This window comes from Paenibacillus tepidiphilus (assembly GCF_008635795.1).
GTDB classification, from domain to species: Bacteria; Bacillota; Bacilli; order Paenibacillales; family Paenibacillaceae; genus Paenibacillus_AQ; species Paenibacillus_AQ tepidiphilus.
The window spans coordinates 115,343-173,013 of record NZ_VWRQ01000007.1 but is presented as its reverse complement, the minus strand read 5'-3'; the positions used below and the strand labels follow the sequence as shown (position 1 = coordinate 173,013).

44 protein-coding genes (2 of these 44 running past the window's edge) are annotated in these 57,671 nt (G+C 56.3%); 41 read left to right on the top strand and 3 right to left on the bottom strand.

Annotated elements, in window-relative coordinates; all coding sequences use genetic code 11:
* From F1379_RS11500 to F1379_RS11435, 14 genes are all read left to right on the top strand, one after another.
* Positions 1-480, top strand: partial view of an extracellular solute-binding protein gene (locus tag F1379_RS11500; RefSeq protein ID WP_162551128.1) — the final stretch only. Its footprint begins 2,517 nt before the window's first position; 480 of the gene's 2,997 nt are visible here — the last part of the coding sequence; its start codon lies off the left edge, out of view; it ends in the stop codon at positions 478-480.
* A complete protein-coding gene (locus tag F1379_RS11495) occupies positions 477-1,439 on the top strand; it encodes a carbohydrate ABC transporter permease (protein ID WP_150269597.1) in 963 nt (320 codons plus the stop codon). Before F1379_RS11500 ends, F1379_RS11495 begins: the two co-directional genes overlap by 4 nt.
* A gap of 1 nt (position 1,440) precedes the next feature.
* Positions 1,441-2,301, top strand: coding sequence for a carbohydrate ABC transporter permease (locus tag F1379_RS11490; protein WP_150269595.1), 861 nt, complete (start codon positions 1,441-1,443; stop codon positions 2,299-2,301).
* 11 nt (positions 2,302-2,312) lie between these two features.
* On the top strand, positions 2,313-3,800 hold the full coding sequence (locus tag F1379_RS11485) for a hypothetical protein (RefSeq protein ID WP_162551127.1): 1,488 nt from the start codon (positions 2,313-2,315) through the stop codon (positions 3,798-3,800).
* Positions 3,801-4,415: a YIP1 family protein gene (locus F1379_RS11480; protein ID WP_150269591.1), complete on the top strand. Its 615-nt coding sequence runs from the start codon at positions 3,801-3,803 to the stop codon at positions 4,413-4,415.
* Positions 4,416-4,432: 17 nt separating this feature from the next.
* On the top strand, positions 4,433-6,799 hold the full coding sequence (locus F1379_RS11475) for a DUF5696 domain-containing protein (RefSeq protein WP_150269589.1): 2,367 nt from the start codon (positions 4,433-4,435) through the stop codon (positions 6,797-6,799).
* Positions 6,800-6,803: 4 nt separating this feature from the next.
* Entirely contained in the window at positions 6,804-7,679 is an 876-nt protein-coding gene (locus tag F1379_RS11470) for a carbohydrate ABC transporter permease (protein WP_150269587.1), read from the top strand.
* 2 nt (positions 7,680-7,681) lie between these two features.
* Positions 7,682-8,677: a carbohydrate ABC transporter permease gene (locus F1379_RS11465; RefSeq protein ID WP_150269585.1), complete on the top strand. Its 996-nt coding sequence runs from the start codon at positions 7,682-7,684 to the stop codon at positions 8,675-8,677.
* An 869-nt stretch (positions 8,678-9,546) separates the two neighbouring features.
* Positions 9,547-11,931 (top strand): YcdB/YcdC domain-containing protein, encoded by a 2,385-nt coding sequence (locus tag F1379_RS11460; RefSeq protein ID WP_162551126.1) that lies wholly within the window; start codon positions 9,547-9,549, stop codon positions 11,929-11,931.
* A gap of 290 nt (positions 11,932-12,221) precedes the next feature.
* Positions 12,222-13,922: an extracellular solute-binding protein gene (locus F1379_RS11455; protein ID WP_150269581.1), complete on the top strand. Its 1,701-nt coding sequence runs from the start codon at positions 12,222-12,224 to the stop codon at positions 13,920-13,922.
* A 176-nt stretch (positions 13,923-14,098) separates the two neighbouring features.
* Entirely contained in the window at positions 14,099-15,004 is a 906-nt protein-coding gene (locus F1379_RS11450; RefSeq protein WP_150269579.1) for an ABC transporter permease, read from the top strand.
* Positions 15,005-15,021: 17 nt separating this feature from the next.
* Positions 15,022-15,909: a carbohydrate ABC transporter permease gene (locus tag F1379_RS11445; protein WP_150269576.1), complete on the top strand. Its 888-nt coding sequence runs from the start codon at positions 15,022-15,024 to the stop codon at positions 15,907-15,909.
* Positions 15,910-16,043: 134 nt separating this feature from the next.
* Complete coding sequence (locus tag F1379_RS11440; protein WP_150269574.1) at positions 16,044-17,810, top strand: sensor histidine kinase; 1,767 nt, start codon at positions 16,044-16,046, stop codon at positions 17,808-17,810.
* A complete protein-coding gene (locus tag F1379_RS11435; RefSeq protein WP_150269572.1) occupies positions 17,788-19,473 on the top strand; it encodes a response regulator in 1,686 nt (561 codons plus the stop codon). Before F1379_RS11440 ends, F1379_RS11435 begins: the two co-directional genes overlap by 23 nt.
* A gap of 52 nt (positions 19,474-19,525) precedes the next feature.
* Here F1379_RS11435 and F1379_RS11430 read toward each other — a convergent pair whose 3' ends face one another.
* The gene (locus F1379_RS11430; protein ID WP_150269570.1) at positions 19,526-20,353 is read right to left on the bottom strand and encodes a TerC family protein; all 828 of its coding nucleotides are present in this window, start codon (positions 20,351-20,353) and stop codon (positions 19,526-19,528) included.
* 932 nt (positions 20,354-21,285) lie between these two features.
* Between F1379_RS11430 and nifB the strand changes: the two genes are divergently transcribed.
* From nifB to F1379_RS11365, 13 genes are all read left to right on the top strand, one after another.
* Entirely contained in the window at positions 21,286-22,656 is a 1,371-nt protein-coding gene (nifB, locus tag F1379_RS11425; RefSeq protein ID WP_150269568.1) for a nitrogenase cofactor biosynthesis protein NifB, read from the top strand.
* A gap of 6 nt (positions 22,657-22,662) precedes the next feature.
* Positions 22,663-23,529 carry a nitrogenase iron protein gene (gene nifH / locus F1379_RS11420; protein ID WP_150269566.1) on the top strand — a complete coding sequence of 289 codons (867 nt, stop codon included), beginning with the start codon at positions 22,663-22,665 and terminating at the stop codon, positions 23,527-23,529.
* Between the two features lie 124 nt (positions 23,530-23,653).
* Positions 23,654-25,111: a nitrogenase molybdenum-iron protein alpha chain gene (gene nifD, locus F1379_RS11415; RefSeq protein WP_150269564.1), complete on the top strand. Its 1,458-nt coding sequence runs from the start codon at positions 23,654-23,656 to the stop codon at positions 25,109-25,111.
* On the top strand, positions 25,108-26,667 hold the full coding sequence (gene nifK / locus F1379_RS11410; RefSeq protein ID WP_150269562.1) for a nitrogenase molybdenum-iron protein subunit beta: 1,560 nt from the start codon (positions 25,108-25,110) through the stop codon (positions 26,665-26,667). Before nifD ends, nifK begins: the two co-directional genes overlap by 4 nt.
* A 281-nt stretch (positions 26,668-26,948) precedes the next feature.
* A complete protein-coding gene (gene nifE, locus F1379_RS11405; RefSeq protein ID WP_150269560.1) occupies positions 26,949-28,310 on the top strand; it encodes a nitrogenase iron-molybdenum cofactor biosynthesis protein NifE in 1,362 nt (453 codons plus the stop codon).
* Positions 28,300-29,628, top strand: coding sequence for a nitrogenase iron-molybdenum cofactor biosynthesis protein NifN (nifN, locus tag F1379_RS11400; protein ID WP_150269558.1), 1,329 nt, complete (start codon positions 28,300-28,302; stop codon positions 29,626-29,628). Before nifE ends, nifN begins: the two co-directional genes overlap by 11 nt.
* Positions 29,603-30,010 carry a nitrogen fixation protein NifX gene (nifX, locus tag F1379_RS11395; protein WP_150269555.1) on the top strand — a complete coding sequence of 136 codons (408 nt, stop codon included), beginning with the start codon at positions 29,603-29,605 and terminating at the stop codon, positions 30,008-30,010. Before nifN ends, nifX begins: the two co-directional genes overlap by 26 nt.
* Complete coding sequence (locus tag F1379_RS11390; RefSeq protein ID WP_150269553.1) at positions 29,994-30,563, top strand: DUF269 domain-containing protein; 570 nt, start codon at positions 29,994-29,996, stop codon at positions 30,561-30,563. Before nifX ends, F1379_RS11390 begins: the two co-directional genes overlap by 17 nt.
* Positions 30,564-30,597: 34 nt before the next feature.
* A complete protein-coding gene (locus tag F1379_RS11385) occupies positions 30,598-31,350 on the top strand; it encodes a HesA/MoeB/ThiF family protein (protein ID WP_150269550.1) in 753 nt (250 codons plus the stop codon).
* Positions 31,347-32,489: a homocitrate synthase/isopropylmalate synthase family protein gene (locus F1379_RS11380; RefSeq protein WP_150269548.1), complete on the top strand. Its 1,143-nt coding sequence runs from the start codon at positions 31,347-31,349 to the stop codon at positions 32,487-32,489. Before F1379_RS11385 ends, F1379_RS11380 begins: the two co-directional genes overlap by 4 nt.
* Before the next feature lie 749 nt (positions 32,490-33,238).
* Positions 33,239-34,930 (top strand): glycoside hydrolase family 13 protein, encoded by a 1,692-nt coding sequence (locus F1379_RS11375; RefSeq protein WP_150269546.1) that lies wholly within the window; start codon positions 33,239-33,241, stop codon positions 34,928-34,930.
* Positions 34,931-35,089: 159 nt separating this feature from the next.
* Positions 35,090-35,827 carry a class I SAM-dependent methyltransferase gene (locus F1379_RS11370; RefSeq protein ID WP_150269544.1) on the top strand — a complete coding sequence of 246 codons (738 nt, stop codon included), beginning with the start codon at positions 35,090-35,092 and terminating at the stop codon, positions 35,825-35,827.
* Between the two features lie 41 nt (positions 35,828-35,868).
* Positions 35,869-36,864 (top strand): MBL fold metallo-hydrolase, encoded by a 996-nt coding sequence (locus F1379_RS11365; RefSeq protein WP_150269542.1) that lies wholly within the window; start codon positions 35,869-35,871, stop codon positions 36,862-36,864.
* Between the two features lie 798 nt (positions 36,865-37,662).
* Here the strand turns inward: F1379_RS11365 and F1379_RS11360 are convergent.
* Together F1379_RS11360 and F1379_RS11355 are read right to left on the bottom strand one after the other, a co-directional pair.
* Complete coding sequence (locus F1379_RS11360; RefSeq protein ID WP_150269540.1) at positions 37,663-38,259, bottom strand: phosphatidylglycerophosphatase A family protein; 597 nt, start codon at positions 38,257-38,259, stop codon at positions 37,663-37,665.
* 194 nt (positions 38,260-38,453) lie between these two features.
* Positions 38,454-38,858, bottom strand: a complete 405-nt coding sequence (locus tag F1379_RS11355; protein ID WP_150269538.1) for a hypothetical protein — start codon at positions 38,856-38,858, stop codon at positions 38,454-38,456.
* 180 nt (positions 38,859-39,038) lie between these two features.
* On the opposite strand from F1379_RS11355, the gene F1379_RS11350 reads away from it, so the two are divergent.
* The 14 genes from F1379_RS11350 to F1379_RS11285 all read left to right on the top strand — a co-directional run.
* On the top strand, positions 39,039-40,190 hold the full coding sequence (locus F1379_RS11350) for a GerMN domain-containing protein (RefSeq protein WP_150269536.1): 1,152 nt from the start codon (positions 39,039-39,041) through the stop codon (positions 40,188-40,190).
* A 169-nt stretch (positions 40,191-40,359) separates the two neighbouring features.
* On the top strand, positions 40,360-41,118 hold the full coding sequence (gene rph / locus F1379_RS11345) for a ribonuclease PH (RefSeq protein ID WP_150269535.1): 759 nt from the start codon (positions 40,360-40,362) through the stop codon (positions 41,116-41,118).
* Position 41,119: 1 nt separating this feature from the next.
* Positions 41,120-41,749: an XTP/dITP diphosphatase gene (locus tag F1379_RS11340; protein WP_150269534.1), complete on the top strand. Its 630-nt coding sequence runs from the start codon at positions 41,120-41,122 to the stop codon at positions 41,747-41,749.
* Between the two features lie 385 nt (positions 41,750-42,134).
* Positions 42,135-43,451 carry an ABC transporter substrate-binding protein gene (locus tag F1379_RS11335; RefSeq protein ID WP_150269533.1) on the top strand — a complete coding sequence of 439 codons (1,317 nt, stop codon included), beginning with the start codon at positions 42,135-42,137 and terminating at the stop codon, positions 43,449-43,451.
* A 75-nt stretch (positions 43,452-43,526) separates the two neighbouring features.
* Entirely contained in the window at positions 43,527-44,408 is an 882-nt protein-coding gene (locus F1379_RS11330) for a carbohydrate ABC transporter permease (protein ID WP_150269532.1), read from the top strand.
* A 5-nt stretch (positions 44,409-44,413) separates the two neighbouring features.
* Entirely contained in the window at positions 44,414-45,253 is an 840-nt protein-coding gene (locus F1379_RS11325) for a carbohydrate ABC transporter permease (RefSeq protein WP_150269800.1), read from the top strand.
* Positions 45,254-45,265: 12 nt separating this feature from the next.
* Positions 45,266-46,987 (top strand): protein O-GlcNAcase, encoded by a 1,722-nt coding sequence (locus F1379_RS11320; RefSeq protein WP_239004636.1) that lies wholly within the window; start codon positions 45,266-45,268, stop codon positions 46,985-46,987.
* 48 nt (positions 46,988-47,035) lie between these two features.
* On the top strand, positions 47,036-48,583 hold the full coding sequence (locus F1379_RS11315; protein WP_150269530.1) for a DUF4127 family protein: 1,548 nt from the start codon (positions 47,036-47,038) through the stop codon (positions 48,581-48,583).
* A 36-nt stretch (positions 48,584-48,619) separates the two neighbouring features.
* A complete protein-coding gene (locus tag F1379_RS11310; protein WP_203457085.1) occupies positions 48,620-49,318 on the top strand; it encodes an N-acetylmannosamine-6-phosphate 2-epimerase in 699 nt (232 codons plus the stop codon).
* Positions 49,296-50,123 carry a MurR/RpiR family transcriptional regulator gene (locus F1379_RS11305; RefSeq protein ID WP_150269529.1) on the top strand — a complete coding sequence of 276 codons (828 nt, stop codon included), beginning with the start codon at positions 49,296-49,298 and terminating at the stop codon, positions 50,121-50,123. Before F1379_RS11310 ends, F1379_RS11305 begins: the two co-directional genes overlap by 23 nt.
* A gap of 74 nt (positions 50,124-50,197) precedes the next feature.
* On the top strand, positions 50,198-51,127 hold the full coding sequence (locus F1379_RS11300; protein ID WP_150269527.1) for an ROK family protein: 930 nt from the start codon (positions 50,198-50,200) through the stop codon (positions 51,125-51,127).
* Positions 51,124-52,713 carry an FAD-dependent oxidoreductase gene (locus F1379_RS11295; protein WP_150269525.1) on the top strand — a complete coding sequence of 530 codons (1,590 nt, stop codon included), beginning with the start codon at positions 51,124-51,126 and terminating at the stop codon, positions 52,711-52,713. The genes F1379_RS11300 and F1379_RS11295 overlap by 4 nt, the downstream gene beginning before the upstream one ends.
* 1,074 nt (positions 52,714-53,787) lie before the next feature.
* Entirely contained in the window at positions 53,788-55,722 is a 1,935-nt protein-coding gene (locus tag F1379_RS11290; protein ID WP_150269523.1) for a glycosyl hydrolase family 18 protein, read from the top strand.
* Positions 55,723-55,852: 130 nt separating this feature from the next.
* On the top strand, positions 55,853-57,671 hold the 5' portion of the coding sequence (locus F1379_RS11285; protein WP_150269520.1) for a glycosyl hydrolase family 18 protein. Its footprint extends 539 nt past the window's final position; 1,819 of the gene's 2,358 nt are visible here — the first part of the coding sequence; its start codon is at positions 55,853-55,855; its stop codon lies beyond the right edge, outside the window.

Genomic DNA, 57,671 nt, shown 5'->3' with positions numbered 1-57,671 from the left:
GGCATTGAGCAGGATGACGGCCGCATTAACCGTTCCACGGGCGGGCTGGCCCAGACGGCCATGATCTTCAAGGACTCCGACATGCAGCAGGAGTCATGGGAATTCCTGAAATGGTGGACCGGCGCCGATGCGCAGGAGAATTTCGGCTCGGAGCTGGAATCGCTGCTCGGCGTGGAAGCGCGCTGGAATACCGCCAACATTGAAGCGCTGCAGCGTCTGCCCTGGCAGCAGAACGATATCGACGCCATCCTGGAGCAGTGGGACTGGTTCAAGGAGCGCGAAGTCGTGCTTGGGGGTTATTATACTACCCGTTACATCGCCAACATCTGGAATGAGATCGTGCTGAACGGCAAATATCCGCGTGAAGCGATGGAGCAGGGTGTGCGCGAGATCAACAAGGAGCTTAACAAGAAGCGCGAGGAGTTCGGTCTGGACATCACCGGAACTTCCGGCGGTAGCGGGGAAGGAGGACAGGAATGAGCAGTGAAATCATCGTGCCTGCAGAGAGCGGGCATCCCGGACTGCCGGCTGCAGAGCCGGGCAAATGGGCCCGGCTGTGGAGCGAGATCAAGAAGAATAAGGTTTCCTATTATTTTCTGGCGCCTTTCCTGATCTTATTTACCATCTTTACGATTGTGCCGATTATTATGTCGGTTGTGCTGAGCTTCTCCTATTACAACATCATTGAGACCCCGCGGTTTATCGGGTTCTCCAACTACAAGCTGCTGTTTGTGGATGATGACATCTTTCTGCAGGCAGTCGGAATCACCTTGAAGTTCGCCTTCATCACCGGGCCGGTCGGCTATATTCTGGCCTTTCTGCTGGCCTGGCTGATCAGCCAGATTCCGCAGAGATTCCGTTTCTTCTACACATTGTGCTTCTACCTGCCGTCGATCACCAGTGCCGTGGCGATGTCGGTAGTCTGGCTGTATTTCTTCGCCGGCGACCGCAAGGGCCTGCTTAATCATTGGCTGATCCAGCTCGGCATTCTGAATGAGCCGTATCTGTTTCTGCAAAATGTGGATTCCATCGTGCCGGTGATCATCATCGTCTCGCTGTGGATGAATATGGGCGTAGGCTTCCTGGCCTTCTTGGCCGGGCTGCAGAATGTGCCCGGCGATCTGTACGAAGCGGGCTCCATCGACGGTATTAAGTACCGCTGGCAGCAGCTGTGGTACATTACGGTTCCTTCCGTAAAGCCGCAGCTCCTGTTCGGAGCGGTGATGCAGGTGGTCAGCTCGCTTACCGTATTCGATGTCAGCATGCGGCTGGTCGGGTTCCCGAGTCCGCTGTACGCGGGCCATACCATTATGGCGCATCTGTTCGATTATGCATTTACCCGCTTTGAAATGGGTTACGCCTCGGCCATCGCCGTGCTGCTGTTCTTCCTGATGTTCGGGCTGAACCGCCTCATCTTCAGAGTGCTGGGGAGGGATTAGCATGCACAAAATCAAATTACGGCGCATCGACTTCGGGGGCATCTTTCTCTATCTGTTCCTGACTGTGTTCGGCCTGCTGATGCTGCTGCCGCTCATTTACATGGCGGTCACGGCACTTAAGCCGACCAGCGAGCTGTTCCTGTTTCCGCCGCGCTTCTTCGTGGTCAATCCGACACTGATCAATTTCCGCGACCTGCTGCTGATTACCGGAACCTCGGCGGTGCCGTTCTCCCGGTTTATCTTCAACAGCATCATTGTCACCAGCGGCATTGTGCTGGGCGGGGTTGTGATTTCGGCGATGGCCGCCTACCCGCTGGCGAAGCATAATATGCCGTTCCGCAGCTTTATCTTTAACATGATCGTAGCTGCGCTGATGTTCTCGCCGCTGGTCCTGCAGATTCCGCAGTATTTGCTGATCAGCCGCAGCGGACTGATGAATACGTACTGGGCGATGATCCTTCCGTACCTGGCAGCGCCAATGGGCATGTTCCTGATGACGCAGTTTCTGCGCCAGCTGCCCGACGCGCTGCTGGAAGCGGCGAGGATCGACGGGGCTTCTGAATGGAGGGTGTTCTGGGTGATCGTTATGCCGATGCTGAAGCCGGCCATTGCCACCTTCGCGCTCTTCAGCTTTATTTCCGCCTGGAACGATCCGTATCCTTCGATGGTATACACCACGGTCCAGGAGATGAAGACGCTGCCGCTGGCGATCCAGACCATCAGCGGAGGTGTCGGCGTCGTGGCCCGGGTCGGGACGCTGGCGGCGGCCAGCTTCCTGATGATTATCCCGACCATACTTGTCTTTGTTATTACCCAGCGGATGGTGCTGCAGACAATGGCCCATTCCGGGCTGAAGGAATAGGGGGCGACATGATGACTAGAAGCAAGCGAACGCGCAGGACGCTGGCCGGCGTACTGATTATCGCCCTTGTCTTGCCGTTCTTCGCGCTCTCCGGAAGAGCGTCGGCCGATGCCCCATACAGAGGGTACGCCTGGAGCCAGTCCGGCAGCGAGGTCAGCTCGATTAACGGGTATCTATATGATTCATCCATTGATCCGAGCGGCACGGAGACCGGGGTGCTCAAGAACCCCGAATCGCTGTTCATCGGCGCCGACGACACGCTTTATGTCGTGGATACAGGCAACAGCCGGATAATTCATATGGACAGAGACGGCGCTGTCCTGGGCATCATCGGCGATTTAGAGGGCGCCGGAAAGCTGCAGGAGCCGAAAGGGATCTTTGTCAAGCCGGACGGCACAGTCTACGTGGCTGATACGAAGAACCAGCGGATTGCTGTTTTCGGTGCGGACGGCAAGTATGCCAAGGAATTTCCGAAGCCGGACAGCACTCTGCTCGGGGCCAATTTCTCGTATTCGCCCTCCAAGCTTGTCGTCGACAAGCGCGATTACATGTATGTGGTCAGCGACGGGAATACACAGGGGCTGATGCAGATTGACTCCGCCGGCAAGTTCAAGGGCTTCTACGGTGCGAATCATGTGGGCTTCTCCTGGACCCGGGTGCTGATCAAGCTGGTTGCGACCAAGGAGCAGCAGAGCCAGATGGCGACGGTCCGTCCGTCGGAATTCTCCAATGTGGACCTTGACGAGGAAGGGTTCATTTACAGCACCACGCTGGGCGAAGAGACGAATCAGATCAAGCGTCTGTCGCCGGTTGGCGTGGACACGCTGAACGTAGGCCAGCGCCGCTACGGCAATTATTACACGGATGGTCCGTTCAGCATGGCGTCCTTCATGGGCATCAGCGTCGACAAGAACGGCTTCATCACTGCGCTTGACCTGCAATCAGGCAAAATATTTCAGTACGACAAGCTGGGGAACTCACTCTTCAGCTTCGGGGGAATCGGGGAGCAGAACGGCCTCTTCGTGACGCCTTCGGCGGTGGATCAGACCTCCGACGGGATGATTTACGTGGTGGATAAGGGCCGCGGCCGGATCGACCGGTTCCGGGCCACGCCGTTCGCAGAGCTGGTTCATGAGGCCTCGCTTCTGTATGTGGATGGCCGATACGACGAAGCGGAAGTGCTGTGGCATGAGGTGCTGCGGCAGAACTCCAACTACGAAATGGCCTATCAGGCCATCGGCAAGGCGCTGTATAAAGCGGAGAAGTATAAGGAAGCCATGGGCTATTTCAAGCTGTCGGGCTCCAAATATGATTATTCTTCCGCTTTCCGCGAGTACCGCAAGCTGTTCATCCGCGAGCATTTCACCTGGTTTTTTGCCGGGGCGATCGTACTGTTCCTGCTGCTGTATTGGGGAGTGCCGAAAGCCTACCGCAAATTTATTGCATGGATGTACAGACACCGGCCGGTAAAACCGAAGACGGCAAAGGGGGAAATGTAAATGGACACGTTGCGGATGATCCATCAGGTGGTTGCCCACCCCTATCAGTTCTACCATGATATCCAGGGCAGGCAGCGGATCGCCTGGTTCCAGGGCGTGCTCATCGTCCTGTTGACCTTTGCGGCGAAAATGATCTCCATTCTGATTACCGGCTATGCCTTTCAGAACCGTGAACCGCATGAAATTTCCGCCTTCCATGAATTCATCTGGCTTGTCGTGCCCTGGCTGACCTGGTGCATATCGAACTGGGGCGTCAGCACGATTATGGACGGCGAAGGCAAATTCAAGGAAATCTTTGTCGGCAGTGCGTTTGCCCTGGCTCCGTATATGCTGTTTATGATTCCGGTTACTCTGCTGACGCTCGTGCTGTCGCTGGATGAAGCTTCAACCTTCAAGCTGCTGCAGCAGTTCATCATTCTGTGGGTCGCCTGGCTGATCCTGCTGAAGATTAAGATTCTGCATGACTTCGAGCTGCGGAAGGTAGTCTTCATCACGGTCATCAGCATTATCGGCGTCGGAATTATCTGGTTTGTCGGCATTCTGCTGTTCGGCATTTCCAATCAGTTCGTTTCATTTATTGTCGATATGCTCAAAGAGCTGCGGCTCCGCGCGTAAGGAGGGGAAGGAACATAATGAGATGGAATAAAAAATGGCGAGGCATCCTCTTGCTCGCACTGGTGATCCTGCTGGCAGCCGTGAATGTCCGGCCGGTCCGCGGCTCCGCTGATCCTTCGGCTGCCCCGTCCGCAGCGCAGCCCGCTGCGGCGGAGGGAAACACTGCGGAGACAACGGAAGCCCCGGCGGCTCCGGCAGTCTCCGAGGCAGCCCCGGCTGCAGCGCCGGAGAGCCCTGCGCCCGTGGCCCAGGAAGCGGCTGGAGGTGCGGGAGCTGCACCGAAGGAGCTGCGGCCCGTGGAACCGGGAACAAAGGCGCTGGAGAATGAGCAATATATCCTCTATGTAGACGAGAAGACCGGGAATCTGCGGATTGAAGATAAAGCAACGGGCGCTGAATGGCTGGGCTCTCCGCAGCTGGAGAAGACGGCCATGCCTAATACGCTGAAATATACGGCGGCTCCGATCTATGCCCGTTATACGCAAGGGGCGGATATTACCCAGATCTATCCGCTGAAAGACGAGGATTCCAGCGTAAAGGTGACCATCGAGCCGGAGGTTGTCCGCGCCGAATATGCTTTCGAGAGCCTGAAATTAGGGTTCGCGCTGGAATACCGGTTAACCGGCAACGGGTTCGAGGCCTCCATACCCCAGGAATATTTGCGGGAAGAAGGCAATGCGAAGTTCACGAGTCTGGAGGTACTGCCGTTCTTTCATGCGGCCAGAGAAGATCAGCAAGGGGCGATGATGCTCCCCGACGGCTCCGGGACGCTGCTGGAGTTCCGTCCGGATCATCCTGCTTATTTGAAGGGGTATTCCGAGTATATTTACGGCGGAGACGAAACCTTCGTCAAGCAGAATCATGAGATCGACGACAGCTACTGGCTGAAGGCGGAGCCGCTGAAGAAAGCGGTCGCCCTGCCGGTATTCGGGATGTACCATGAGGGCACCGGCTACCTGGGTATCGTCACAGAGGGCGATACCGATGCGAAGATCAACGGTGTGCCCTCCGGCATCCGCGCCATCTCGCTTTACCGGGCTTCGACCGAGTTCACACTGCGCAAGGATGATGTCATCTTTGTCGGCAATTCCGGACAGATTCCCTATTACCAGGGGGAGATGATCCAATCGGAGCGGAAGGTGCGCTATGTGCTGCTGCAAGGCGAAGCCGCCGGTTATGTCGGTATGGCGAAGGAATACCGCAACTATCTGCTGGAAGAGCAGAAGGTCCAGCAAGCCGAATCCGGCGAGACTCCGCTGTATCTGCAGGTGCTGGGCGGCGTTTCCCGCGATGAGGTGCTCGGCACGACCTTTATTGAAATGACTACCTTCGCACAAATCAGGGAGATGATCGACCAGTACCAGGCCGCAGGCGTCAACCGCCTGGAGATTACAGTATCCGGCTGGGCCAAGAACGGCCGGTACGGCAACCAGCCGGATCATTTCCCGGCCGACAAGCATCTGGGCGGCGGGAAGGCTCTGAAGGAGCTGGCCGAATACGCCGCCGGCAAAGGTGTCAATCTGTACCTGAAGGCGAATTATGTGAAGCCTTATCAGGACAGCAACGGCGTCAATGCGGGCAAGGAGGCGGTGCGCGGCATCAACCGCGAGGTCCTGAAGCAGTACATCTACTACTTATCCAGCGGGTGGAACACGGATAACTACTTCTACCTGTTGAAGCCGGCAGTTGTTGAGAAGCGCGGCACAGCGGAACTGGACAGCTACGCCAAGCTGGGCGTTGCTGGCGTGCAGTTCGAGCATTTCGGCAGCCTGCTGTATTCCGATGAAGACAACAATTCAGCTACAGACCGCAAGCAAACGGAGAATGCTTATCTGAGCGTGCTGGACCAATACCGCAAGGCGGAGTTGAACACAGCCGTTGACTACGGCTATGCCTATTCGCTCGGCTATGCGGACCGGATCGACGGCGTTCCGCTGGATTCCAGCGGGTTCGTGTATACCGACCGCGCCATTCCGTTTTATCAGCTTGCCCTGCATGGGCTGCTGCCGTATACCTCGGGGCCGGTTAATCTGTTCGACGATTCACGCGGCCAGATGCTGCGCGCGCTGGAGTACGGAGCGCTCCCGAGCTATGAGCTTACCTATGCGCCTACTAGCGATCTGCAGCGGACGCTGGAGACCCGGCTGTTCTCCTCCGGTCTTGAGGATTGGCTGACCCCTTCGGCCCAAAGCTATCTGGAGCTGAAGGATGTGTATGACAGCATCGCGGGCCAGCAAATGACCAACCATGAGGAATTGGCCCCCAAGGTCTTCCGCACCACCTACGCTAGCGGCGTAAGCATTATTGTGAACTATAATGCTGCTGCGGTGGAAGCTGACGGAGTGAACGTCGCAGCCTACGGCTACGCGGTGACAGGAGGATGACGAAGTGAAAAAAGTTAAATTGTCGATGCGGAGCCGCAGTGTCATGGAGGGGTATGGCTTTATCTCCCTGTGGCTGATCGGATTCCTGCTCTTTATGGCCATTCCGCTGGGCCGCTCGCTGTATTATTCCTTTCATGCGCTGCAGGTCAGCAAGGACGGCCTGATCGCTACCTTTGTCGGGACGGAGCATTTCCGGGCGGCGTTTACGACGGATGTCAATTTCCTGCCGCTGCTGAAGGATACCATGGTTTCTACATTGACACAGGTTCCGCTGATCCTGATTTTCTCGTTGTTCTGCGCCATTCTGCTGAACCGCAAGCTGGTGGGCAAGACGTTTTTCCGCGGCGTGTTCTTTCTGCCGGTTATTATCGCCTCCGGAGCTATCCTCAGCAAGCTGATGGATCAGGGGGCGGCCAATCTTCCGATCTTTTATAATCAAAATTTATACAACAAGCTCAACGCCTTCATCCCGGGCGATATCCTGGAGATTCTGCTGAAATATGCGGAATCCCTGACGCTGGTCATGTGGGATTCGGGCGTGCAGATTCTCATCTTCCTGGCGGGACTGCAGACAATATCCATATCGCTGTATGAAGCGGCCAAATGCGATGGGGCTACAGCCTGGGAAAGCTTCTGGAAGATCACCTTTCCGATGATCATGCCCATGATGCTGGTAAACACCTTGTTCAGCATCGTCAGCTCCTTCACCAAGGCGGACAATCAGATGATGAGCCATATCCTCAATGTCGTCTTCAAGACCAATGACTTCGGCTATGGATCGGCAATGGGCTGGATTTATTTTATCTTTATCTTCCTGATTCTGGGGTTAGTGTTCCTGCTGTTCCGCAAATCACTCAATAACACTGAAGGGAGGAAATAGACATGCTTAAGGAAGAAAGCCTGAGATCGGCGCAGTCAGCCGGGCTTCAGGCTCTGCCGGCCCGGCTGAAGGAAAGCGGCAAGCTGGACCACTGGTTGAAACGCACCCTTCAGGTTATACATGTAACCTTTTACTATCTGGTTATACTCAGTCTGTCTTTCGTCTTCCTGTACCCGCTCCTCTACATGTTATCCAAGTCGATGATGCAGGCGCAGGATGTGGCGGATGCCACGGTGCAGTGGATTCCCAAGGCGCTGAGCTTTCATAATTACAGCCTGGCCTGGCAATCGCTCAATTTCTGGGGCGGCTTCACCAACAGCGCGATTATTTCCTTCGGAAGCGCGGTGCTGCAGATTCTAAGCTGTTCGCTGATCGGCTACGGCTTTGCCAGATACCGTTTTCCAGGATATACCCTATGCTTTGTGCTGCTCCTGTTCACCTTTCTGGTTCCGCCGCAGACGATTGTGGTTCCGCTGTACCTGTTCTTCAGCGATCTGGGCTGGATTAACACGCATCTGCCGTTTGTCGTTCCATCCATGTTCGGCCACGGCCTCAAGGGCGCGCTCTTCGTGCTGATCTTCATCCAGTTCTACCGGAGAATGCCGAATGTGCTGGAAGAAGCGGCGCGCATCGACGGTGCCGGCCCGTTCAGAACCTACTGGAAGATCATGTTCCCGCTCGCCAAGCCGGCGATGCTGGTGGTCTTTCTCTTCTCGGTGGTGTGGCACTGGAACGACAGCTTTGAGCCGAATACGTTCCTGACGACGCCGAATTTCTATAATCTGTCGCAGCGGCTGGCGATGTTCTACGGAACGAACAACCAGGCGGCGGAGACGATGTCGCAGATGACCTCAGGCTCCATCGGCATGGCGCCGACCGGATTGAACCAGGTAATGGCCGGCTGTATTCTGACCATCCTGCCGATCCTGATCCTGTATCTGCTCGTGCAGCGCCACTTCGTGGAGAGCGTCGAGCGTTCCGGCATTGCCGGTGAATAAGCCGGTAGCGGCTAAGCCTTGAGGCTCCGTTATTTACAGAAGAGCTGTCCCATAAGCCATGAAAAAGGCTGCTTGGGACAGCTTTGTTTTTTTAGCCAAGGATTACGCTTAGGCGGACGCTCCGCTTAGAGGTGACAACCTGACACAAGACGAACACAACCGCTTTTCCGAGGGTCGTTCTGTCCGCTGCCGTTCCCTCATTTCCGGATGAATACCGCTGGCTGCTGTAGAATGCGCTGGCTGCTGTAGAATTCGCTAGCTGCCACCTCTATATAGTTATGATGAACGAAAGGCAGCGTCAGCTCGCAGACTGCAGTTGGAAAATCGCCACTTAATTCCGCCTGTATCGAGGTAATCACAGATCTAGTTGGATATCCGCCACCTAATATAGAAGAAAATTAGCAATTTATTCAACATCGAGCCAATTAAGTGGCGATAATCCATTTAGATTGCTGAAATCCGTGATCTAGGCCGAAATAGTGTGCGAAAATCCAACTAAGGCAGTGAGCGATTGGATTTAGCCTGAGGTTTGACCCAAGGCTTGACCCAAGGCTTGACCTAAGGTTTGACCCAAGGTTTGACCTAAGGTTTGGCCTGAGTATGACCTGAGGCTAGGCTAAAACGGACGCCGAAACTGCAACCCACTATAAACCAGGAAATCTGCCTGCGGCCGGGCAGCGGCCGGAAGTCCAAATGTTCTCTTGGGTCATGGCTTGCAGCCTTATTAATTTCCCTGCACTAATTTAAAAATGGAAAATAAATGCAAACCTGAATACAATAAAGTAGTTACTGGAAAATTTCAATGAAACCGATTCCAGATTCTGGCGTATGAGACCAAAACACTTCAATAAATTGTAGGAGATGATATGTTGAGTAATTATAACGGCAACGTTGTCCTTCGCCGTCCGTTGAAAGCCGCACTGGTTGCGGCTGTGTCTTTGCCGCTGCTGCTGCCCGCAGGTCCTGCGGCCGCTGCCGACTCGGTCGTCAGTGGCAGTGCTTCTGCCTCTGCAGTGGTTACAGCTGGGGCGTCTAGTGCTCCCCAGGCGACCAGCAATGCATCCGCCGCATTGTCTGCAGATGCCGCCAGCAAGATCAAGATTACCGAGGAGCAGGCGGTGGCCAAGGTCCGCAAGCTCTTCCCCCTGCTGGAGGAAGCGGATGTAAGCGGGGTTCAGCTGGGGAATACGCACAGTTATCCGGTAAATGAGAACGAGCTGGTGTGGACGATCAATTGGTCCGTGCAACGGGGCAATGGCAGCCACGGGTTCTCCAGTCAGGTGAACGCTGTGAACGGGGATATCGTAAGCGCGTACATATCCTCTGAGATCCTGGAGCCGGCCAGTAGCTACTACCCTCCTAAGATCAGCCGGGAGGAAGGCGAGAAAATTGCCAGAGCCTTTATCCTGGAGGCAGCACCTTCAGTGAAGAGCGGAGATATCAAGATCACCGATGAGCAGATTGTGAGTGCAGACAGTGCCCTGTTTGGCCCGATTCAGTATTATTACATATTTACGCTGCTGAAGAACGGATTGCCATCCAATAGAGATCAGATTTCCGTCAGCGTTAGCGGCAACGGTGAGATTCTTTCATTCACCAAGCCTTATAATGATCTTGTCTACCCTTCAGCTACGCCTTCCATCTCCAAAGAGGCGGCAGTGCAGATTTTAACCAAGGGGTTTGATCTGGAGCTGTCCTATACTCCCATTTACCGTCATAACAAGCTGGAACAATGGATTCTGGCATGGAAACCGGCGGAAGGCTCCATGAATGACATCAGCGCCGTGAACGGTAAGCGCCTCAGCAACGAAGGCAAGGAGCTTGAATCGGCAATTCCTGCTTATGAAGCGGTGCCTAAGAGCAAAGCTCCGTTTCAAAAGGCGGGCGGGAGCAAGGAGCTGACCGCAGAACAGGCGGCTGCGGCTGTGAAGAAGGTGGCGGCCATTCCGGCAGACCGTAAGCTTACGAGCCAAATGCTGAACAACGATTCGCAGAGTCCCGGAGACAAGTCCTGGTATCTGGTCTGGGAGAACCCCACGAACCGTGCAGGCGGATATTTCCCGTCCCGTTCTACCGCCCGGGTTAATGCCACCACCGGAGAGGTTACACAGTATAATCAGGAAGAATTCTCCGCCGAGAAGTCTGAAGTACAGCCTGCTGCCGCAGGCGCCAAGAAGCTGAGTCCGGCAGCGGCCAAGCAGCGTGCCCTTACCTTAATCGACGCTCTCTATGACAATGCGAGCGGTAATCTGAAGCTGGTCTGGAACGGTGAAGAGAACAGCGTGGTTCCGGAGGGACGCGGCTACAGCTACCAATTCATCCCCTACCATCAGGGCGTGCCTGTTAACGGCATCAATATTTCGCTGAATCTGGATATCTACGGTAACCTGTCCACGTATTACGCCACGGGCAACGGCGCTATGGAGAAGATACCTGATAATTTGAAGCCTACCATCGCCAAGGCTGCGGCTGCGAAGAGCTATCTGGACCAATATACGGTTGAATTAAAATATGGTACTTACGGCGGTTACTACACTTCCAGTACGTATATCAAGCCGGAGACCAAGCTGGTTTACGCAGCCAAGACGAAGGATGAAGCGCCCGTTCACCTTACACTGGATGCAGTCACCGGTAAGTGGATCCAAACGTATGAAATGAATCCGGGCACGGTGAAGGCAGCAGATGTAGCTGACCTTAAAGGCCATCCGGCCCAGGAGCAGCTGACAGAACTGGTCAAGTTCGGAGTGCTCGTTCCGGATGAAAGCGGCAAAATTTATCCGGATCAAGAGATCACCGTCGTCGAGTGGCTCGCCATGGCCGTTAAATCGGCAGTGCCTTATTATGCTTCATACTCTTCTTCCAATGAGAAGGCAATCGCCGGCGTCAATCCGGAGGATGAAGATTATAACACAGTTAGATATGCGGCAGAGCTGGGCTGGATTGATTCGGACGCGACTCTTCAGCTGAAGCAGAAGTTGTCCCGGGATGAGCTGGCGGCATATCTGGCCGCAACGCTCAAATACGACAAGCTGGCGGGCTTCCTGCAGAACGATCCCGCAGTGGCGGCGTTCAGCGACAATGCCTCGATCAAGAATAAAGGGGCGGTGGCTCTTTCGCTCAAGTTGGGCTTGCTGCAGGGTGAAGCCGGCGCTTTCCAGCCGCAGAAAACTGTTACCCGGGCGGATGCAGCCGTAGTCTTGATGAAGCTTGTTCAGCTGCAGGGGCAATTGGATCAGAATCTTGCTTACCAGTAAGCGAGTGCGGGGGACCTAGCCCCGCTTCACCTTAAACGCGAACATCCCTGCTTCATATCCAACAGATTATCCCTGAACCGCGGCTGCGGAGAAGGGGTAATCTTTTTTTTGTACCTTTTCAAGGTACACCTGAGCAGGTACTGGTCAGCTTAATTGATCTTACATTACAATTATCCTAAAACAAATTGAAGAAAGGTAAAGGAAAGATACTGAATGTAAACGTATTCCACTCGCGTCTGTCAGCGCTTTCTTTATACAATAGGGATGTAGAAAACAAGGGAGGTTCATCTATGTGGAATAAGAGAAAAAGTTTACCCCTGTGGGCTGCAGTCCTATCCATGACATTGGTGTTCACCGGCTGCGCAGGCGGCAATAATGCAGGCAACAACGCCGGAAACGGCGGTAACGGAAATGACAGCGCGGCAAATACGGCGGCAGCCGACACGGCTGAGGCAGCCGCTCCGGCAGACGGGCCGGCCGATCCGCTGGGCAAATACGATCCGCCGATCAAGCTGCGCTCGACCATGAATGAGACCGGCAAGGAGACGCTGGCGGAAGGCGACACGCATGCCAACAATGTCTGGACCAGAGGGTATAAGGATGAGCTTGGCATTGAAGTCACCTATGACTGGATCGTGGCCGATGCCAATTACAGAGACAAGATGAATGTAACCATGGCCAGCGGCGATCTGCCGGATCTGCTTAAGGTCGATATGGTGCAGTTTGAACAACTGCATGAAGCGGGAATGCTGGAGGATTTGACCGAAGCCTTCGATAAATACGCCTCCGATCTGGTGAAAAGCTTCTACGCCGAGGAAGACGGCGCCGGGCTGAAGCCGGTAACCAAGGGCGGCAAGCTTTATGCGATTGCAAGCTTCCCGGGCTCGCTCGACTCCTCGGATATGATCTGGATCCGCAAGGACTGGCTGGATAAGCTGGGCCTCGCAGAGCCGAAGTCGATGCAGGATATCATCAAGATTGCCGAAGACTTCACCTTCAAGGACCCGGACGGCAACGGCAAGCAGGATACCTATGGCATTATGATGAATAAGGATTTGCCGATCAACGCATTCCTGCTTGGTTATCATGCTTATCTGGAAACCTGGATCAAAAACGATGCCGGAGAGATTGTGAACGGCACGATTCAGCCAGAGGTTAAGGAAGGGCTCGCCGAACTGCAGCGCCTGTACAAAGAAGGCGTGCTTGATCCGGAATTCGGGGTCAAGGATTTCGCCAAAGGCGTGGAGGCAGTCAACGCAGGCAAAGCGGGCATTATGTTCCTGCCGCAATGGGCGCCGTTCCAGGTCATGGGGATGGTCAAGCAGGATCAGAGTGTGAACTGGGTACCTTATCCGGTGCAATCCATCGACGATCAGCCGGCGAAGACACAGAACCATCTTGGCCTTGGTGGCATCTACGCGGTCCGCAAGGGCTATGAGCATCCGGAGGCGCTGGTCAAGCTGCTCAACTTCCAGGCGGAGAAAATGTTCGGCGAATCGGCTGAAGCGGAGCGCGCCAAATACAATACCGGTCTGACCGGCCTCGGCTTCCAGAATGCCGTGGTGTCGAACCTTCCGGCCAACAAGAACGTGAAAGCCCAGGAAGAAGTCGAAGCTGCCATCAATTCCGGCGACACATCCACGATGGGCCTCGAAGCCAAGCTGTTCTATGACGATATTATGGATTACCGCGCCGGTAATCTCGATAAATGGAATATGGAACGTATTTTTGGACCGCTCAGCTCGCAGGGTATCATCAAATACTATCGTGACAACGATCTGATTGTGATGAATGAGTTCATTTATGCACCGACGAAGACGATGAACAGCAAGTCGGCTACACTGGACAAACTGCGGCAGGAGACCTTTATCAAGATTATCTACGGCAGCCTGCCGGTCGACGCCTTCGACAAGTTCGTGGAGGACTGGAAGAAGCTTGGCGGGGATCAGATCACACAGGAAGTTAACGAAGTGATCAAGGCAAACCAGTAGCGCAAGGAACGGGGACTGCCCGGCCGGCAATCGGCTGTGCAGTCCCTTTTTATGGGATATTATCGAAGTCCCCGCAAAGCACCCCAAGTCAACAGAAGATACCCAATGTCAACAGGCTCCACTATAAAGGCCAAAAAGCACTGTTTTATAATCAGGATACAAGGAGGAGACAGCCGATGCATTTTAAACCGAAGCAATTTTTGCGCAACATTCCGCTGCATTTGATGATTCTGCCGGCGCTTGTGCTGGTCATTATTTTCAGCTATATCCCGATGGCGGGCCTCATTATTGCCTTTCAGGATTTCTCCCCGATCGCCGGGTTCAAGCAGATGAACTGGTCGGGCCTGGAGAACTTTCATTATTTATTCGATATTCCCGGCTTCAAGCAGGTCGTATGGAACACCGTATTTATCTCAGTCATGAAAATCATTGCCGGACTGACCGTACCGGTCATTGCCGCACTGCTCCTGAACGAGGTGCGGGTGGGCGGATTTAAACGGACGATTCAGACGGTTATCTATATGCCGCATTTTTTCTCCTGGGTCATCCTGGCCGGGATTATTGTTGACGTCTTGTCGCCAAGCAGCGGCCTCGTCAATATGGTGCTCAAAGCGTTCGGCATGCAGCCGATCCAGTTCCTCGCCGAGAACAGCTGGTTCCCGTATGTGCTGGTCATTACCGATCAATGGAAGGAGTTCGGCTTCGGCACCATCATATATCTGGCTGCCCTGACCAGCATCGACACATCGCTCTATGAAGCCGCTGTCATCGACGGCGCGGGCCGCTGGAAGCAGACCTGGCATATTACCTTGCCCGGCATCCGGCCAATCATGATTCTGATGCTGACGCTCAGTCTCGGCAATGTGCTGAACGGCGGATTTGACCAGGTATTCAACCTGTACAACCCGCTGGTCTATGAATCCGGTGACATTCTGGATACGATGATCTACCGCATCGGGATGCAGGACGCCCAGTATTCGGTATCCACCGCGCTCGGGCTCATTAAATCCGTGGTATCGTTCGTATTCATCGGCCTTGGCTATTATCTGGCGTACCGTTTCGCTAAATACCGGATTTTCTAGAGAAAGGACTGGACTGTATGCATCATATGACGACGGCTTACCGCTGGTTTCAGCGTCTCAATTATGTCTTCCTGACTGTGCTTGCCCTGCTTTGCCTGTTTCCGATTGTCAATATTCTGGCCATTTCCTTCAGCTCCAGCGAGGCGGTGGAAGCCGGCAGAGTCACACTCTGGCCGGTGGAATTCACCCTTTCCTCCTACCGTTACATGCTGGACAATAACCTGTTCCTCGGTTCCTTCGCCACCAGCGGCCTGCGCGTCGTGCTCGGGGTCACGGTCAACCTGATCTTTACGGTGCTGGTGGCCTATCCGCTGTCGAAGGAAGCGGTGACCTTCCGTTCACGGACGGTGTACGCCTGGATCTTTGTGTTCACCATGCTGTTCAGCGGCGGCCTCATTCCCGGCTATCTGGTGGTCAAGGAAGCCGGTCTGCTCGACAGCATCTGGGCGCTGGTGCTGCCGGGTGCGGTGCCCATCTTTAACGTACTGCTGATGCTCAATTTCTTCCGGGGCCTGCCGAAGGAGCTGGAGGAAGCCGCCTGGATGGACGGAGCCGGACACTTACGTACACTTTGGAGCGTCTACCTGCCGGTCTCGCTGCCCAGCATCGCCACGGTTACACTGTTCTCGTTAGTCGGGCACTGGAATGCCTGGTTCGACGGCATGATCTATATGCGCAGCCCCGAGCATTATCCGCTGGCAACTTATTTGCAGTCGATGCTGCAGCGGGCCAATGTCTCCAATGATATGGTTACACTTGAACAGGCGCAGCTGCTCAGCCAAATTTCCGACCGGACGACACAGGCGTCGCAAATCTTTTTGTCGATCGTGCCGATTCTGGCGATCTATCCTTTTTTGCAGCGTTATTTCGTGCATGGGCTGGTCGTCGGCAGCGTCAAGGGTTAAACTGGTATGGAATGTCCGCTGGCTGCGGGCCTGCCGGTGTCGGCGTATAGCTTGGCCTGTTACCGGCTGCCGCTCCCCGCGAGGGGGGCGGCATATGCTGTTGTCCCCATCCTATCAGCAGAGGTTGTTACCCGATGAAATCATTATGGCCCCGGTGGAATCCGAATTCGATTGTGTTCAAGCTGATCGGCGCTTTCTTGCTGGTTATGCTGCCGCTATGCGCCCTGAGCATCTCCACTACCTATTACAGTTCCAACCAGATGCAGGCGGAGGTGGAGCGGGCCAACGAGTCCAAGCTGCATTTCTACCATAGTCATCTGGAATTTGAGCTTCGCCGGATGACCTCGCTGGTGACGGAGTATTCCCTGGACGAAGCCTTCTCCACGTTCAGCACGCGCATACCGATTATGTCGCAGTATGAGCTGGACTCCAATCTCAACAATATCTACGGCAAACTGAAGCAGATCAAGGAGACCAGCCCCTATATCGGGGATGTGGTCTATTATGTTCCGCAAATCGGCAAAAAAGTCAGCGCCGCCGGCGGCATTACCGGCGATTCCGTCCAGGAATGGCGCAGTCTTCTGGCCACGATGGGCAATCTGAACGGCGCGCTCTCCAAATATGGCAGCGAGCTGTATTTGCTGCGCAGCAATCCCTTTAATCTCGACAGCAATGTTCCGCCCAATTTCCTGCTCGGGGTGAAGCTGTCGACAGATGAGCTTGAGAAACGGCTGAAGGAGTTTGCGGCCTCGGGCGGAAGCGCCATTACGCTGGGCTTCGGCGCCGGCAATGAGTATGTGCTGTCTTCCTCCGAAGAGCTGCCGGAGCTGCTTCCGGCCGGGAAACCGCGACCTGGGGAAGAGACTGTCAGTATTGAACGCTTCAAGGCCGCCGACTCGGCCTTTTATTCGCTGTACGACCATGATAACAATTTCCGGCTCACAACCAATATTTCCAACACGGTGCTGATGAAGCCGATTCAGGTGTACAAAAGGCTGCTGTGGCTGCTGAGCGCGGCGTCGGTTGTGACCGTCATTTTGTTCTCCTTCTGGACGTACCGGACGATCCACCGGCCGATGTCGATCCTGATCCGCGGCTTCAAGAAGGCTGAGCAGGGACAGACCGGGCTGTACATCACCCATTCCCGGCGCGATGAATTCGGCTATCTTTACTCCCGGTTCAATGAAATGCTGAAGCATTTACACACGCTGATCGAAGAGAATTACGTGCAGCGTATCCGAACAGGCGAGGCAGAGCTGAAGCATTTGCAGTCGCAAATTACGCCCCATTTTCTGTACAACAGCCTGTTCAGCATCAAGCAGATGGCCGAAGTCGAGAATACGGAGCTGATCAAGGAATTCTCCGATTATCTCGGACAGTATTTCCGGTATATGACCCGGGATTCGGCTCAAGAGGTGACGCTGCAGCAGGAGCTGGAGCATGCCCTGGTCTATCTGGCCATTCAGCGCATCCGTTTCGGGCCGCGGATTGAAGCCGAGGTGGACGCGCTGGAACCGGCCTGGCGCGGGATTCGTGTGCCGCGTGTGCTGCTGCAGCCAATCATCGAGAATGTGTTCGAGCATGGTCTGCACGACAAGAGCGCCGGCGGGCTGATCCGGATCAGCTATGTGCAGGCCGGTGAGATGCTGGAGCTGCGGATTGAGGACAACGGCGAATCGCTGACGGAGGAGACGCTGGAGCGCTTGCGGCATCAGCTGGCCATCCAGGGCTCCTATCAGGGGGAGACTACCGGGATTATTAATGTCAGCCAGCGGCTGCGTATCAAATTCGGCCCGCCCTTCGGGCTGCAGGTGGGACGCGGTGAGCTTGGCGGACTTTGTGTAAGGGTTATCATACCGGCAACGGGAGGTGTGCTTCATGCAGCGAATGATGATTGTTGATGATGAGCCGATTATACTGGACGGACTTTATGAATATTTTGTCAAAGCGGATCTTCCGGATCTAGAGATTATCAAGGTGCACTCTGCGGCTTATGCCATTGAGTGGCTGAATACGGTCAAAATCGACATTGTACTGAGTGATATTTGTATGCCCGGCATGGACGGGATGCAGCTGATCCAGGAGATTGTCGACCGCTGGCCGCGCTGCAAGGTAATTCTGCTGACGGGTCATGATGAGTTCAACTATGCCCACCAGGCGATCCGCAACCCTTGTGTAGTGGACTATCTGCTCAAAACCGAAGGGATGGAGAGCATTCGCGCTGCCGTCCAGCGCACGCTGGAGCAGATTTCGGCCGAGGAGGATGAATTCTACCGGACGCAGTGGCTGCGCCACAAGCTGCCCCGCGCGCTGCCCCAGCTTCAGCAGCAGTCGCTGCTGGAGCTGCTGCGGGGACCGGGGCGCAGGGACTGGAGGCAGCTCCAGGAGGAGTTCGACGCGATCCGCCTGTCCTTCCGCGCCGATGAGCCTGTGCTGCCGGTGCTGCTGCGCATGGAGACGTGGCGGGGAGCGGAGACGGTCTCGGACCGCGGCCTGATCCGCTATGCCGCGGCCAATATTGCCGAGGAGCTGCTCGGCGACAAAGCTGTTGTAAAGGCCATTGATCTGGACCCGGGCACCATCGTATGCCTGGTCCAGCTGCAGATGGACGCTGCAGCCTTCAGCACGGTGTCCCGGGAAGAATGGTGGATGCGGACGCTGCGGTTTGTACACGGGACGCTGGAATCTATCCAGCAGGCCTGCAGCAAATTCCTGCAGCTGTCCGTGTCGGTCTTCGCCAGCGAGCATACGCTGGCCTGGCAGGAGCTGGGCCAGGGGATCAACCGGCTGCGCCTGGCCGTACATGAAAGCCCGGGCCTCGGGATGGAGAAGCTGCTGAAGCTGGATCTGCGGGCCGGCGCAGCCCCTCCGGCGCAGCTGCAGCACAGCTATGCCGCCACGGAGCTGCTGCTGGATCAGCTGGCGCAGTGCCTGCAGGCGGGCGACGGGGACTGGGCCGGCGCGTTCCGCAAGTGGGTAGAGGCCGCCGGCGAAGACGGCCCGGCCGACCCGTTCCAGCGCCTGCGGCTGCTGTCGGCCATCGCCGCCAGCCTGGTCCGGACGCTCCAGGAGCTGGGACTGCTGGAGGCGGCCCGCGCCGAGACGGAGCTGCCGCGGATGCTCTATTTTACCGTCCAGACTCCCTGGCCGGAGATTGTATCAACCTACCATTCCGTGTACGCCTGGATCGTCTCCAGACGCAGCGCCGCCTCCCGGCATGACGAATCGCGTATTCTGCTGGTGATACATCAATATATCAAGGCCCATCTGGCCGATGATCTGTCGCTGACCCGGATTGCCCAGGAGGTGTCGCTGAATCCCTCGTATTTATCGCGCTGGTACAAACGGATGACCGGCAAGGGGATTTCCGATTATATTCTGGAGAAGAAGGTGGAGCTGAGCAAGGAGCTGCTGCTCGGGACGCCGCTGAAAATGCACGAAATCTCCGCACAGCTCGGCTTCAGCGACCAGCACTATTTCTTTCGCTTCTTCAAGAAGACCGCCGGCTGCACCCCGCAGGAATTCCGCGAACAGCGGAAGGGCCAGGGTCAGGTGAATGCCTGAACAAGCAAAAAGACCTCAAACGCCGCAGCGCTGCGGCATTGAGGTCTTATTTTTATTTGCCAAGCTGCTGATCCACTTCACGAACCGGATTCTCTTTCTTGTGCGCTTCAATGGATTTGCCGCTCATGAACCAGCCGATCAGTGCAATCAGCACCAGTACGATATAGAACGAGGTTTTCCAGATGGTGCTGTGGGCGAAGTCTTCAGGAATGACGCCCAGCGCCGGATGGGCCAGAGTGATAACGGTCAGCTTGACGCCGACCCAGCCGACGATGAAGAATGCGGCGATCTCCAGACCCGGACGGGAATGCAGCAGCTTGACGAAGAACGAGGCGGCAAACCGCATAATGATCAGACCGATAAATCCGCCGGCAAATATAACCAGGAACTGTCCGCCGTCCAGTCCGCCGATATGTCCCATGCCGCTTGGCGGCAAGGCTACGGCCAAAGCAACGGCAGCCAGGATCGAATCCACTGCGAAGGCGATGTCGGCTACTTCAACCTTTAGTACGGTGAGCCAGAAGCCGCCCTTCTTGGTATTGACCGCAGCTTCCGTGCCGCTTTCATTCGCTTCATCCGTAACGGGCTTCTTGAACAGCAGCTTACGGAAGATGTGATTACCCGCTATAAACAGCAGGTAAAGCGCGCCGATGGCTTGGACCTGCCAGATATCGACCAGGTAAGAGATGATAAACAGTGAGCCGAAGCGGAATACGAAAGCCCCCGCCAGTCCGTAAAAGAGCGCCTTCTTGCGCTCCGCCTCCGGCAAGTGCTTGACCATAATGGCCAGCACCAGCGCATTGTCCGCAGCGAGCAGTCCTTCCAGAGCCACCAGGACGAGCAATACCCATCCGTACTCCAATAATAATCCCCAATCCATTACTAGCTTCCCCTCTTTCGGATGCAAATATGATTTCGCGTCCCCTTAGTATGACCCAAAATATATAAAAAAGACCTTTACCAAACAGACCAGTCTCTTACAGAGGCTAACCTGATTGGTAAAGGTCTCGCTAACAATGGAACATTGCCAATAAAGCCGGAGAGCATCTTCATACTCTCGTACTGACGACTTTATTACATATAAGTAAGCAGGCAGAAGATTATGGCCGGGCCTCCACTTATATTGCATGCAGAAATGCAATCGCCCCTCTCTTGCGAGAAGGAGCAGGTCTGCATGAGCAGCTACTCCCCTTTACGGGATATATGAAATTGAGAAGGTTAGAGTTTCACGTCCGATTAAACCTAAAAAGTATCATATATGAGCCGAATGCCAATGTCAATGCCTGTGAGAACAAATATCAATGGATGAATGACCGATTTTGGAAACGGAAACATGGTAAGTGTAAGTTAGGTAAGTTCACATCTCTTGTGGCGAAACTGCAAACATAAGGAAATTGAGGGCTTTTTAAGCGGTTGTGTAATTGACGATGCCGATATTTAAAAATATGATGAAATTAATTCAAGCGGTCAAGCGAGATTTATGTTAGGTAAAATAACATCAATAATTCGAGACTGCTGCTACTCGTCGTCAAAGGTCTTTAAAGCTTCCGAAGCGAGTTTTGCTCGAAGCAGAGCCAAGGAAGTAATGCTAAGCAAAACAAAGCAGATGCTTCCGAAGCGAGTTTTGCTCGAAGCAGAGTCAAGGAAGTAACGCTAAGCAAAACAAAGCAGATGCTTCCGAAGCGAGTTTTGCTCGAAGCAGAGTCAAGGAAGTAATGCTAAGCAAAACAAAGCGTATGCTTCCGAAGTGAGTTTTGCTCGAAGCAGAAGCCAATGAAGTAACGCTAAGCAAAACTTTTAGGAGGTGGGAACATGCAGCCGACGTGTCTATCAAACGAAGCGGAGGAAGAACTCAGCCGCCATCCTTGCTACAGCGAGGAAGCTCACCGGTTTTACGCCAGGATGCACATCCCGGTTGCTCCCGCCTGCAACATCCAGTGCAACTACTGCAACCGCAAGTTCGACTGCGTGAATGAGAGCAGGCCGGGTGTAGTCAGTGAGGTGCTGTCGCCGCAGCAGGCAGAACGGAAGGTCAAGGGGGTTGCGGCACAGCTCATGCAGCTCTCGGTGGTCGGCATCGCCGGCCCGGGCGATCCGCTCGCCAATCCGGAGGAGACCTTCGATACCTTCGCCAGGGTCAAGCAGCATGTCCCGGATGTGGCGCTGTGCCTCAGTACGAACGGCCTCACGCTTTACCGGCATGTAGATGAAATCGTAGAGCTGGGTATCCGCCATGTGACGATTACCATCAATGCGATTGATCCGGATGTGGGTGCCGGGATTTATCCCTGGGTATTCGACGAAGGTGTGCGGTATGAAGGCAGAGAGGCAGCGGAGCTGTTAATCAGCCGTCAACTGAAAGGACTGGAAATGCTGGCGCAGCTGGGGATTCTGGTCAAGGTTAATTCGATTATGATTCCGGGGGTCAACGATCATCATCTGCCGGCCGTGTCCAAAAGAGTAAAAGAGCTCGGGGCCACGCTGCACAATGTAACGCCGCTGATTATCGCACCGGGGAGCCAGTACGAAATGGATGGGCGCAAGGCTCCGCGTCCGAAAGAGCTTCACAATCTGCAGGAATTGCTCGGGCGTGACGGCATGAAGGTGATGCGTCACTGCCGCCAGTGCCGGGCCGACGCTATCGGGCTGCTGGGTCAGGACCGCAACCGGGATTTCCCGCTGGAAGCCATGGATGAAGATCCCGTGGTTAATCTGGAAGCAAGGGCGCTGTTCCAGAGCGACATTGATGTCAAGCTGCGCGAGCGCGTAAGCGCGAAGCAGGCCCGTCTGAACGGGCTGCAGGCGAGCATGCCTAAGAGCCGGCTGGCCGTCGCCACCAGAGGCGGCGACAAGGTCAACCAGCATTTCGGCCATGCGACGGAATTTCTGATTTATGACACGGACGGTTCCGAGGTGGAACTTGTCGGTGTCCGCAAGATTCAAGCCTATTGCCACGGCACTGCCGATTGCAACGGCGATAAAACCGCTACTCTGCAGGAAATTATCTCTATTCTTAGCGATTGCCGCATTCTTCTCTGCTCGGGCATCGGGGAAGCTCCCCGGGCCAGTCTGAACAAAGCCGGAGTATTGCCGCTTGTCCGCAAAGGCGATATCCGCGAAGCGATTCTCGAAAGTGTGAAGTACAGCTCTTATTTTGGAAATATAAACATTTCGAAGGGATGATGAATCATGAGACAAATAGCTTTTTACGGTAAAGGCGGTATCGGTAAATCCACCACTTCGCAAAACACCCTGGCTCAGCTGGCCACCAAGTTCGGCCAACGCATTATGATCGTCGGTTGCGACCCGAAGGCAGACTCTACGCGGCTCATCCTGAACACCAAAGCCCAGCAGACTGTGCTTCACCTGGCAGCTGAACTCGGCTCTGTTGAAGACCTGGAACTTGATGATGTACTGCAGACCGGGTTCGGCGACATTATCAACGTGGAATGCGGCGGTCCTGAACCGGGCGTAGGCTGCGCCGGACGCGGGATTATCACCGCCATTAACTTCCTGGAGCAGGAAGGGGCCTACACCGATCTGGACTTCGTATCCTATGACGTGCTCGGCGACGTCGTCTGCGGCGGGTTCGCCATGCCGATCCGCGAGAACAAGGCGCAGGAGATCTACATTGTCTGTTCCGGTGAAATGATGGCCATGTACGCTGCCAACAACATCGCCCGCGGGATCCTGAAATATGCCAACAGCGGCGGTGTCCGCCTCGGCGGCCTGATCTGCAACAGCCGTAACACCGACCGTGAGGATGAGCTGATCACCGAGCTGGCCCGGCGCCTGAATACGCAAATGATTCATTTTGTACCCCGTAACAATGTTGTGCAGCATGCCGAGCTGCGCCGGATGACGGTTGCCCAGTACAACCCGGATCATCAGCAGGCCAAAGAATACGAGATTCTGGCCGAGAAGATCCTCAACAATAAGATGCTGACCATCCCGACCCCGATTTCCATGGAAGAGCTGGAAGAGCTGCTGATGGAATTCGGCGTCATCGAAGACGAAGAAGCGGCAATTGCGAAGCTGCAGGCTTCCGGACAATAAGCGGCATAGGGCGGTCCGGTGAAACGCGAGTGGAGAGACGGCCGTTTCACCGGATTGGCTGGTCACCTGATAACGATACGCAGGGCGGCATCAAGCAGCCTGCATCTTGAAGAGGAGGGTCAACATGGGACTGGATATCGAGTCGAGTAAAAAGATAGTAGAAGAAGTGCTGGAAGCCTACCCCCAAAAGGCGCGCAAAGACCGTCAAAAGCATTTTCAGATCAATACCGAGGAATCCCAAAGCTGCGGGACCTGTGCGCTGAAATCCAATATTAAATCCCGCCCCGGCGTCATGACGCCGCGCGGCTGCTCCTATGCCGGTTCCAAAGGGGTGGTCTGGGGACCGATCAAGGACATGGTCCATATCAGCCACGGCCCGATCGGCTGCGGACAGTACAGCTGGGGCACACGCCGGAATTACGCCACCGGCACGCTGGGCATCGACAACTTTACGGCTATGCAGGTAACGAGTGATTTTCAGGAGACGGATATTGTCTTCGGCGGTGATAAGAAGCTGGAAATCATTATGCGTGAGATCACGGAAATGTTTCCGCTCGCCAAAGGAATTTCCGTCCAATCCGAATGTCCGGTCGGTCTGATCGGCGACGATATTGAAGCAGTATCGAAGAAGATGTCCAAGGAGCTCGATATGCCGATTGTGCCTGTGCGCTGCGAGGGCTTCCGCGGGGTCAGCCAGTCGCTGGGCCATCATATTGCCAACGATGCCATCCGCGATTTCGTGCTGGGACGCGCCGAGCTTGCGGAAACCGGACCTTATGATGTCAATATTATCGGTGACTACAATATCGGCGGCGATGCCTGGGCTTCACGTATTCTGCTGGAAGAAATGGGGCTGCGCGTCATTGCCCAGTGGTCCGGCGACGGCACGCTCAACGAGCTGGAAATCGCCCACAAGGCCAAGCTGAACCTGATACACTGCCACCGTTCCATGAACTACATGGTTGAGCATATGGAGAAGGCCTACGGCATTCCGTGGATGGAATACAATTTCTTCGGACCGACGAAGACATATGAGAGCCTGCGGGCCATCGCCGCGCTTTTCGATGAAACGATCCAGGAGAACTGCGAGAAGCTGATTGCCAGATATAAGCCGCAGATGGATGCGATTATTGCCAAATACAGACCGCGTCTGGAGAGTAAAAAGGTGCTGCTGATGATCGGCGGCCTGCGCTCTCGCCATACGGTGGGCGCCTATGAGGATCTGGGGATGGATATCGTGGCCTCCGGCTATGAATTCGCCCATAAGGACGATTATGAAAAAACATTCCCGATGATGCAGGAAGGCTCGATTATTATGGACGATCCGACCGCTTATGAGCTGGAGGAGCTGGCGCAGAAGCTGAATGTCGACCTCGTAGGTTCGGGCGTCAAGGAGAAATATGTATACCACAAGATGGGCGTTCCTTTCCGCCAGATGCATTCCTGGGATTACAGCGGACCGTATCACGGTTTCGACGGATTTAAGATTTTTGCCAAGGATATGGATATGACAGTGAACAGCCCGGTGTGGAATCTCATTCCGAAGAAGGCTAAAGTGCAGAAAGAGGAGGCGAGCATATGAGCAAGGACAGACTGGAGCTTCCGGACTATAATACCCTGTTCTCGGAAGAACGATTTGTGCAGCAGCGGGAGAACAAGAAGCAATTCGAGGCACCCTGCTGCGAACAGGAGACTGCCGAAGCGCTCGCTTACTCCCAAACTGCCGAATATATGGCAAAGAATTTCGACCGCAAGGCCGTGGTCATTAATCCGCATAAAGCCTGCCAGCCGCTGGGGTCCATTATGGCCGCCCTCGGCTTTGAGAAGACGCTGCCGTTCGTGCACGGCTCGCAGGGCTGCAACTCTTACTTCCGCAGCCATTTAAGCCGCCATTTCAAGGAGCCGACGCCGGCGGTCTCGTCCTCGATGACCGAGGATGCGGCAGTATTCGGCGGTATGAGCAATCTGATCGACGGTCTGGAGAATGCCGTGGCGCTGTACAAACCGGAGATGGTGGCCGTATGTACGACCTGTATGGCCGAGGTTATCGGCGACGATCTCTCGGCATTCATCGGCAATGCACGGCAAAAGGGTGTCGTGTCCGAGGACTTCCCGATTGCCTATTGCAACACGCCGAGCTTCGTCGGCTCTCATACGACCGGCTATGATGCCATGATGAAAGGCATCCTCAGCTACCTGTATGACCGTTCGGGGATCCAGGCTGCGCCGGGCAGCGGAGAAGAAACGGGCGAGAAGCTGAATGTCCTGCTGGGCTTTGAGCCTTACACCGGCAATTTTGCTGAAATCCGCAAGATTCTGGACGCTTTCGATACCAAGTATACCTTCCTTGGCGATCACAGCGGCAACTACGATTCTCCGGCTACCGGAGAATATGAATATTACTACGGCGGCACCAAGCTGGCGGATGTGCCGCTGGCCGCGAATGCCTTGGCTACACTGTCCCTGCAAAAGTACACGCTGAAGAAGACGCAGGAATATATCGGTACGGCCTGGAAACAGCCGGTCACCGCGCTGTCTACACCGCTGGGCGTTACCGGTACCGACCGGCTGCTGGAAGCTATCAGCGAGCTGACGGGCCTGCCGGTTCCGGCGTCCCTGACGGAAGAACGCGGACGGGTAGTGGATGCCCTTACCGACAGTCATCCTTACATTCACGGTAAACGGGTTGCGCTTGTAGGCGATCCTGATCTGCTGATCGGTCTGATCGGATTCTGTCTCGAGGTGGGCATAGAGCCGGTGCATATTGTCTGCTCGAACGGCGATGTGGAGTTTAATGAAGTGAAATTCAAGGATGAAGCCGAAGCGCTGCTGGCCACAAGCCCCTACGGCTCGGAAGCGAAGCTCTATATCGGCAATGACCTGTGGCATATGCGTTCCCTGTTGCTGAATGATCCGGTGGATTTGGCCATCGGCAGCTCGCATCTGAAATTTGCCGCCAAGGATGCGAATGTGCCGCTGGTGCGGATCGGCTTCCCGATCTTTGACCGTCATCATATGCACCGCTATCCGATTCTCGGCTACCAGGGTGCCCTGAATCTGCTGACCCTGATCGTCAACACGGTGCTGGATGAGCTGGACCGCAACAACTCCGGCTTCAACTATGATCTGGTGCGCTAAAATAATTCTTTATACACGCCCAAAGAAAATGTGATCTCCATAAGTGATGAAATTTACTGTAACTTTCTGTAACTTTATTTTAAACTAAATAACATCTATTCAAATAAATGGTATACAATGCACCCGGCGTACCTGGCTCTCTGATCGTGCCGATAACATGCGGCATGATCAGAAGCCAAGGCAGGCCGGGATTGTTGCAATACCCCTGCAATTATCGTTCCATTCATGCTTACAGGTATGTCAGTAGAGCATCCACCTTAAGCGAAGGAGATGAGAAGCCGATGGACCCAGTGCGCAAAGAAGAATTTGATTCCGAGGCTTGCGGAAGCCAAGCCCCCAAAGTCAAGGCTTGCCCGCGCCCCAAACCGGGCGAAGCAGCCGGAGGCTGCTCCTTCGACGGAGCCCAGATCACCTTGTTGCCGATTATGGACGCCGCCCATCTGGTCCATGGTCCGATTGCCTGTGCCGGAAACAGCTGGGAAAGCAGAGGTACGCTCACCAGCGGCCCTTCACTCTCGCAATATGGCTTTGCTACGGATCTGAACGATTCCGACATTATTTTCGGCGGGGAGAAAAAGCTGAGAGAGAGCATCGACTATATTGCCGGGCGCTTTGCGCCTCCGGCAATATTTGTATATGCGACCTGTGTGACGGCTCTGATCGGCGAAGACATGGATGCCGTATGCAAGGAAGCGGCGGACCGGATCGGCGTGCCGGTTATTCCTGTGAACAGTCCGGGCTTTGTAGGCAGCAAGAATCTGGGCAACCGGCTGGCCGGCGATGCCTTGCTGCAGTACGTAATCGGGACCGGAGAGCCGGAGCCGGATACGCCGCTCGGTGTGAATCTGATCGGCGAGTACAACATCGCCGGCGAGATGTGGGATATTGAGAAGCTGATGACCAGCGCTGGGATTGCCGTGACCTCCCGCATTACAGGCGATGCCCGCTACAAGGAGCTCACCTGGGCACACCGCGCCAAGGTGAATATGGTAGTCTGCAGCCGGGCGCTGCTCGGTCTGGCCAAGCAGATGGAATCCAGGTACGGGATTCCCTATTTCGAGGGGTCCTTCTACGGCGCCAAGGAGACGACCTATTCACTGCGGCAGATGGCCTACCTCATGAATGACCGGGAGATGGAACGCAGGGTGGACCGCTTGACCGAACGTGAGGAAAGCCGGCTTATCCAGGATTTGCGGCCCTACCGCAAATTATTGAAGGGGAAGAAGGCCGTACTGTATACCGGCGGCGTCAAGAGCTGGTCGGTTATCTCTGCACTGAAGGAGCTGGGAGTGCAGGTTGTCGGGGTAGGGACCAACAAAAGCACGGAGGATGATGTGCGCCGGATCGCCGACCGGGTCGGCGATGATACCGAATATATTCCCGAAGGCGGCGCCAGCCGCATCCTTAAGACGGTGCGTGAACGCAAGGCTGATATTATGATCGCCGGCGGGCGCAATATGTACCTGGCGATGAAAGAGCAGATTCCCTTCATTGATATCAATCAGGAGCGGCATAAGGCCTATGCCGGCTATGAAGGTCTCCTGCGGCTGGCCAAGGAGCTTACTTATTCCCTGACCAACCCGATCTGGAAGCTGGCAGCCTCGCCTGCCCCGTGGGATAAGGAGGGCGCTTATGACCGTTAACCGCAGACCCAAGCCGGCTGCCATCAATCCGATAAAGATCGGCCAATCGCTCGGCGCAGTGCTGGCACTGCAGGGGTGTTACCGGGCGATGCCGCTCATTCACGGCGCCCAGGGCTGCTCCGCTTTTCCCAAAGCGCTGCTTACGCGGCATTTCCGTGAACCGATTGCCGTACAGACCTCGGCGCTGCAGGAGATGGATGTCATCTTCGACGCCAACCGTAATCTGGAGGAAGCGCTGAATGTCGTGCTGAGCAAGCATCGCCCCGATATCATCGGCATTATCGGAACCGAGCTGACCGATGTCGCCGGGGTGGATTACCAGACGATGCTGAAGACGTATAAGCGGGAACGCAATATGCGCGGCGGATTAGCCTTTTCGGTGGTGCTGCCCGATTTCCGGGGCTCTCTGGAGTCGGGCTACAGCAGCACGGTGGAGGCCATGCTCGATGAGATGATTCAGCAGGTGGGGCACCGGGGCGCAAGAACAGTGAATACGCGGCAAATTACCTTACTGCCCGGTTCGTTTCTGACGCCGGCCGATGTGATGGAGCTGAAGGAGATGATCTCTTCCTTCGGTTTCGAGGTCATTGCCTTGCCCGATACCTCCACCTCGCTTTCCGGACATCTGCTGACCGGCTTCTCGCCGCTTACCCGCGGCGGTGTGCCGCTGGATTCGATGCTGCAGAGCCTGCAATCCGGCTTGACCATCGCCGTCGGGGCCAGCATGGAGCGTCCGGCCCGGCGGCTGCATAATGCGCTGGGCACACCGTATAAGGTATTCAGCCGCGCGATGGGTCTCAAGGCCACTGATGAGCTGCTGCATTTCCTGCATCAGATCAGCGGGGAACCGGTGTCCATGCGTTACTGCTGGCAGCGGGAGAATTTGCTGGACGGCATGCTGGACGCGCATTTCCAGTTCGCCGGCATGTCGGCAGTGGCAGCGCTGGAGCCCGATCATCTGGTGTCGGTCTCGGGCTGGCTGGAAGAGCTGGGTATGGAGCAGAAGGCGCTTATCGCTTCCTTCGAGACTCCGCTTATTGCCGGGCTGGAGCGGGAAGTCTGGGTCGGCGACCTGGATGATGCGGAAGTGCTTGGCAAAGGAAGCGACTTGTGGATCAGTAACTCGCACGGGATCGCCGGATCGGAACGTATCGGTGCCGCCTATATGCCTGCCGGATTTCCGGTATGGAACGAGCTTGGCGCGTACATGTCAGTGTCCGTCGGCTACAGGGGCGCTATGGAATGGACCAATAAAGCGGGAAATTTGCTCATGCGGAGGGAGGCTGAACACCGTGAAGGTAGCGTTCGCCACAAATGACGGCAGCCGGGTCAATGCCCATTTCGGGCAGGCCACGCTGTTCGCCGTTTACAATGTAACAAAGCAGGGCGGTGAGCTGCTGGAAATGCGCCGCATTCCGGCTGTGCTGAACCAGGATGAAGCCGGCAAAATCGACAGCCGCATCGAAGCGGTCGGCGACTGCACGCTGATATTCATTATGCAGATCGGCGCTTCGGCGGCCGCTCGTGTAACCCGGCGCAAGATTATGCCGGTGAAGGTGCCGATGGGAAGTCCCATCGACGAACAGGTGAAGCGCTTGGTAGAAATGCTGCAGGGCAAGCCGCCGATGTGGCTGGCTAAGGTGCTGCGCGCAGAAGAAGAGCAGGCTGAAGGGGGAGAAGCCGATGGAACCCATGGTTGAAGGAAGCTCGGCAATGGAGCTGCCGGGCGGGCTGGCAGCCGCTGCGGGCAAGCGGCAGAAGCGCAAGGCGCCGAAGCCGCCGCTGAATGAGGAACTGGCCCAGGCGTTCGTACGCCGGCTGTGTCTCCTGCTGGACGCCGAGGATCACTTTGGCAGGTATGCGGCACTGACGCCGCAGGAGAAGCTTGCCAAGCAATTCCTTGCTTCCGAGGGCGACCGGAGCCAGTCCGACTTCAACTGCTCCGTCTCGCCGAAGGTGCAACATCAGGTGCCGCTCGTCTTCCAGGCTGCCGCCGGAGTCATTGAAGAGATAAGCGGTACCATGATGGAAAGCACGGCAGAGATTAATCATGAAGGCTTTGGCCGGGGACTGCTGTATACCGGCCGGGTGATTCTGGTGCTCAAGAGTCTGCGGGCAGGATTTCCGTTTCCGTTTACTTCGGAGGACAGACTGCTGCGTTACGGTGTGGAATGTGTCGAGGAAGGCCTGGCCTTTCTGGGCAATTATCAAGAAGTGACGGCTCTTCATGGATTGCTGAGTCTGGAGGGGTAGAATCCATAACATTCAGTCACAGGGGGAGACGGAGATGGAGCAGCTGGCCGAAGGCTTGGAATTGCAGCGGTATGCCCGGCAGCTGAAGCTGCTCGGCGAAAGCGGACAACGTGCACTGGCGGAGGCCACCGTAATGGTGGCCGGTGTGGGCGGTCTCGGCGGGACGGCGGCGCTGTATTTGGCGGCCGCCGGTGTGGGCCGGCTGATACTGGCCCATGAGGGAGTAATCGTACCACCGGACCTCAACCGGCAAATCCTGATGGACCATGAGCATCTCGGGATGGAGCGGATCAGCACGGCTGCAGCGCATCTGAAGCGGCTGAACCCGCAGGTCGAGATTGAAGGATACAATGCCAGAATTGAAGTTGCGACCGCCAGGCCGTGGGTCGAGCGGGCCGATATTGTTATTGACGCGCGGTATGACTTTCCGGAACGCTACGCCCTGAACCGGCTGTGTGTCGAGACAGGGACGCCGATGGTTGAAGCGGCGATGTATGGTTTTGAGATCTCGCTGACAACGGTCATTCCCGGGGAAACGCCTTGTCTCGAATGCCTGTATCCCGAGATATCGCCGGAGTGGGAGCCGCTCGGATTTCCAGTTCTGGGCGCCACCTCCGGTATTGCGGGTTGTCTGGCAGCGCTGGAAGCCGTAAAATGGATTGCAAGGGTAGGGACAACTTATGCGGGCGTAATGCATCGCTTCAGCTCACTTGACTTCGCCTGTTACAGCGTTGGGCTTACCCGTAATCCGAATTGCGCTTGCTGCGGAGAAGGAGGTACACCGTGAACAGTCTCAAGCTATGCGACACGACGTTAAGAGATGGCGAACAGGCGGCTGGTGTTTCATTCACGAGGGCGGAAAAGCTGGAAATCGCAAAGTTGCTGTCGGAGTGCGGGGTGGATCAGGCGGAAATAGGAATTCCTGCCATGGGTAAGCGCGAACAGGAGGATATCGCTGCGATATTCGAGCTGGGGCTTCCAATGAAGCTGATGACCTGGAACCGTTCGGTCATCGGAGATATCGACAAAGCCCGGAGTACCGGGGTGAACTGGAGCCATGTCTCCCTCCCGGTATCGCTGATTCAGCTGCATGGCAAGCTGGGGCTGACGCCGGCGGAAGGGCTGCACAGGCTGCAGCGCGCCGCCGAATACGGCCTGCGGCTCGGCATGACGGTGTCGGTCGGGATGGAGGATTCCTCCAGGGCGGAAATGGGATATCTGGCCGAAGTGGTTAACACCTTATACCGTGAAGGCGTGCGGAGATTCCGCTATGCCGACACGGTTTCGGCGCATCATCCGGGGCAGATGGCAGCGCGGGTGAAGGAACTGCTCGGTGCTGTTCCGGCTGATGTGGAGCTGGAGGTGCACTGCCATAACGATTTCGGTCTGGCCTGTGCCAATACGCTGAGCGGCATTGCCGCCGGTGCCGTGTGGGCCAGCACGACGGTGGCCGGCATCGGCGAGCGTACCGGCAACGCTGCCATGGAGGAAGTGGTGATGGCCTGGCGCCATTTGTACGGCGGCCATACCGGCATTAAGCCGGAGCTTCTGCAGGGGCTGGCCGATAAGGTCATCGCGGCCTCCGGACGCAGCGTCGGCGACGCCAAGCCGATTGTCGGGCAATTGGCATTCACGCATGAGTCCGGCATCCATGTGGACGGCTTAATGAAGGAGAAAATGACCTATCAGACCTTTGATCCGGCAGAGGTGGGCCGGGCGCATAGCTTTGTGCTGGGCAAGCATTCCGGCAGCGGAGCAGTGATCCATGCACTGCAGCAGCGGGGGCTGAGTGTGAACGCCGAGACGGCGGCCCGGCTGCTGGAGCGGGTGCGCGAGTATGCGGACGCCCGCAAGGGTCCGGTGCCGGAGGTTATGCTGGTGCAGTGGCTGATGGAGGACCAGCAGCGGGCCCAGCATGTGGTGTAAGGCGCTGGCTGGCCCTGCTTTAGCGAACGGGCCAGGCTATCTATAAGAGAGTCAGCAGGTAAGAGAGTGAACAGGTTCATCCGGTTCACTCTCTTGCGGATACATTGGACGGAAGCAGGCTATGAAGAGAGCAAGCGGCAAAGCGCCTTGAGCAAAGGCGCTTTGCCGCTTGTTTTTATTTGCGGGTACGGTGTCTGACCGCTGGCAGCCGTGCTGCAGCATGGGGTGAATAGCAAATGTGTACGAAAAACCGACCACAATGTGCTTGTGCGGTGGTAAAGTGGCCAATGTGTATGAAAAACCGACCACAATGTGCTGGTGCGAGGGTAAAGTGGCCAGATGTGTACGAAAAACCGACCACAATGTGCTACGGCGAGGGTAAAGTGGCCAAATGTGTGCGAAAAACCGACTACCATCAGCAATGAGCTGGCGCATGGGGGAATAGCCAAATGTGTACGACAAACCGACCACAATGTGCTGCAGTCAGAAAATGAAGGGGTACCTTAAGGTGGTAGCCTGGATTTTTAGGTTAGCATTTTGGCATGTCCGGTGGCGCTGATTGACCTAATCTTTGAGAAGAGCAGTAGTTGAACAACCATTCAGGTACTTGTCTTAACCCGTTCTCTGGATTAATCTTGGCGCACAGGTCAAAGCTGGCTGCAGACCGCCCTTTGTTATTCATTTCCTGTCGTATGGTTAAGATATATTAATGCTTGACTATAGCACTGAATGAAGCGGAGGGAGCGGCAGTGAACCCGAAATGGTGGAAGGAAAGCGTTGTTTATCAGATATACCCCATCAGCTTTATGGACAGTAACGGGGACGGGATCGGCGATTTGCGCGGGATTTTGTCCAAGCTGGATTACCTGCAGAATCTGGGTGTCGATGTCATCTGGGTCTGCCCGATTTATAAATCGCCGAACCATGACAACGGCTATGATATCAGCGATTATTGCGACATTATGAAGGAATTCGGCACGATGGATGATTTTGACCTGTTGCTGCGGGAGATGCATGCGCGCGGAATGAAGCTGATGATGGACCTGGTGCTGAACCATACCTCGCATGAACACCCGTGGTTCGTGGAGTCGCGGAGCTCGAAGGACAATCCGAAGCGGGACTACTATATATGGCGCAAGGGGAAGAACGGCGGTCCCCCGAACAACTGGGAATCGTATTTCAGCGGCTCGGTGTGGGAGTATGATCCTCAGACGGACGAGTATTATCTGCATCTGTATTCCAAATACCAGCCCGATTTGAACTGGGACAATCCGGTAGTGATCGACAAGCTGCATGACATGGTACAGTGGTGGCTCAAGAAGGGAGTTGACGGCTTCCGCTTCGACGCAGTGGCCCATCTGGTCAAAAAAGAAGGATATCCCGATGCCGACAACCCTGGCGGAACAGTCACCGTGCGCGCTTACGACATGTTCTCCAATCTGGAGCATGTGCACACTTTGCTGCAGAATTTGTATGACAAGGTGCTCTATTATTATGACATCATGACCGTCGGGGAGACCTCGGGCCTCGGACCGGAGCAGGCGCTCGATTACGTCGGGGACGGGCGGCGTGAGCTGAACATGACCTTCCAGTTCGAGCATATGAATATTGATGCGGCCTCGCCGGGCAGCGGCAGATGGGATGTGGTGCCCTGGAGTCTGCTGGAGCTGAAGCGTATCATTTCCGGCTGGCAGACGGTCCTGCATAACCGGGGATGGAATGCGAATTATCTCTGCAATCACGATCAGCCGCGGTCGGTGTCACGTTTCGGCGACGATCTGTTCTACCGGGTGCCTTCCGCCAAAATGCTGGCAACCTTCGTCCACATGCTGGAGGGGACACCCTACATCTATCAGGGCGAAGAGCTGGGGATGACCAATGTGGCGTTTGAGTCGATCGACGATTACCGGGATGTGGAGACGCTGAATTTTTATGAGGAAAAGCGCAACCAGGGAGTTCCCGAAGCCGATATCATGAAGGCCATTCATCTGAAAAGCCGCGATAATGCACGCACTCCCATGCAGTGGGATGACAGCGAAGAGGGCGGCTTCACCACCGGTACGCCGTGGATTCGGGTGAATGCCAATTCCCAGGAAATTAATGCAGCGAATGCACTCAAGGACCCGGATTCGATCTACCATTACTATAAGAAGTTGATTGAGCTTCGGAGGAAGCATAAGGTCATTGTGTACGGCGAATATGCCCTTCATCTGGAGGAGCATCCGGAAATTTACGTATATAGCCGTACGCTGGAGGACGAACGCCTGCTGGTGATCCTGAATTTTTTCAAGGGTGAACCGTTGCTGGAGCTGTCTGCGGAGTTTGCGCCGGAGAAGCTGGAGCTCCTGATCTCCAACTATGCGCCGGTCAAAGGTGAGGACTTGCGGGAGCTGAAGCTGCGGCCCTATGAAGCCAGGGTCTATCTGCAGCGCCAGGAATAAATACTGCGAAGAGTTGCCGTGCCATGGGAACTGTGGCGAATTGGCAACTCTTCTTTGAGTTTGCCCGAAAAAGCGGTACAATGTCGATAACTTGCTAACGGTTTACGATACATAGAGAGACTGGAAGGCGGCCAGGTCCGCCTGGGGAGGAGACGGCAGATGAGTGAATGGTACGAGAGAAGCTTTGGAGAGGACTATCTGATCGTATACAGACACCGGGATTTCAGCGGGGCCCGGCGTGAGGTGGAGTCGATGATCGGCTGGCTCAGCCTGCCGCAAGGCGCTAAGGTGCTGGATTTATGCTGCGGGATGGGCCGCCATTCGGTAGCGCTGGCCGAGGCCGGATATGAGGTGACCGGCGTCGATCTGTCCGAGGTGCTGCTGCGGGAAGCGCGTACCTTGGAGGGAGCAGAGGCCATAACCTGGGTCCGTTCCGATATGCGGCAGCTGCCGCTTGCGGGGGGCTTCGACGCAGTGGTCAATCTGTTCACATCGTTCGGGTATTTTGAGGAGGATGAAGAGCAGGTCAAGGTTCTGAAGGAAATCCACCGGATGCTGAAGCCGGGCGGGAAATTCATTATCGACTATCTGAATCCGGCCTATGTCATCAAGCATCTGGTGCCGCATTCCACCCGCGAGGACGGCGATACCCTGATCGATGAATCGCGGCGGATCGAAGACGGCTATGTCAAAAAAAATATTGTCCTGACCTCCAAAACAGACAGCACGCCGCGCGTCTACCAGGAACGGGTCAAGCTGTACCCGCTGGAGCAATTCAGCGCGCTGCTCTCTGCGGCCGGCCTGTCGCTGAAAGCCGTGCACGGCAGCTACGACGAAGGTGAATATCATGCGGAAACTTCCACCCGCATGATATTCACCGGTACCCGGCCCGAGTAATGGTATCGGGCCGGGATTTGCGCGGTGGCGGCACAGACGGTATGCGCAGCGCGGAGCTCACGCGCTGGGACGGCGGCATCCTGCGGGCGTCGATGCCGATGGCGCCGCCGCTGCGCCAGGTGAACTGCTATATTCTGCCGGAGGAAGACGGCAGTCTGACCGTAATCGACCCCGGGCCGCATACGGCGGAGACGGAGCTGGCCTGGGAAGGGGTGCTGGCGGAGCTGGGGTACGCATGGACGGCGGTGCGACGGATTGTCGTAACCCATCATCACCCCGACCACTACGGCCTGGCCGGCTGGCTGCAGGAGCGCAGCGGCGGCCGGGTCTGGATGGGCGAGCGCGCCTACAGGGAGGCGCAGATGTCCTGGGGCCCGGCGGCGACGCTGAACGATGCGCTGCCGCAGCTGTTCGCCCGGCACGGCATGCCGGAGCCGTGGCTGGCGGCGGTGCGGGAGCACCTGGAGAGCTTCGCGCCCCAGGTGGCACCGCAGCCGGAGGTCGATTTCATCGACCCGGCTGCACCGTTTGTGATGGGCGGCCGGGAGTGGCGGCCGCTGCTGACCGGCGGGCATGCGCCGGGCCATCTGTCGTTCCACCATGCCGCCAGCGGCCAGCTGCTGTGCGGCGATGCCGTGCTGCCGCAGATCTCGCCGAACGTCGGCCTGCAGCCCGGCAGCGACCCGCAGCCTCTGCTCACCTTCATGGATGGGCTGCGGCTGCTGGAGGGCGTCCCGGTCACACTGGCGTTCCCGGGACACCGCGAGCCGTTCACCGGGTTCACGGCCCGGGTACAGAGCCTGCTCCTCCATCATGAGGAGCGGCTGGACAAGGTGGCGGGCCTGCTGGCGGACGGCCCGCTGAGCGGTTTTGCGGTCTGCGAGGCGCTGTTCCGCAGCCGGATCTCAAGCGCGCATCAGATGCGCTTTGCCATGAGCGAGGCGCTGGCTCATCTCGCCGAGCTCGTGCGCCGGGAGCAGGCTGAGCTGCGCGGGCCTGCTCCCGGGGCGCCGGCGGTGTACGCGGCGCTGCGGTGAAGGCAGCGCAGGGTCGCGCCACGCTTGCGGTGCTACGGCACTGCGTGCGCCCGTGCAGGAAACGCGGGGCGGGTGTGCCGGCCGAGCGGGTGAAGGCTAGAGCTGAGGCGTTGCCGGGCATGCTGGGGCCGGGCATGGCAGGGTGTGCGCGTAAGCTCGTTGCTGCGCGGTGTAGCTGTTATGCAGCGGCTGTTGGGCCAAGCATGCAACTTGCCTATAAGGCATACCTAGCCGTCACATGCCATCCATGGTCTAACGGACACAGGGGCCGCTATTTGCCTTTGTCGGCTGCTTTTGCCGCGCTAACGGACAGAGAAGCCGCTATTCGGTAAGAAACACCCCAATACTGGGGCGAATCACCCGAATAGCGGCTCTGGAGTCCGTAAGATCAGAAAAACAGGCGTCACAGCCCAAATAAGGGCTCTGGGGTCCGCAACAGTATTCCATCGGTTGCAAAGCGGAGTGGCGTCATGCATAAAGTGAGCGCAGCGGCTTCCAGCACGAACGCCGAACATTACTCACCAGCGCCAGCATACTGCGGTCCAGGTTACTCAACACACCACCGCTACGTAGCGGCTCCCAGCAAGAACGTTACTCACCAGCGCAACCATGTTCCCCAGTCCCGGCTAGTCACACAAACTCTGCTGTGCCGCATCCGCTTGCCTTCCCGGTCATCCCTGCACCTCATCCGCTAGTCTTCCCTGTCATTGCTGTGCTGCATTTGGCTATCCTTCCCCGTCACCCCTGCTCACCGGCGCCTGCACCAGACTTCAGTCGGTCTTCCGTAGTCCCTCGGGCTTATTCCGGTGCTTCTTCAGCGGCTGCCTTCTTGGCGGCGGGCTCGATGTCTTCGGGCTGATGGGGTAGGCCGAGTTCCTTTTCCCGCTCAGCCTGCTTGCGGTGCGCTATCCGGCTGCTAGCCGCTGCAGCGATAGCACCGACGATATCGTCGAGGAAGGTGTTGACCTCGCCGGTGCTTTTATCATTGAGCCGCTCCAGCACACCGGGCTTGAGTTTGTCTACATAGCCATAGTTCGTGAACCCGATGCTGCCGTAAACATTCACGATCGAAAAAGCGAGAATTTCATCTACGCCATATAGGCTCTCGTCATGCTTGATCATATCCTGCAGCGGCCCGAACAGCTTGCCTTCTTCCGCCAGTACATCGAGCTGGATTCCGGTCAGCACCGCATTTTGCACCTCGCGCTTGCTCAGGACCATCTCGACATTGTGGATACATTCGTCCATGGTCAGTCCTGGGTAATACTTTTTTTGCAGAAACTGTACCAGCTCGGCGATTTCCTCTACGGTGACACCGCGTTTTTGCAGCCAGTGCTTGGTTGCTTCCGCAACCGCTTTACTGTTGAGACTGTAAGGAATTTTTGTATCTGTCATGATTGCTCACCCCGTTGACGTAGATTAATGTACAGCGCTTACAGGCCGTATAGTGATTGTACTGATCTATCCATGTAATGTCCAGAAAGCTGGTCTTTTTGTCGTCTCCCGCCGGATCGCACCCGTAGCGTCGCTCCTGCTCCAACGCAGCTGCCGTGTCGCTCTCGTAGCATCGTTCCGGCTCCATCGCGCGCTTAACTCAGCCGCTCCAACGAAGCCGCACCAACACAGCGGCTCCAACGCTCCCGCTGTATCGCTTCCGCTGTATCGCTTCCGCTGTATCGCTCCCGCTGTATCGCTCCCGCTGTATCGCTCCCGCTGTATCGCTCCCGCTGTATCGCTCCCGCTGTATCGCTCCCGCTGTATCGCTCCCGCTGTATCGCTCCTGCTGTATCGCTCCCGCTGTATCGCTCCTGCTGTATCGCTCCCGCTGTATCGCTCCCGCTGTATCGCTCCCGCTGTATCGCTCCCGCTGTATCGCTCCCGCTGTATCGCTCCCGCTGTATCGCTCCGCTCCAACGCTCCGCTCTAACGCTCCGCTCTAACGCTCCCGCTCCAACGCTCCGCTCCAACGCTCCGCTCCACCGCAGCCGCTCCACCGCAGCCGCTCCAACGCTCCTGCCATAGCGCTCCCACTCCCGGCCATTGGCTAACCTTCATACAAGCCGTGGCCTTGGCCATTATTTTGGATAAGCCATTGTTATTTTTTGGACAGAGGGCTCGTATACATAGCAGTACCAGCACCAGCTGATCTCAGCAATCGAAAGGGGTAGTGAAAGATGAAACACAAGAATACGGTCCGCGGCTTGTCCGCGGCTTGCCTGCTGGCGGTTCCGCTGGCGCTTTCCGGCTGCGGCCTGTTCGGCTCGGAGTCGGCCGCGGTGGATCCGCCGCCGGAAGAGGTCGAAGCGCAGATGCTGCAGATGAGCGGAGAGTCTACGCTGGACACCGGCGTATTTGCGCCGATATCCGGCGAGGATACCGTTGACACAGCAGACAGCGTAGACACAGCGGACAGCGGAGTGACTGCAGAGACAGATGGAGCGGCACCGGCAGACGGGGAGCGGACTACCGTCTTCCTGGAGGACGGCAACGGTCTCCTCGCGCCGGTATCGGTAAGCCTGCCGGGCAGCGATGAGAAATCGCTGCTGGAGTCCTCGCTGGCGGCGCTCGTCAGCAAGGGTGAATATGCCGGAGCGCTCCCGGATGGATTCAAGGGAGTGCTTCCTGCCGGAACGGAAGTGAAGTCGGTTTCCGTCGACAAGGAGCATCTCGCTGTAGTGGAATTCAATTCGGTGTTTAACGACTACGATCCCGCCGATGAACGGAAGATCCTGGAGGCGGTAACCTGGACGCTGACCGGACTTCAGGACATTCAGGGTGTCCAGCTGTGGGTGGATGGCAAGAAGCTGACTGAAATGCCGCTGCTCGGCACCCCGCTGGACCGGCCGCTCACGCGCAGCTTCGGGATCAACCTGCCGAAGGTAGGCTCGCTGCTGATGGATTCCAGCGCTGTAACTGTCTATTTCAGCGCAGCCACTCCTGATGGCACTCAGCAATATTATGTGCCGGTAACCCGGTTTGTACCCGCCGGGGAGCAGCCGGTGGAAGCGGCGCTGAACGAATTGATCACAGGACCCGACAAGCAGTACGGGCTGGAAATGGTCATGACGCAAGGGACGCTGCTTGAGGGAGTCGAGTCTGGACCGAATGGCGTTGTCACTGTCTCGCTGACAGACGATATGTTCGCGGACGGATCGGAGGTGCCGGAGGAAATGCTGGAATCCGTGGTGCTGACGGTCGCCCAGAACGCCGGAGATGCGCCGGTGCAAATCCGGCTTAACGGCAAAGATACGGTTACCGGCACCAATAATGTCAACTACGGTCAGCCGGTGTCTGCGCCGGATTATGTGAACGAGCTGCCGCTCTAAAGAGTGTTTCCGGCAAAAAGATGCTTTTGTGCCTGCACTTTGGTAGAATGAAGGTTGTTTCGGACAAACGGATAATGTCCCTTCAGCGGATGTTATCCGTTTCTCGCGGAATCATGGATGCATCTGTCCACGACCATACCAATTGCTACTGATGTAGGAGGCTAACTTGATGAGATCAAACGGACGACAAGGCGACCAGCTCCGGCCGCTCACCATAACGACACAGACGAACAAATATGCAGAAGGCTCCGTAATTATTGAAATGGGCGATACCAAAGTCATCTGCACGGCAACGGTGGATGAGAAGGTTCCCCCTTTCCTCAAAGGGCAGGGCAAAGGCTGGGTCACCGCCGAATATTCGATGCTGCCCCGGGCGACGCAGACGCGCAACCAGCGGGAAGCGGCGCGCGGCAAGCTGACCGGCCGGACGATGGAGATCCAGCGGCTGATCGGCCGCGCGCTCCGCTCCGTCGTGAATCTGCATGCGCTCGGTGAGCGCAGCATCACACTGGACTGCGATGTCATCCAGGCCGATGGCGGTACGCGTACGGCTTCGATTACCGGGGCATTTGTGGCTATGGCCTACGCCATCAACAAAATCGCCCTGCAGCACAAGCTTGCCGTATTCCCGATCACCGATTATCTGGCGGCGGTCAGTGTCGGCATCGTCGGCGACAAGGCGCTGCTCGATCTGAATTATGAGGAAGATTCCAAGGCCCAGGTCGACATGAATGTCGTAATGACGGGCGGCGGCGCATTTGTGGAGCTGCAGGGCACCGGCGAAGAACGGCCGTTCACCCGCCAGGAGCTGGACCAGCTGCTGGGCCTGGGTGAACAGGGAATCCGCGAGCTGATTGCGGCACAGCAGGAAGCGCTCGGACCGATTGCCCTCAAGATTCCTGCGGGCCAGCCGGGCCGGGAGGTGTAGGATGAGCGGTAACGCAATCCTCATTGTGGCGACCAAGAACAAGGGCAAAGTGCGTGAGTTTGAGCATGCTTTTGCCCCGCTGGGACTGACCGTGCGCAGTATGTTCGACTACCCGCAGCTGCCGGATGTAGTGGAGGACGGTGCGACCTTTGCCGAGAACGCGCTGAAGAAATCCAAGGCTGTCGGCGACGCGCTCGGGCTGCCGGTGCTGGCCGACGATTCCGGGCTGTGCGTCGATGCGCTGGACGGCAGACCTGGAGTCTACTCCGCAAGGTACGCCGGTGAAGGTGCAAATGACGAGGCGAATAACTTGAAGCTGCTGGGCGAGCTGGAGGGTCTGAAGCAGGGCGAGGACACCGGCCAGCCACTGCTCAGCCCGGCCCGGTTTGTCTGCGCGTTGTCACTGTATGATCCGGCGGACGGGCTGGAATTGACCGCAGAAGGGTCCGTCGAAGGCTGGATCACCTCCGAGCCTGCGGGCGGCGGGGGCTTCGGCTACGATCCGCTGTTCTATCTGCCGGAATTCGAGAAGACCATGGCTGAGCTGACACTCGAAGAGAAGCAGGGCATCAGTCACCGCGGCCGGGCGCTGCGGCTGCTGACGGAGAAGCTGGCGGCTTCACGAAAGTAAGTCCTGCAGAAGGTAAACTGGCATAGAATGCGTTTTGGTATGTAATATAATATTACATACAAGCCTCATCTTTTCCAGCTTACAAGGGATTCTGTCCCCCGATGGTATCCCCTCTACTAACCACTTTTCAAAACAATAACGGGAAGAAACGACCTGTCCGCAATCTTGCGGGCAGGTTTTTTTATGGGAATCCTGATCTTATCACATTATGAAACGCTTACAACTCAAAAAGGAAGATTATTTCTTTTTATTTTATTTTTATGAAAAAATACTTCATTATTTTGGAATGATCTGCTATACTCCTAAGAAAGAGAGGGCAAAGTGAACTAATATGACATGAATACGTATGGCTCTCGTCTTACACCACTTTTAAGGGGGATTTTGAATGAGAACAAACAGATCGGGCTTTATTCTGTCATTGCTGGCCGTAATGCTGCTGGCCGGTTGTGGAGGGAACGGGAATTCCGCAGCACCGGCTAATTCTGCGAATGGGGCCGAGCCCTCTGCCGGGCAGAGCGAAGCTCCCAAGGCGGACCCTGTCACCCTGGAATTCTGGACCATTGCCCTTCAGCCTACCTTTAATGACTATTTCAATGATCTCATTGCGAAATATGAAGAAAGCCACCCCGGTGTTACTGTGGAATGGAAAGACTACCCCTACGATGCCATCTCGCAGCGGCTGCTGACGAGTACAGCCAGCGGCAACAGCCCCGATGTAGTTAACCTCAACACGGAATTCGCGAGCCAGCTGGGCAGCAAAGGCGCTTTGCTGAATCTTTCGGACTACCTTACGGCTGAACAGGCCGGTGCTTATTTCGACGGAATCTATAACTCTACTGTATTTGACGGCAAGGCCTATGCGCTCCCTTGGTATACAGGTACAGAAGTGCTGTTCATGAATAAGAAGCTGGTGGAGGAAGCCGGCCTCGATCCGGCCAACCCGCCGCAAACCCGCGATGAGCTGACAGAGTGGGCACGCCAGATTCATGAGAAGACCGGAGCGGCCGGCTACGCGCAGCAGCTCGTGTCGAAGCTGTTCCCGATTGATGGAATCCCGATCCTGAATGAAGACAAGACGGCAGCGGCCTTTAATACGCCTGAAGCCGAGGCCATGATCTCGAATCTGCGCAGTCTGATGGAAGAAGGCGTGGTGCTAAAGGAAGATGCGGATTTCACGAAGCAAATCCAGTATTTCTCCGGTGAACAGGTAGCCTTCCAGTTATCGGGTCCTACCTTTATCAACTTTATTAAGACCTCGGCGCCGGAAGTCTATGCGAATACAATTGCGGTTCCGCTGCCTACCGGCAAGGCGGGCCTCCGCCTCTCCAACTCCATGAATGTGGTAGTGCCTGCGAAGTCGAAGAATCCGGAGCAGGCCGTGGAGTTTGCGGCATTTATAACGAGCGCAGACAGTCAGACCGCGTTCTCCAAGGTTGCCAACACCTTGCCGTCAACCAAGGCATCCATCGCAGATCCGTTCTTTACAGAATCCGACGGCACGCTTGAAGCGGAAGCCAAGGTGGTCTCTTCCCAGAGCTTGGACAAGGCAACCGACTATATGGTCGGCGTTCCCAGCGCCTCCGATATTAACTCCGCACTTGCCCGCGGCCTGCAGGAGATCCTGCTGAACGGGGCGGATATCAAGCAAACGCTGGACGCGGTGGAGAAAGAAGTGAATGGAATCATTGCTCAGGCTTCGTAAGCCACTTGCAGATCGGGGAGGCCCCGTCCTCCCCTTATAGAATGCACTAACGTAACGGGGAGGGAGGAATATCGAATGAAGAGCTGGTTGCGTTCGGAATCTTTCACCGCTTGGGCGTTTATGGCGCCGGGCCTTTTATTTCTTGCCATCTTTACCTTTTGGCCGATCCTCTACGGCATTCCGCTTTCTTTAACCGATTACTCGGTCATTGCCGAGACCCATTACGTCGGGTTCGACAATTTCACCAGAGCCTTTCAGGATAAGAATTTCACCATCTCCTTATGGAATTCACTGGTCTACGTCCTCATCGTTCCGGTTATCCAGATCGTGTCCATTCTGATGGCTATTCTGGTCAACAGCCGTATTCCGGGTGTGAAGATGTTCCGGGCGGCGTACTATATTCCGGTTGTGACTTCGATGGTTGCGGTGGCGCTGATCTGGAGCTGGCTGCTGGGCCATAACGGGGTGGTTAATTATCTGCTGATCCAGACCGGAATCATCAGCGGGCAGGTCTCCTGGCTGTCGAGCAGCAGTACTGCACTGTATGTGCTGATGTTCATCACCATGTGGAAGGGCCTCGGTTATTACATGATGCTCTACCTGGCAGGACTCCAGGGAATTCCCGCAGATTTATATGAAGCAGGCAGAGTGGACGGGGCGAGCTCGATGAAGCTGATATGGCATGTGACGATTCCTCTGCTGCGCCCGCACATCCTGTTCTGTACACTGATTTCGATCATGGGGGCAGTCCGGGTGTTCGACGAGGTATATATCCTGACCAAGGGCGGACCGGGGACCTCGACCCTGACCTCAAGTGTGTATATTTTTCAAAAAGGGCTGGAGCAGTTCAACTTCGGGTATGCCTCGGCGCTCGGTCTGATTGTCAGTGTGATTATTGGAGCGCTTAGCGTCCTGGTGTTCCGCTTTAACCGGAAAGGCGGGGTGAATTCCTATTGAGTACTATGAGCGGATCTTTTAAGCCTTTGAAAAAGGGTGCCCGGTATACGGTCACTTACCTGCTGCTGATTGTGCTGGCTGTATTCATGATGGGCCCCTTCCTCTGGCTGCTAAGCGTGTCGCTGATGCCCGGCAGAAATGTTTTCTCTAGTCCGCCGGCCATTCTGCCCACCTTCATTGACTTCGATAACTACGTGCAGGTCTGGCAGTTCATGTCCTTTCCGCGCTATATAACGAATACAGTCATTATCGCCGGGCTTGGCGTGGTCTTTAATGTGCTGCTTGCAAGCATGACGGCCTACCCGCTGGCGGTCTTTCAGTTCAAAGGCAGGGGCCTCGTCTTCTCCCTGCTGGTGGCGACAATGATTATTCCTTCTTCGACAGCGATGATTGTCCATTATCTGACCATCCAGGCCTTTCATCTGGGCAATTCCTATCTGGGCGTCGTGCTTCCGGCGGCGGTGTCGGTATTCAATATATTTCTGATGCGGCAGACCTTTCTGGGCGTGCCCACGGATATCAGGGATTCGGGGAAAATGGACGGCGCTTCGGAGTTCCGCATCTTCTGGCAGCTTGTCCTGCCGCTGGTCAAACCGGGAATTGCGGTCATCGTGCTGCTGGAGGTTATGGCGTTCTGGAATAACTTCCTGTGGCCTATCGTCATCCTGGAGGACCCTGCGAAATATCCGCTGGCCGCCGCGCTGACGTATCTGAACGGCCAATTCTCGTATAACTTCGGCTGGATTGCCGCTGGAACCATGATTTCGGTTACCCCGATTATTGTTGTCTTCCTGTTTACGCAGCGGTACTACATGGAAGGCATTGCAGGTGCGATTAAAGGTTAAGAGGAGGCTGGAATGATGACGCTGTCACTGCGGGAACGGCAGTATTACTTTCGGGATTATTACGACCAGGGCGAGGAGCTGGTGCTGGAAGGGCCGCAGTTGAGATGTGAGCTGTCCTCCCGGTTCGCCATGAACCAGAACTACGAAGGGCATCTGCCGGCAGACGGGCCTATCGTAATTATTGAACCGCCGGGTCCGGGAGTAGAGACTGAGGAGCGGGGCAATGCCGCTTTGCTGCTTGAATATGAGGGCACACTTAAGGCGGACGGCTACCGTCTGGACATTGCTAAGGACGCGAAGATTACCATAGCTGCTTCAGGCAAAAGAGGGCTGCGCTACGGGATGGATGCGCTGCACCGGCTGCTCAGAATAGAGGACGGCAAGTGCCGCCTTCCGGTGGCTGCTGTTCACGATGAGCCGTCTTTTCCGGTCCGCGGCATTATCGAGGGCTTTTACGGTACACCGTGGAGCTTCGAAGACCGGATGGATTCCGTCCGTTATATGGCGGCGCACCGGATGAATGCCTTTATGTATGCGCCCAAGGATGATCCGTATCACCGTGAACTGTGGCGTGAGCCTTATCCGGAGGAGAGCTTCGCCAGGATCACTGAGCTGAAGCAGGAATGCGACAAGCATCTGGTGGACTTCTATTATTGCATCAGTCCGGGGAATGACCTGCAGTTTCGCAGCGAATCCGATTTTAAGAATCTGGAGGCGAAGCTTGCCGCGATGATCTCCATCGGTGTCCGGCATTTTGCGCTGCTGATGGACGATATTGATTATGTGCTCACCGGAGACAATCTGAATTATCTGGAGCGGTCCGGCCTTGCCCATGCTTTTGTCGCCAACCGTGTTCATGACTATTTAAGCAGTCAGATGCAGGGGGCTACCCTGGCGATGTGTCCCTCGGAATATTGGTCCTATTGGGATACCGAATACAAGCGGGACATCCGCGGGAAGCTGCATGCGGACATCCAAGTGTTCTGGACCGGCTATTTCGTGTTTGCTCCGCAGATCGGAAGCAGGCATGCCCGGGATAACAGCGGTTATTATGGACACGACTTATGGCTGTGGGACAACATCCCGGTGAACGACTGTGACCACGACCGGCTGTTTCTGGACCCGGTACGCGGACGTTATTCGCAGCTTGGCCGGACGGGACATCAGGCCGTTGTCGCCAATCCGATGAATCAATGGGAATGCTCAAAGATTACACTGAATACGATGGCCCACTATATGTGGAACAGTGAACGTTATATGCCCGAGCTCTCCTGGGAGCTGTCGGTCCGGGAATTTGCCGGGGAGCTGGAGGAGGAGATGATGTTTTTCTGCCGCCAGAATCTGAACAGCCGTCTCTACACCGGAGGATATGAGGAGCTGAAAGAGGCTGTGAACAGCAAGGATATTTCGCGGCTGGATATATACTTCGACCATCTGGAGCGTTCGGCTTCCCGGCTGCTTGGGCTGGACAATCCGAAGTTCAGAGAAGAGGCAGAGCCATGGCTGCAAAGAGCGCTGGCGGATGTAGCGCTGTGGAGAGCCGTGCGGCGGAAGGTAACCGGCACGGACGAACCCGGAGCCGATGAAGAGCTGCGCGGTCGGGCGGAAGCCTGCCGGTCCTTCACGGTCCGGTTGGGGAGTGAACCGGCCTGGAGAGCAGCCGAAGCCTGGGGGCTTGCCGTCCCGGAAGGGAAAAACGGCTACCGGCTGGCCATGACGCACGGGGAGTTATGATGTGCTGGAATAGATATAGGCCTTGAACAGAAAGGATGGCGGATAGAGATGGCGGACCGGTATACCATCGCTTTTGTGCCGCTCGATGAGCGGCCCTGTAATTATGAATTCCCTCCCCTCTTGGCCAAGGGAACAGAGTTTGAGGTCCTGCGGCCTCCCCTGCAGCTGATGGGACTAAAGAAGCGCCCCGGAGATACAGACGGCTTGTGGAGCTGGTTTGAAGAGGCCAGCAGCCGGGCGGACGGGGCGGTGGTCGCTCTGGATACCCTGCTGTACGGCGGAATCATTCCGTCCAGACTGCACAGCCTGAACCTGGAGGAGCTTGCCGCACGGCTGGAGAAGCTGCGTGAGCTTAAAGGGCGGCAGCCGGAGCTGGTCATTTATGCGTTCCAGCTCATCATGCGCTGTCCGCAATACTCCATTTCTGACGAGGAGCCGGACTACTACGCCGATTGGGGCAGAGAGATTTTCCGCAAAGGCTTTATCGGCCACCGCAAGGAGCTTGGCAACGCGACGGAGGAAGAACTGCAGGAGCTTGCGGATATCGACGCCTGCCTTCCGCAGGAGATTCTGGAGGATTATCTTTCCCGGCGCAGTATTAATATTGAAGCGAACAAACTGGTGCTGGAGCTGGTGAGGGACGGGATTATCGAGTTTCTGATTGTCCCGCAGGATGATTCGGCTCCCTTCGGGCATACCGCCAAAGACCAGCAGAAGGTCCGTGCGCGGATTACAGAGCTTAATCTGGAGCTGAAAGTGTATATGTATCCGGGTGCAGACGAGGTGGGCTGTACGCTTCTGGCACGGATGATAAATAAGACCAAAGGGACCGTACCGCTGGTTTATCCGCGGTTGTCCTCGGTGCAGGGAGCATTCGTCACCCCGTTATATGAGGACCGCTTCTTCTATGAGACACTGAAGTATCAGATCATCGCGGCAGGCGGCCTCATTGCCTCCAGTGCCGTGGAGGCGAACCTCGTGCTGCTCCTGAATACGCCGGGCGAGACGATGGCGGAGGCGGTATCGCAGCAGCATGCTTTTTTCAGCTACGATGTGTACCGGAACTTGATGGAGCTTGTAGAATACGGCGATTATACGCTGAAGCAGCAAGGGAAGCCGGTCGCCGTTGCGGATGTCGGCTATGCCAACGGCGGTGACCAGAAGCTGGTGAAGATGCTCCGGGAGAAGGGGCTGCTGTTTGACCTCGCGGGGTATGCCGGCTGGAATACAAGCTCGAATACGCTCGGTACTGTCATTGCCCAAGCGATGATCTATCTTCTTTACGGACGGACCCAGGAGCATCTGGATTTCCTGGCCCTCCGCTATGCCGAAGATGTGTGCTATTGCTCGGTGGTCCGCGGGGAGCTTAGTGAGGGTCCGGTCCAGGAGCTGGGCTTCGGCAAATATTTGCTCGACGGGCAACGGGGAAGCGTCTCGCGTCTGGTTGAACAGCGGCTGCGGCAGGAGCTGGCTTCACGGATTGACGGACCAGGCGGAAGGGTCGAGATTATAGGCTGTTACATGCCCTGGAACCGGATGTTTGAAGTGGGACTGTCCGTACGTTTTGAACCGGCCGGGGAATACAGCGAACATTAGACTATAAGAGAGAGGGTGGGGACCCTGAATCCGATCATGCAGAAGCTGCAGCATGGACTCATCGTATCCTGTCAGGCACTTCCGGGTGAACCGCTGCATGGTGCCGGTATTATGGCGCGTATGGCGGCCGCCGCCGAGGAAGGCGGGGCAGCGGGCATCCGGGCCAACGGTGCTGCGGACATCCGGGCCATCAAGAGCACTGTATCGCTGCCGGTTATCGGGATCGTGAAGAGAGATTACCCTGGTTCGGCTGTATATATTACACCGACACTGAAAGAAATAGACGAGCTGCTGGAAGCGGGAGCAGATATGATCGCTTTTGATGCTACAAGCCAGAAGCGGCCGGGAAACAGCACAGTGGAGCAGATTGCCGCCTTTCTGAAAGAGAGCGGCACGCCTTCAATGGCGGATATTTCAATCCTGGAGGAGGCCCTCCTGGCCGAATCCCTGGGAGCCGACTGCGTCTCCACAACCCTCTCGGGCTATACACCGTATTCCCTGCAGCGTGAAGGGCCGGACTTCGGGCTGCTGCGGAGCGCAGTGGAGCGCTTGTCTATTCCGGTTATTGCCGAGGGCAGGATCACTGAGCCCGCCCAGGTGCGGCAGGCGCTTGAGCTTGGTGCCTTCGGGGTTGTCGTGGGCTCGGCCATCACCAGGCCCCAATTAATTACCGGGCGGTTTGCGGCAGCAATTAGAGAGGTGGCAGTTAGCAATGGAAATGACGGATCGAATTAATACGTATTATCCTTCCATGACCAAGTCGGAGCAGAAGGTGGCCCGCTGTGTGCTGGAGCATCCGGATAATCTAATCTACTTTTCGGTGACAGAGCTTGCGGACTTTGCGGGTACAGGCGAAACCACAGTGATGCGCTTTTGCCGCAAAATCGGGTTCAAAGGCTATCAGGACTTCAAGCTTATGCTTGCCCAGGGACTGCCGAAGCAGCAAGCCTTGTCCGGCCGTGAAGGCAAAGACGGCGATTACCCGACGCATCTGTACGAATCCATGGTTGATGTGCTCCAGTCCAGCCTGAGCATGCTGGACCGGAGCCAGCTTGAAGAGGCTGTCAGCCGGATCGATGAGGCCCGCCATGTGCAGTTTTTTGGCGTAGGCTCATCGGCGATTACGGCGCTGGACGCCAAGAACCGTTTCCTGCGGATCGGGCGGCGGGTGGAGGCCATTGCAGACAGCCATATCCAGTCGATGATGGCGGTAACGATGGGCGCAGGCGATATTGCCTTCGGCATCAGTGTTTCGGGAAGCACGCTGGATACCAACGATATGTTAATGAAAGCGAAGCAGAACGGGGCTTTGATTATTGCGATGACCAACTACGCGAAGTCGCCTATCGCTTCCATCGCCGATATCGTCCTGCTTACCGCCGGTAAAGAGTCGCCTCTGGAAGGCGGATCCATCGGGGCGAAGATTTCCCAGCTGTTCATTATCGACCTGATCTGCGAGGGACTGGAGCGCAGGCATACGGACGAGACGAAGCGGATGAAGGAACGGACGGCCAGGGCTGTCATCGACCGTATCTATTAAGGATGTACCGCAGCCTTGGTCTATAGCAGAGGCTCTTGATCTCAGAACACAGGGCCATTGGGAGGAGTGAGTGAATGAGACGGGTCATCGGGGTAGATATCGGCGGGACGGCCATTAAAGGGCTGGTGCTCGACGAGATGGGCAATGTATGGGCGGAAGCGGGGAGTGCCACGGAGGCCCGGCAGGGCAGGGAGGCGATACTTGGCAAGCTTCACACCGTAATCAGCGAGCTGTTGAAGGCTTGTACGGTTGAGGCCATCGGTATAGCTTCGGCTGGCAGAATTAACACGAGCAGCGGTGAAGTCGTGTACGCTACAGATAATCTGCCCGGATGGCAGGGACTCCAGCTTGCCGGCTGGGCCCGGGAGACTTTCCTATTACCTGCTGCTGCTGATAACGATGCCAACGCCGCTCTCCTTGGAGAAGCCTGGCAGGGGGCCGGACGCGGACGGCGGAGCCTGGCCATGCTTACACTGGGTACCGGAGTTGGGGGCGCTTTCATGATTGATGGTGTGCTGAGCAGGGGGAAGCACTGGAGCGGCGGAGACTTCGGGCACAGTATTCTGTTCCCCGGCGGACGGCCCTGCAACTGCGGCCGAAGGGGCTGTGCCGAACAATATGTTTCAGGCTCTGCGCTGCTGCGGCTCGGGCAAGAGCTGACAGGCCGGACATATACCCACGGCTCGGAAATTATGGCCGAAGCGAGACGGGGGGAGCCGGGTGCCCTGAGGGTTCTTGACGGCTACACCGCTGACTTGGCAGTTGTACTTGATAATATTGCAGTTACTCTCGATCCCGAACTTATAGTGATCGGCGGCGGGGTCATCCATGACCGGGATATATGGTGGAAGCTGCTGAAGCATGGGCTGCAGGGCGAAGGGGTGTACAGCATTCTTGCGGCGGCGGAGCTCGGGAACCGGGCGGGCTGTTTCGGAGCGGCCAAGCTGGCGCTGGATGGCCTGCGGCGGCAAGCGGAAAGCTATGAACAGGAGGATACGGCATGACAACCGGACGGTTAAAAGAAAGTGATGTCATCATTATCGGCGGCGGACTGGGAGGGACGGCGGCGGCTCTAGCTGCCGCCAAAGCGGGTATGCGCGTCATTCTGACCGAGGAAACCGATTGGCTCGGGGGCCAGCTGACTGCACAGGCTGTTCCGCCGGACGAGCACCGCTGGATCGAGAGCTCCGGCAGCACGGCCTCCTACCGGGAGTTCCGCACCAGGGTGCGGGAATATTACAGACGAAACTATCCGCTTACGGAGCAGGCGAAGCAGGACCCGCTGCTGAATCCCGGGAACGGCTGGGTCAGCCGTCTGGCCCATGAGCCGAAGGTCGCGCTCAGCGTGCTTCATGAAATGCTGGCTCCCTATGTGAACACAGGGCGTATCGAAGTGCTCTATCATACGGTTCCTGTTCATGCCCAAACGTCAGGAGATGAGGTTACTGCGGTAACTGTACAACATACCCTGAAGGGCACCGAAATCAAGCTGTCGGGGCGTTATTATCTGGATGCCACCGAATGCGGTGATTTACTTCCTTTGGCCGGAGTGGAGTATAGAAGCGGCGCCGAATCCAGGCAGGAAACAGGCGAACCGCATGCACTGGAGGAAGCGGACCCGCTCGACATGCAGTCGATTACACATGTGGCTGCCGTAGATTATTTGCCGGACGGGGATTTTACGATAGAACGCCCTGCGGACTATGACTATTGGCGTCAATATGTGCCGTCCTTCTCGATGTATCCCATTCTCAGCTGGTACGCATCGGATGCAGAGGATACAAGCAAGCTGAAGCAGTTCACGATGTTCCCGAACGATGAAGGGATCGTATCGCTGTGGGATTACCGGAGGATTGTCGATCCTGCGATCTGGAGTCTGCCGCTGAACGCGGGTGAAGTCACTCTGCTGAACTGGGCCTTGAACGATTATTATGCCGGTCCGCTGATCGGAGTATCTCCGCAGGAACGGGAGAAGCATTTGCGGGGAGCCAGGCAGCTGACCCTGTCGCTTGTCTACTGGCTTCAGACCGAGGCGCCCCGGCTGGATGGCGGAAAGGGGTATCCGGGAGTCAGGCTGCGGGGCGATGTGCTGGGAACAGAGGACGGGCTGGCGAAGTCCCCCTATATCCGCGAAGCGAGAAGAATCCGCGGGCTGTACACAGTGACTGAGCAGGATGTAAGCAAGGAGCTGCGCGGCGAGGCGGGACCTCTGCGCTATGAGGACAGTGTCGGGGTCGGGAGCTATCATCTGGATCTTCATCCTACAACGGTGTCCCAGCGCACCTTCTATATCCCGAATCATCCGTATGAAATTCCGCTCGGTTCATTGATTCCTGTCCGTGTAACGAACCTGCTTCCGGCCTGCAAAAATATCTCGATGACCCAGATTGCCAACGGCTGCTACCGCCTCCATCCTACGGAGTGGAACATCGGCGAATCCGCCGGGCTTCTGGCCAGCTATGCCATTGCCAATCACATTCTGCCGCGTGAGGTTCATGCGGCGGCCGAGCATCGGCAGGCTTACCAGCAGCTGCTTCTCGATCATGGCGTCCAGCTCCACTGGACAGAGGCAGAGCTGGGACAGGCGTAACGGAAGCTCCGCTCCGGAGCGGAGCGTCAGTCACTGGGCCGGGCGCTGCGGCTGCCGCCGGAGAACCGGGGCGAAGCCGGGTGGAGGCAGGAAGGGCCGTAAGAGGTACAAGACAAGGACCGTGCAGTGGCACGGTCCTTGTCTTTTTGAGGACGTTGTATAAATTGAGCTTAAGCTATTCCCGGATATGGGAGGAAAGAGACTTCAGTAACGAAGGGAGCACCAGTACGCACACTCGTAGTTGGATAAATGAGAACCCAGCTATAGAAGGATTATGGTCGTTTTTTCGTACACATTCGGTCCACTTACTCGAAAGGCAGCACATTGTGGTCGTTTTTTCGTACACATTCGGTCCACTTACCGGAATGGAAGCACATTGTGGTCGTTTTTTCGTACACATTTGGTCTATTTACCCGAACGGAAGCACGTTATGGTCGTTTTTTCGTACACATTAGGATGTTTACTTTTGCCTAGCAGTTTGAGTTCGATAGTTCACTTTAGCTCACTAGCCAGGTTGTATGACATCTGTAGTGGATAACCGCCACTTCATTGGGGTGCAAGTTAACCATTGAGTTTCACATGGATTGTTCCTGACTACGGAAGGTTTGGAATCCCAGCCGCCATCCGGCCCTGAATATCAGCCACTTAAACCTGTGATCAACCGAGCTTCAGGTATCAGCTTCTTTTTTGAAATTAGAAATCAGATGATAATATCCCTATAAAATGGAAATTTCCCCCTAGAATATTGGCTCGATTTGTATGAGAATAGAGTTGCCTTCAATTCTATCCCTTCCATGCCTACTCTACAAGGACACGAACCCCTCCCACACACCTTTAAGCGGTATTGACCTATTGCTGCAGCATTCCATCTGAGGCCCGTACTAGTATATCCTGCAACCTTTAGCGCCAGAGCGCTGTTTGCGCATGCGCTCTGTGCGGAATGTAACTCCAAATCTACTAACATCCAGTTTCATAGATGACAGAGTGAAGGCAAATTCGGGACAGGAGGTGGGCGCTGGTCTTAAGAACAGCAAAGCCGTGCGATCAATTGAACCTTAGGAGGTAGAAACCGAAATGAGGCCTTTTGCCAAAAGAAACCGCAAACCGCTATTGCTCGGACTGATTGCTGCACTGCTGATTACGCTCATTCCTGCGCTGGGCCCGGGCGCCAAAACCGCGAACGCGGCAACGAATTATAAGCTGATAGGGTACTACGCCTCGTGGGCCGCTTATGGACGGGCTTTTAATGTCAGCGATATCGATCCGACCAAGCTAAATGTAATCAATTACGCCTTTGCCGATATTTGCTGGAACGGCATCCATGGCAACCCTGACCCGACCGGGCCGAATCCGGTCACCTGGACCTGCCAGAACGAGCAAGGCCAGGCGATCAGCGTACCGAACGGGACGATCGTGCTTGGCGATCCCTGGATCGACGCGCAGAAGAGCTTCGGCGACGACAAGTGGGATGATCCGATCAAAGGCAATCTGAAGCAGCTCTGGAAGCTCAAGGAGCGGAATCCCGATTTAAAAACCATTATCTCCGTCGGCGGCTGGACCTGGTCGAACCGTTTCTCGGATGTGGCGGCATCGGCGCAGACGCGCGAGGTGTTCGCCAACTCAGCAGTCGATTTCATCCGCAAATACAAGATGGACGGCGTAGATCTGGACTGGGAGTATCCGGTGAGCGGCGGCCTGGCGGGCAACAGCTACCGGCCCGAGGACAAACAGAATTATGTGCTTCTCCTGCAAAAAATCCGCGAAAAGCTGAACGCCGCCGGTAGTGCCGACGGCAAAACCTATCTGCTGACCATCGCCTCCGGCGCCGGTCCGACCTTCGTGCAGAACAACAATCTCAGCGGCATTGCTTCTGTCGTCGATTGGATCAACATCATGACCTATGACTTTAACGGCAGCTGGAACACGACTACCGGGCACAACGCCCCGCTCTATTATGATCCGGCTGCGGGAGCGTCCGGCTTGACCGACCCGGCCAATTACAACATCGACAAAGCGGTCACGACCTATTTGTCCAGCGGTGTTCCGGCAAGCAAGCTGGTGCTGGGCGTTCCGTTCTATGGCCGCGGCTGGGGCGGTGCCCCGAGCACCAGCAATGGTCAATACCAGGTATCTGCCGGCATCTCCTCCACAGGCACCTGGGAGAAGGGCAGCTATGATTTCTATGACCTTGAGACCAACTATATCAACAAAAACGGCTATACCCGCTACTGGAACAACACTGCCAAGGTCCCTTACCTGTATAATCCCTCCACCCAAACCTTCATCAGCTATGACGATGTGGAATCGCTTGGACACAAGATCAGCTATCTGAAAACGAAGGGACTGGCCGGAGCGATGTTCTGGGAAACCAGCGGCGACCGGAACAAGACGCTGACTAATAAACTGTTCGCAGATCTGGGCGGGGGAGTGGTGACGCCGACACCTACTCCAACGGCAACAGCTACCCCGACGCCGACGGCGACACCGACCGCCACACCAACGCCTACGGTCAAGCCGACCGCAACGGTTACGCCAACAACCACGCCGACACCGACGGCAACGCCGACAGCTTCGCCAACGCCGACTCCGGGGCAATGTACCGTAGCGGCCTGGAGCGCCGCCGCAGTCTACACCCAAGGTCAGCAGGCCTCCTATGGCGGCAACATCTACGAGGCCAAATGGTGGACGCAGGGCGACCGTCCTGACCAGAGCGGAGCCTACGGCCCGTGGAAGCTGATCGGGCCATGCAGCGGTACGGTGACGCCTGCGCCTAGTGCTACTGTGACGCCGTCACCAACAGTTGCGCCGAGCGCCACGCCGAGCGCCACCGTAGCTCCGACCGCCAGCCCGTCGCCGACGGCGGGAGCCGCAGCCTGGGCAGCGGGCGCAGCTTATAAGACCGGCGACATTGTCTCTTACGGCGGCCAGCGGTATATCTGCCAGCAGGCCCACACCTCGCTGGCGGGCTGGGAGCCGGCAACCACGCCTGCGCTGTGGAAGCTGCTGTAACTGACTTCACTGTCCGTCCGAAATAAGGGCCCGCGCTCCGCGGCAGTTTGCAGGTTCTCCTTGCCGGAATGACCTGCGTCATGCGGAGCGCTTAGGCCCTGGAATACCAGCTGAAACTGGAGGGGGATTTATGAAGAAGCCCAACCATGCCAGGCGGCCCCGAGCTGCCCGCTTTCTTGCTGCTGCCCTCGCTGTCCTGCTGCTGCTGCCGATTTATGCGGCTTGGCCGGGCCGGACGGCAGAGCAAGCCTTTGCCGCCGGAACTACGCCTGAAGCGCCTGCACCGGCTGCCGACCATCCGCGCAAGATCATTGCCTATTTTCCCGAATGGGGGGATCAGGCTAACAAAGGCTACTATACCGTGGACAAAATCCCGTGGGGCAAAATTACCCACATCAATTACGCTTTTGCCAAGGTGAACGCCCAGAACCAGATTGATTTCCTGGACCGCACCGCAGCCGTCGAGAAGGATTATCCCGGCCAGCTGACCGATGTGCCGTTCAAGGGGCATTTCAATCAGCTCGTCAAATACAAGCGGCTGTACCCGGATGTGCGCACGCTGATCTCGGTCGGCGGCTGGTCCGCTTCGGGCGGGTTCTATACCATGGCCAACACCGAGGCTGGCCGGGAAACGTTTTCGAACAGCGTAGTGAGCTTCCTGCGCACCTACCAGTTCAACGGTGTAGATATTGACTGGGAGTATCCATCGGGGACGGCCCAATCCGGGAACCCGAATGACTTTGGAGCGGCGGAGCCGCTGCGCGACGTGAACTACGATAACTACGTGCTGCTGCTGAAGAAGCTGCGGGAGAAGCTGGATCTGGCCGGCGCGCAGGATAACCAGAAATATGATTTGACCGTCGCCGCCACAGCCTCCTCATGGATACTCGGAGGAATGAAGCTGGGCGAAGCGAACCAGTACCTTGACTGGGCTAATCTGATGACCTACGATTTCCACGGTGCCTGGAACGGCTATGTCGGCCCGCATTCCGCGCTCTATCCCGATGCCCGGGATACCGAGACTGCAGCGCTCGGCACGCCGGTGCTGAATACGGATTGGGCGGTCCGCTACTATCTGGGCACGCTGCCTCCCGAGAAGATTGTCATCGGAGTTCCGTATTACTCGCGCGGCTGGAAGAATGTGAACGGCGGTGTCAATAACACGGGGCTTTACGGCTCGGCGGCCACTGCGGGCGGAGGAGCAGACGGCGACTTCGGCATCTGGAACGATCCTGCGCCGGAGCAGCCCGCCGGTGCCAATCCGATCTGGCATATTCTGAATCTGCTGAAGAATCCGGCCAATCAGCGGTATTTCGATCCCGTGACCAAGACGCCTTATCTCTACAACGCGGCCCAAAAGGTGTTCCTGACCTATGAGGATCAGGAGTCGCTCGGCTATAAGCTGGCTTACATCAAGGAAAAAGGGCTCGGCGGTATGATGTTCTGGGAGCTGACCGGCGATTATTCGCAGCAGGCGGATGGCACCTACACCTACGGCAGCTCACTGACAAGTTATGCTTACGAGCAGTTGAAGTCGGCTTCGGCTCCCGGCGGTCCGGCCAAGCCGCAGCTGCCCCCTCCGGCCAATTTCGACGTTGCGTTCAGCGGCACCTACGATCATCCGAATTATACCTATACGCTCAAAATATCCAATAACACCGGGTCGGCAATTCCCGGCGGCTGGAAGCTGGAGTTTGATCTGCCGACTACGGTAACCTTAACTTCGGTCTGGGGAGCGGGTGCCGTAGAGCAAATCGCCTCCGCCTGGGATTTTAACCGTTACCGGGTAACAGGCACCGCTTCGCAGAGCATTGCCAGCGGAGGGACACTGGAGCTGCAGGGCATGATGAAGCTGAACTTCTCCGGCGGTCCGCAGCGGATTACGCTGAACGGCAGTTCCTCGCAGGGCGAGTATGATAAGCTGTACGGAGGGGGCACACCGACCCCGA

Excerpts from the sequence above, each read along its gene's own strand:
- F1379_RS11495 (WP_150269597.1), top strand. The coding sequence starts at position 477 with ATGAGCAGTGAAATCATCGTGCCTGCAGAGAGCGGGCATCCCGGACTG.
- F1379_RS11490 (WP_150269595.1), top strand. The coding sequence starts at position 1,441 with ATGCACAAAATCAAATTACGGCGCATCGACTTCGGGGGCATCTTTCTC.
- F1379_RS11485 (WP_162551127.1), top strand. The coding sequence starts at position 2,313 with ATGACTAGAAGCAAGCGAACGCGCAGGACGCTGGCCGGCGTACTGATT.
- F1379_RS11480 (WP_150269591.1), top strand. The coding sequence starts at position 3,801 with ATGGACACGTTGCGGATGATCCATCAGGTGGTTGCCCACCCCTATCAG.
- F1379_RS11475 (WP_150269589.1), top strand. The coding sequence starts at position 4,433 with ATGAGATGGAATAAAAAATGGCGAGGCATCCTCTTGCTCGCACTGGTG.
- F1379_RS11465 (WP_150269585.1), top strand. The coding sequence starts at position 7,682 with ATGCTTAAGGAAGAAAGCCTGAGATCGGCGCAGTCAGCCGGGCTTCAG.
- F1379_RS11455 (WP_150269581.1), top strand. The coding sequence starts at position 12,222 with ATGTGGAATAAGAGAAAAAGTTTACCCCTGTGGGCTGCAGTCCTATCC.
- F1379_RS11450 (WP_150269579.1), top strand. The coding sequence starts at position 14,099 with ATGCATTTTAAACCGAAGCAATTTTTGCGCAACATTCCGCTGCATTTG.
- F1379_RS11445 (WP_150269576.1), top strand. The coding sequence starts at position 15,022 with ATGCATCATATGACGACGGCTTACCGCTGGTTTCAGCGTCTCAATTAT.
- F1379_RS11440 (WP_150269574.1), top strand. The coding sequence starts at position 16,044 with ATGAAATCATTATGGCCCCGGTGGAATCCGAATTCGATTGTGTTCAAG.
- F1379_RS11435 (WP_150269572.1), top strand. The coding sequence starts at position 17,788 with ATGCAGCGAATGATGATTGTTGATGATGAGCCGATTATACTGGACGGA.
- F1379_RS11430 (WP_150269570.1), bottom strand. The coding sequence starts at position 20,353 with ATGGATTGGGGATTATTATTGGAGTACGGATGGGTATTGCTCGTCCTG.
- nifB (WP_150269568.1), top strand. The coding sequence starts at position 21,286 with ATGCAGCCGACGTGTCTATCAAACGAAGCGGAGGAAGAACTCAGCCGC.
- nifH (WP_150269566.1), top strand. The coding sequence starts at position 22,663 with ATGAGACAAATAGCTTTTTACGGTAAAGGCGGTATCGGTAAATCCACC.
- nifD (WP_150269564.1), top strand. The coding sequence starts at position 23,654 with ATGGGACTGGATATCGAGTCGAGTAAAAAGATAGTAGAAGAAGTGCTG.
- nifK (WP_150269562.1), top strand. The coding sequence starts at position 25,108 with ATGAGCAAGGACAGACTGGAGCTTCCGGACTATAATACCCTGTTCTCG.
- nifE (WP_150269560.1), top strand. The coding sequence starts at position 26,949 with ATGGACCCAGTGCGCAAAGAAGAATTTGATTCCGAGGCTTGCGGAAGC.
- nifN (WP_150269558.1), top strand. The coding sequence starts at position 28,300 with ATGACCGTTAACCGCAGACCCAAGCCGGCTGCCATCAATCCGATAAAG.
- F1379_RS11390 (WP_150269553.1), top strand. The coding sequence starts at position 29,994 with ATGGAACCCATGGTTGAAGGAAGCTCGGCAATGGAGCTGCCGGGCGGG.
- F1379_RS11385 (WP_150269550.1), top strand. The coding sequence starts at position 30,598 with ATGGAGCAGCTGGCCGAAGGCTTGGAATTGCAGCGGTATGCCCGGCAG.
- F1379_RS11370 (WP_150269544.1), top strand. The coding sequence starts at position 35,090 with ATGAGTGAATGGTACGAGAGAAGCTTTGGAGAGGACTATCTGATCGTA.
- F1379_RS11365 (WP_150269542.1), top strand. The coding sequence starts at position 35,869 with ATGCGCAGCGCGGAGCTCACGCGCTGGGACGGCGGCATCCTGCGGGCG.
- F1379_RS11360 (WP_150269540.1), bottom strand. The coding sequence starts at position 38,259 with ATGACAGATACAAAAATTCCTTACAGTCTCAACAGTAAAGCGGTTGCG.
- F1379_RS11350 (WP_150269536.1), top strand. The coding sequence starts at position 39,039 with ATGAAACACAAGAATACGGTCCGCGGCTTGTCCGCGGCTTGCCTGCTG.
- rph (WP_150269535.1), top strand. The coding sequence starts at position 40,360 with ATGAGATCAAACGGACGACAAGGCGACCAGCTCCGGCCGCTCACCATA.
- F1379_RS11340 (WP_150269534.1), top strand. The coding sequence starts at position 41,120 with ATGAGCGGTAACGCAATCCTCATTGTGGCGACCAAGAACAAGGGCAAA.
- F1379_RS11335 (WP_150269533.1), top strand. The coding sequence starts at position 42,135 with ATGAGAACAAACAGATCGGGCTTTATTCTGTCATTGCTGGCCGTAATG.
- F1379_RS11330 (WP_150269532.1), top strand. The coding sequence starts at position 43,527 with ATGAAGAGCTGGTTGCGTTCGGAATCTTTCACCGCTTGGGCGTTTATG.
- F1379_RS11325 (WP_150269800.1), top strand. The coding sequence starts at position 44,414 with ATGAGCGGATCTTTTAAGCCTTTGAAAAAGGGTGCCCGGTATACGGTC.
- F1379_RS11320 (WP_239004636.1), top strand. The coding sequence starts at position 45,266 with ATGATGACGCTGTCACTGCGGGAACGGCAGTATTACTTTCGGGATTAT.
- F1379_RS11315 (WP_150269530.1), top strand. The coding sequence starts at position 47,036 with ATGGCGGACCGGTATACCATCGCTTTTGTGCCGCTCGATGAGCGGCCC.
- F1379_RS11310 (WP_203457085.1), top strand. The coding sequence starts at position 48,620 with ATGCAGAAGCTGCAGCATGGACTCATCGTATCCTGTCAGGCACTTCCG.
- F1379_RS11305 (WP_150269529.1), top strand. The coding sequence starts at position 49,296 with ATGGAAATGACGGATCGAATTAATACGTATTATCCTTCCATGACCAAG.
- F1379_RS11300 (WP_150269527.1), top strand. The coding sequence starts at position 50,198 with ATGAGACGGGTCATCGGGGTAGATATCGGCGGGACGGCCATTAAAGGG.
- F1379_RS11295 (WP_150269525.1), top strand. The coding sequence starts at position 51,124 with ATGACAACCGGACGGTTAAAAGAAAGTGATGTCATCATTATCGGCGGC.
- F1379_RS11290 (WP_150269523.1), top strand. The coding sequence starts at position 53,788 with ATGAGGCCTTTTGCCAAAAGAAACCGCAAACCGCTATTGCTCGGACTG.